The organism is Cellvibrio sp. 25HG11W-0 (assembly GCF_057815475.1).
Genome location: NZ_CM174230.1, coordinates 346028 through 403698, shown reverse-complemented (window position 1 = coordinate 403698; position 57671 = coordinate 346028). Strand labels below are relative to the sequence as shown.

The following is a 57671-nucleotide window of genomic DNA, read 5'->3' as shown; positions in this document are numbered from 1 at the left end:
CAACGTCTCGAAAACAGCTTAACCGCTTATCGCGCTGGCAATCACGAGCAGGCGCGCGATTTGGCGCTCTCTGCCTACCTGGATGGTGTTGAACCGCTGGAGCCGACCATCGCCACTCGCGATGGCGAAATTCGCACGCAAATTGAAACCGCGATGGGACTGTATCGCACACTTCTCACCGAGGGTGCACCAGAGGCTGAGCTCGCCGCACAAGTACAGGCAATCAATGTCATTTTTGATAAGGGTGACGAATTGCTGTCGCTATCGGAAGCTGATGCCACCACCAGTTTTACCGGCAGCTTGACCATATTACTGCGTGAAGGTTTAGAAGCTTTGCTGATGGTTGTTGCCATGTTGGCTTTTCTGGAAAAAACGGCACGCTCTGAACAAACACGCTATGTGCATGCAGGCTGGTTGGGTGCACTGGCAGCCGGTGTTGTTACCTGGCTTGTGGCGACTTATTTTATTGGTATCAGCGGTGCCAGCCGTGAATTAACCGAAGGCATATCATCACTCTTCGCCGCGATAGTATTGCTCGGCGTAGGGATGTGGATGCACCGTAAAAGTGTTGCAGGCCGGTGGCACGAATACTTCAACGCAAAGTTATCCAGCACTAGCCAAAAACGCTCCACACTGGCGCTGTTCAGCTTGTCGTTTATCGCTGTTTATCGTGAAGTCTTTGAAACAATTCTGTTCTACGCTGCCCTTTGGCAAGACGGTAATCATATGGCCATAGTGGCGGGCTTGGGTGTTGGCGTCGCAATATTATTAGCCGTCGCCGTGTGGATGCTGCGCTTTAGTAAACGGCTACCCATCAGCCAGTTCTTCTCTGTCAGCTCTTTACTGGTTGCAGTATTGGCAGTGATACTGATTGGCAAAGGAATCGCTGGGTTACAGGAAGCTGGTATCTTGAATATACATTCGTTGCCAATTCCACGCCTATCCCTGTTAGGGATATTTCCAACGCTGGAATCCATATCCGCACAAATCTTGATGCTAGTGGCAGCGATAGCAGGCTTTTATCTGAATGCGCGACCGTCTGCCAAAGTATCCAAGCGGGAATAAAAGGAATTTCAGCATATCCAGCAGGCGTTGGAGCAGATGGCTAATCTGGTTGTTGATTCCTGCTGCTGCGAGTCTGGCTCTATTTGTCTAGTTGCTGACATTGCATCTAGCAGCCAGTGGCAGAGTTTATGCTGCCTATGGTGGTGTCTGTATAGCTACGGCACTGGTGTGGTTAAGGTTCGTCGATGGAATTTAATTATCGCCATGTGACTGGCTTGGAGCAGGTATTGCTTTGATAGGGATGATGATTATTGTGGCTGGCTAGAAAAATGAAAGCTTGGAATATTGATTCACTTAGGAGCTTGGGCAACCTATTTATCCTGAAGAATCGTAATCTCAAATTTAGGCATGGCATAGGAAAGAATGCGGACTTAGTCTGCGGCCAATTCATATTGATAAAGCCTTAACTGGTCTTTTCATATTAATACCGTAAATCGTACGGTGGCTATAACAGATCAATTGTTATATCCTTGGTGAAATTTGTTATTAGGTATTAGCGCACGTGAGCGTCAGTCTTGTCCATAAAACTTTTGTGCTTCTGGCGCTACTGCTGTGGCTAATGTCCAGCTGGACAGGCGTGTATGGACACTTTTGTTTTGATGGTCAGGAGCCTCCTGTTTCTATTCATCTCGACAACCTTAATACACATGATGAACATGATGTAGAGAGTGCACATGTTGATATGGATGTCGATCTATCCCAATCAGTCATTGCAAAATTACTAAAATTTGATGCTCCATTGCCTTTGTTGCTCATTTCAATACTTGTCCTTTTGGTATTGTCACAAGCACCTTATTTCTCGTTTCCCCGTACATGTCACCCGCGCCGCGTTATTGGTGTACGTCCACCGCCGCGCGCACCTCCCTCAACTTCAGTCTGATTATCCATAACACCCCCTTTTAACAGGGGAATTCGTGCATTCCCATTGTGCTGTTGAGTGCTACTTAAAGCCTTAATGCTTGGAGATGCCAATTTGGCTGGAGCTTTCTATGCAATTTATACATCGAGCATTAACCGTCTCGGTTGTTGCTATTACCTGTAGTGTCTACGCAGCGTCGTCAACTGCACAATTATCACTCACATTGAGCGATGCAGTTCGCGCAACGCTTCAAAAAAATCCTCAACTGGCTGGCTACACCTTTAAAGTCAATGCTTTGGCCGGCGAAAAACAAACTGCTTCACTTCGTCCCGAATACCGCGTAAGTACAGATTTGGAAAACGTTGCTGGTTCCGGTGAGTTTAGCGGCGCCGAAACAGCCGAACTAACTATTTCATTGTCATCCGTTATAGAGTTGGGCGGTCAGCGCGATGCGCGCGTGAATGTGGTGACCGCCCGTCAACAGCAACTGCAATCTACCCAACGTCTACTTACGCTGAATGTGATTACAGCGGTGACCCATCAATTCATTCAATTACTGGCTGCGCAAGAACAACTGGCATTGCAAGAAGAGTCGCATCAGTTAATCCAACAAACCCTCAGCTCACTGACTAGGCAGGTGCAGGCGGGTGGCACTGCCGACAGTGAGCTCTTGCGCGGAAACGCGGCACTGGCTCGCTCCAATATTGCTTTGCAACAAGCACGGCAAATAGTCAGCAGCGAACGAGTCAAACTCAGCGCCTATTGGGCAGATTCCTCTCCTGATTTTACGATGGTAAAAGCCGATCTCTATGCAGTGCCAATGGCAATGCCGTTACCAACGTTGCTGGATAAGCTGTCGGCCAATCCGGATTTGGTGCAATTGGCCAAAGAGGTAGATGTTCGCATCGCTGAAGCACAGCATGCGCGTAGCGAACGACGCCCCTCATTGGAATGGAATGTCGGTGTACGTCGCCTTCAGGCGACAGAGGACTCCGCTCTCGTTCTTGGCTTGAGCATGCCTTTAGGTGCAGGCAGCAGAGCCAGTGGCGCGATCACAACCGCTAATGCCAATCAACAAAGTGCCGAACTCGAACGAGACAGTGCGCGAGTGCAATTGGAGGCTCAACTCATCTCCGCGTATGAGGCTCATCGGCAAGCTATTGATGAAGTCAATGTGTTGCGTGATCAAGTCCTTCCTTCGCTAAAAAAAGCCATGCGCAGTACAGCAAGTGCTTTTGACCAGGGGCGCTATAGCTATATGGAATTAAACCTTGCACAAAGCCAATTGCTGGATGCCCAGCAAGCCTTGGTTGAGGCGGCGTCACGCATGCAAGAAACCCGGATCGAGCTGGAGCGAATGATCGGTTCCGCACTGAATGAACAGAATGTTGAGGTTACGCAATGAAAACTTTAAAAAAGAACACCTTGAAATCACCAGAAAAAAATTTCCTGAAATCTGCACCTGCACTTGTTTTTGTCTTAGTAATTTTACTGGCTTTATTTTTAGCTGATATTTACATGGCCAATGCTGCTACAGAGAAAGACGATCACAAGCACCAAGAGAATGAGCATGCAGACGAAAAAGATGCTCATGCTGATGACCATGAAAAACCGGGCGAAGAAGAACATGCAGATGAGCACGGCGATGAAAAAATGAAGTTGTCTGCCGAGCAACAAAAAACCGGCGGCATTCAATTAGCGGAAGCAGGTCCGATTGATATTCAACAAACCTTACCACTGTATGGTGTTGTTGTACCCAATGCAGAACGCATCCAAAGTATCAAAGCGCGTTTTCCCGGTGTGATCCGCACAGTAAATCGCAAACAAGGCGATAAGGTATCGGTGGGTGATGCACTAGCAACTATCGAAAGCAATGAAAGCATGAAAGTGTACACCATCCGCGCGACCATGAACGGAATCATTACTGACCGTCACGCAGTCGAAGGTGAACAAACCGGTGATGAGCCACTGTTTGTGGTCGCTGACATGACCACAGTATGGGTTGATTTATCCATATTCCCTCGCGATGTTACGCGGCTACAACTTGGACAACAGGTTCGTATTGAACAAGTGCAGCGTAAACTCGTAGACAAGGGGCAACTCGTCTATATTTCAGCAAATGCGAATCCTGTCAACCAGGCGATCAGTGCGCGGGTGTTGTTGGATAATTCAAAAGGCCAGTGGATTCCTGGACACTTTGTGAATGCGCAAGCAACCTTGAGCAAAACACCGGTTGCGGTTGCAGTACAAAACGATGCACTGCAAACACTCGAAGGCAAAACCGTTATTTTTGTAAAAGAAGCGGACGGATTTGAACTCAGGCCTGTTCGTCTCGGCAAAGCCGATAGCGAATTCAGTGAGGTAGTCGAAGGCATTGCCGCAGGTGATACTTATGTTGCACGCAACAGCTTTATCCTGAAATCAGAAATGGGCAAGGAGAGCGCTGAACATGGACATTAATCTGCGCTTATTGCTGCTCAACCCGGTTCACTCTCTGGATGGAGGAATGAACCATGGTTGATGCACTGTTACAATTTTCCATCGCGCGACGTTGGCTGATTTTATTTTTAGTCGCCGTTACTGCCGGTGTAGGTTTATGGAATTACCAAAAGCTTCCGATTGATGCGGTTCCTGATATTACTAATGTGCAGGTTCAAATCAATACACAAGCGGCTGGTTATTCTCCACTTGAAGTAGAACAGCGCATCACTTATCTGGTGGAAGTGGCGATTGCAGGTTTACCTCACGTAGAAAGCACGCGTTCACTCTCTCGTTATGCGTTATCACAAGTAACTGTCGTATTTGAGGATGGCACTGATATTTATTTTGCGCGCAATATTATTAATGAGCGATTGCAGCAAGCGAAAAGTCAGATGCCTGCAGGCATCGAACCCGAAATGGGCCCGGTTGCTACAGGGCTGGGGGAGATTTTTCATTACTCGGTTCATGCCGACGCAAAAGCGCGCCAGCCTAACGGTGAACCCTACGATGCCATGGCACTACGCACCTTGCAGGATTGGGTTATTCGCCCACAGCTTCGTCTCGTTCCCGGCGTCACTGAAGTCAACACGATTGGCGGCTATGAAAAGCAGTTCCACATTACGCCTGACCCATCAGCATTACTTGCCTACGGCGTTACCTTCGCAGATCTGGCTTCAGCACTTGAACGAAACAATGCCAATATCGGTGCGGGATACATTGAGAAAAATGGCGAGCAATACCTGATCCGTGCACCGGGACAAGTTGCTGATATTCCCGCTATTCAAAAAATCATTGTGACTCGCAAAGATGGCTTGCCCGTTCTTGTGGGCGATCTTGCTGGTGTCGCCTTAGGGAAAGAATTGCGCACCGGTGCTGCCACGCGCGACGGAGAAGAAACAGTGCTCGGTACCGCAGTGATGTTATTGGGCGGCAATAGCCGCACGGTATCGGAAGCGGTTGCCGAAAAACTGGTGGAAATCAATAAAACCTTACCCGAAGGGATTACTGCCGACGTCGTTTATAACCGTACCGTACTCGTTGATAAAACCATTGCAACCGTACAAAAAAACTTGTTGGAGGGTGCAATTCTCGTTGTTGTGGTGTTGTTGTTGATGCTCGGCAATGTACGGGCAGCATTACTCACCGCGATGGTGATTCCACTCTCAATGCTGATATTGATGACGGGCATGGTAGAAGCTAAAGTCAGCGCCAATTTGATGAGCCTCGGTGCGTTGGATTTCGGTCTAATTGTTGATGGTGCAGTGATCATTGTTGAAAGCTGCCTGATGCGTTTAGGGCAGCGGCAACACCACCTTGGGCGACTGCTAATTCTTGAGGAGCGACTGCAAACAGTGTTTAGTGCAACACGGGAAGTGTTTACCCCCAGTCTTATCAGTGTACTTGTGGTGATTATAGTGAACTTGCCGATCCTCGCACTCACCGGTGTTGAAGGCAAAATGTTCACACCAATGGCTCTCGCCGTGATCATGGCGTTAATCGGTGCATTGATTCTGTCACTGACTTTTGTGCCCGCTGCTGTTGCATTGCTTCTTACAGGAAAAATCGAAGAGAAAGACAATCGCATCGTCGTAAAAACCAAAGAAGTTTACATCCCAACCCTGGATTTTGCCCTTAAACGCAGAGTGCCGATTCTAGTGGGTGCAATAGTGTTTGTTGTGTTCTCCGGGTGGTTGTCTACACGCATGGGTACCGAGTTTGTGCCCAACCTGGATGAAGGTGATATCGCGGTTCAGGCCTTGCGCATCCCAAGTACGAGCCTGACGCAATCACTCGACATGCAATTTCAGGTTGAGAAAGCGGTCATGAAAGTACCGGAGGTGAAAACCTATTTTTCACGTGTGGGTACAGCCGAAGTTGCCAGTGATCCGATGGGACCCAACATTTCTGACGGCTACGTCATGCTGAAAGACAAAAAAGACTGGCCAGATCCCGATGCCTCCAAAGCGGATGTACTCAAAGCGATTGAAGAGCAATTGGCGAAAGTACCGGGCAATGCGTATGAGGTCAGTCAGCCGATCCAATTGCGCTTTAACGAGCTTATTTCAGGCGTGCGCTCGGATCTCGGTATCAAGATTTTCGGTGATGATCTCAACCAGTTATTGACCTCCGGCAACCAAATTGCCAAGTTATTGAGCAGTATCGATGGCGCTGACGGCGTGAAGGTCGAGCAAGCAGATGGCCTGCCGATTCTATCCGTTAATGCCGATCGCGATTTATTGCTGCGCTACGGACTCAATATTGCCGATGTTCAGGAAACACTGGCAGCAGCAACCGGTGGGCAGGAGGCTGGCCAGATATTTGAAGGGGATCAGCGTTTTGATCTTGTCGTTCGTCTGCCGGAAAAACTACGTAATGATTTGGCAGCCTTGTCGTATCTGCCCATTCCATTACCGGAAGGTGGATTTATCCCACTGGGTGAAGTCGCAACACTGACACTCGCCCCCGGAGCTAACCAAATCAGTCGTGAGAATGGTAAGCGTCGCTTGGTCGTCACAGCCAATGTGCGCGACCGCGACCTGGGCGGATTTGTTGCTGAGGTGCAGGCCAAAGTGGGAGAAGAAATAAAACTTCCTCCGGGTTATTGGCTTAATTACGGCGGAACGTTTGAACAGTTGGAGTCGGCATCAAAACGACTAACGCTGCTGGTTCCACTGACGTTGATCATGATTTTTGCGCTGTTAATGATGACCTTCGGGTCGGCCAAGGATGCCCTATTGGTATTCAGTGGAGTTCCGTTTGCCTTAACCGGTGGGGTTATTTTCCTGTGGCTGCGCGATATCCCACTCTCCATCACCGCCGGAGTTGGCTTTATCACCCTGTCAGGGGTGGCGGTGCTAACGGGCGTGATGATGGTGTCTGCCTTCCGCGATAGCCTGAACAATGGTTTGACCATTGAACCTGCTATCCGCGAAGGAGCTATGTTGCGCTTGCGGCCTATCCTGATGGTGGCCTTGGTTGCCGCACTCGGTTTCTTGCCGATGGCACTGAACACCAGCACCGGTGCTGAAGTGCAACGGCCATTGGCCACGGTGGTCATTGGCGGAATAATTTCATCCACCATATTGACCCTGTTGGTATTGCCGGGTTTATACCGAATGGCTTATCGCGGAGCACAAAAAGGCCAATAACCTGAATTGTCACCAGCCTCGTGCTGGTGGCAACCCCATTCTGGCGCGTTGCAAAATCTGGAGCGCGCCTTCGCCAGGAGACTGGAATTATGAAACTGATCACTGCGCTTTTACATCACGTGCGGGTAACCGCTGTTATCGATGCACTGAACGATGCGGGTTATCGCAACCTCAGCTTACAGGATATAAAAGGTACTCTAAAACCCTTGGGGGATTTTGAAATGACCTATTCGTCGGAAGCCCGGCTGGTCATTTCCGAGGTGCAATTATCACTCCCCTGCGAGGACAGCGACGTGGAATCCATCACCCGGATTATTCGCGAGGCTGGCCGCATTGGTACCGATGTTTGTGGATGGGTTTATGTGAGTGCTATTGAACAGGCGTTACCCATCGGCGGTTCGTAAGCATACAAGAACGTGCGACTGGAAAATGTTTTTCCAGTCGTCTTTCGATTCACTACAGGAGAACTCACATGATTAACCTGTCACGAATACTGATTTCATTTTTCTTTGTTGTATTACTCAGTGCCTGCCAAACAACAGTACCCACTACGTCCAATATCGTGTTCGAGGACGATGCACTGCGTCAGCATAACCTTGAACTGACCAACGCAACGGCCAGTTTTAATGATGGTATTTTGACAATAAATGGTGGCGTCTGGCCAACACAAAAAAAGCCACATATCGCATGCGGACAATTGCAGCTTCAGATATTTGATACCCAAGGTATGTTATTAAAAACCCTCAATGTGGACTATTCACCTTGTCACTTGCATTACGGCCCCAATACCCGTCGTACAGGATCTTTTTCAGTCGTGATCAATAACATACATCCGCAGGCATCAATTATTAAAGCGAGTTACCAAAAAACGCCGCATGAAGCTCACTGATTTTTTGTGATATGACCCTTCGTTTTTTATCATTATTTTCAAGTAAAGGAAACACTATGGAACATACACACAAATATGATGAACAGGGCAAACAACTATGTTGTACAGAAGAAGAAAAAATAAATAACCAGGCCGATTCACTAATAAAGAACAAATCCGTAAAAGATAGTTGTTGTGCAACTGACGAACATGACAAGCACACCGATGATGATGGACACGATCATGCTAGCAGTAGCGACAGTAACTTCGAACTGTTTCTGCCCGCCGTAATCAGTTTAATAGCATTGTTAATTGCGCTAATTCTGGATAATTACGTGCCGCAAACCTGGTTTACTGGCTGGCCACGTATTGGTTGGTATGTTGCTGCCTATTTACCGGTTGGCCTGCCAGTCTTGAAAGAGGCCGTTGAAAGCATTGCGAAAGGTGAAGTATTTTCTGAATTTTTATTGATGAGCATTGCTACTATCGGTGCTTTTGCTATCGGTGAATATCCAGAAGGTGTTGCCGTGATGCTGTTTTATGCCGTCGGTGAAGTGTTCCAGACCCTCGCCGTGAAAAGAGCAAAAACCAATATTAAAACACTGCTCGATCAACGCCCCGACGAAGTAACCGTGTTGCGAAATAATCAAGCGATAACCCTGAAAGCAGAGACCGTCAGCATTGGCGATATTATCCAACTCAAAGCAGGTGAAAAATTAGGATTGGATGGTGAACTCCTATCCGAAACCGCCTCATTTAACACCGCCGCACTGACCGGTGAGAGCAAACCCGACACGAAAACTAAAGGTGATAGTGTTTTGGCCGGTATGATTAATCTCAATACAGTGTCACAAGTCAAAGTGACCACTGCCTATACCGACAGCAAACTGTCCCGAATTTTAGAATTAGTGCAAAACGCTTCTGCGCAAAAAGCACCTACCGAATTATTCATCCGAAAATTCGCCAAAATATATACCCCGATTGTCGTTATATTGGCCTTCGCGATTTGCCTATTGCCATACTTTTTTGTTGAGACATATGTATTCAGTCAATGGTTGTATCGAGCATTGATTTTTCTGGTGATCTCATGCCCTTGTGCGCTGGTCATCAGTATTCCACTCGGTTATTTTGGGGGAATTGGTGCTGCCAGTAAAAATGGTATTTTGTTTAAAGGCAGTAACTTTTTAGACACCATTTCTACCATTCAAAATGTAGTGATGGATAAAACCGGCACCATGACTGAAGGTGTATTTAAAGTACAAGAGGTCAACCTCAAACCTGAGGTTAATCGAGATGACATTCTGAAAATGGCCAATGCACTGGAAAGCCAAAGTACGCATCCTGTAGCAACAGCCATTCATCAATTTGTAGGTGATATTGATAGCACCATTAAATTAAATAATGTTGAAGAAATATCTGCTCATGGATTGAAAGCCGACGTGAATGGAAAAGAGTTATTGGTAGGTAATTTTAGATTGCTCGATAAATACGCCGTCACCTACGATATTGATCCCGCCACCATTGTGTATGCCGTCATCGCTATTGCCTACGATAAAAAATTCGCAGGCTACATTACTATCGCCGACAGCATTAAAGAGGATGCGCAATTAACGGTAGATACACTGAAAAATTTCGGCATCAACATTACCATGCTCAGCGGTGACAAAAGTTCTGTGGTGCAATTTGTCGCGCAAAAATTAGGTATCACCAATGCTTTTGGTGATTTACTGCCAGAAGATAAAGTTAACAAAGTAAAGGAAATCAAAGCTAGAAATGAGACCGTTGCGTTCGTAGGTGATGGTGTTAATGACGCACCGGTAATTGCACTCAGTGATGTTGGCATCGCGATGGGGGGATTAGGCAGCGATGCGACTATCGAAACCGCCGATGTCGTCATTCAAGATGACAAACCCAGCAAGATTCCCACCGCAATTGCCATTGGCAAACAAACCAAGCGCATTGTTTGGCAAAACATTTCCCTCGCATTCGGTGTAAAAGCCATCGTATTAATACTGGGTGCCGGTGGTTTGGCCACCATGTGGGAAGCTGTGTTTGCTGATGTCGGCGTAGCGCTACTGGCGATTATGAATGCAGTGAGAATTCAGCGGATGAAGTTTTAAGAAAAAATCAACATAGCGCCAGCCATCAGAATATTTCTGCGTTATTCTGCGTTTTTTATGCTAGCGGTGCTGCACTGATTGTTACTGCACTTATCAGCAGGTTCAGGGCAGCACTGTTTTTTGCGATGAGCCACCATATAAATTATGCTAAGGAATGCGATAGGCAGAAGACACAGAAGCAGCTCAAAACTCTTCGATCCACTCACAATGGCCAACAAGCTTGCTGATGATGCGCCAGCAATAATCAAATACAGGGGAACTGCACAGCATCCGATACATGCAATAGCCGCTACCAACATTAACCATACTGATTTGCGTTTGTTCATGAGAACTCCAAAAGATTGATGAAAGCACAGGAGCCTTTAGCGTAAAATCTGGAGTAACTACAGATTCAAGTGTTTTACAAAGGATTTATTATGTTTGGGATTGGCGCACTTTCACGTGCCACCGGCTGCCCGATTGATACCATCCGTTATTACGAAAAGCTGGGGCTATTGGAAAAACCATTCAGGACTGAAGGCGGCCATCGCCTCTATAATTCTGCCCATCAAAAACGTCTCTCATTTATTCTGAAAACCCGTAAATTAGGATTCACCCTGGAAAAAACGCGCGAACTTCTCAGCCTTGCTGAAAATACCGAGCGATCTTGTCACGAGGCATTGACCTTGGTTGACAATAATTTACACGAGGTCAGTGAAAAAATTGCCGAGCTACAACTAATCCAGAACGTACTCCTAAGGCTTTCAAAAGATTGCCAAACCTGTTGCCCAGAAGCAAAAGCACCTCAATGTACAATTGTGGATGCACTTTCTAATGCCTAAATCGTAACAACCTAAGGTTCACCATGGTAAAAATTTCTTTGTTGTTTATTGTTACCGCACTGGCAGAAATCATTGGCTGTTTTTTGCCATACCTTTGGCTGCGCAAAGAAGGCTCTATCTGGTTGTTGCTGCCCGCAGCAGCAAGCCTTACATTATTTGTGTGGTTATTAACATTACACCCGGCAGCTAGTGGGCGAGTTTACGCAGCCTATGGTGGTGTTTATGTTGCGACAGCGTTGGTATGGCTGCGCGTTGTTGATGGGATAAAACTATCTGTTTACGATTGGATTGGTGCAGGTATAGCCCTGATTGGAATGGCGATCATTATCGCCGGATGGAAGTCGTAGTGTTTATCCCAAACCTGACAATTCACTTACCTGTATGCGTGCCCCTCAACCAGCTAAGAAGCAAGTCAATCAACATTATTTTTTCCAGTTGACATTACGACTATTGCAAGCAGAAAAAAATAAAAAGCCAGTCCCACTAGTCGGACTGGCTTTTTATTGAAAGCTAAAAAATTCAGATTAATTGAATTGAATAAACTAGAGCCTATAAAGCCAATACTTCTCGAACAAAATTTTCCAAAATGTAATAAACGACCGGGCGGTTCCATTTTGATATCGGGATTAGGTTCAGCATAGAAATTACCTTTACCCATGCCTGCCATGCCATCACCGATTTCCAGAAAGCATTCACCATGTCCATTGAAGATTCTGTATCACCTGAGCCGTTTATAGCAACGGCAATATTATTAGCAACCACTAGTGTAATTCATCAACACGGGGAGCTGACCACGACTATTTTATGTGGGTGTTTCACTGTCATCGTGAAGGGACTTAATGAGAATATCCAACCCCTCATGAGGATCAACACCTAACACCTGGCAGTACCTCACAAACTCAAGCACTTCAATTTTCCGTCGATCCTGCTCCATCTTCCCCAGCACAGAATGATGCCGCCCCATAGCGAGAGAGGCTTCGCGGAGCGTCAAACCACTCGCATCCCGCTGCTTTTTTAGCCAGATGCGTAGCTTTTCGTAGTGAGATGAGTAAGGAGATGATTTCATTGTCTCGATGATAGAGACAGGATAGAATGGCGCGAAATTCGAGACATGAGGCGTCAATCTCTATCATGAAATCTCTCACCGTTAAGTCCGGGCTACTCTCGGCATTATCATTGTTGGTAAACCGAGAGTTCACCGTACACGATCTCACAAAAGCTTATTTGAACGATCCGGCATGCCTTCATAGCTCCAAAAAAGCCGCTCGCCAGTTTGTTTATCGCAACATGCTCCGCCTTATCGATAATGGGGAATTAACCAGGGTCGTTGTCGATAGCGGCTGGCCCTTGTATCGACTAACGCTCAAATTTCAAGCGCAGGCGGATGCTCCTGTAGTGACTCCAGCACCGTTAGCGGCTTCGGTAAAAGCTCTGATCACAAACGATACTCCTCGCCAGAGCCTGCAAGAGCGGCTAAATCGGCACAAATTGGAAATGTTATCCGCCATGGGTGAAACCGAGGAATATGATGCAATTTGCAGTGAGATGCCTGAGTTAAGGGATGATGTGCAGCCTCTTTACAACCAGTCCCGCGACAAATGTTCCAAGTTACTTGGACGTGTGAAAGCCTTGGAAAGCTTATTGGCAAGGGAAACAGGTTTAGCGCAATGAAATTAAGGCGCTGGCAATCAAGGTGTGTTGAGCAGGCTCTGGTGAAATTCAGAAATGAAGAAAATCACTTCCTGTGCCTTGCCACACCCGGCGCTGGCAAGACAGTCATGGCGGCGACTTTGGCCCAGACACTTCTTCAGTTAGGAATGATCGACCTGGTACTGTGTTTCTCACCATCTATTATTGTGTCATCTGATTTTCAGCAGGCGCTGGAAACCCATACCCATTGCCGGATGGATGGTCGTCTTGGGTCAAAGGGCCAGTCCTTGACCTATCAATCAATGTTGAGCTTGGGGGACGCTTTTTGGGCACTATTTCAAACCCATCGTGTTTTGGTAATTTTTGATGAGATCCATCACTGCGCCGGTGACAACCTTGAGAATGCCAATGCCTGGGGTCAAACCATCATCCAACATATCCAGGGGCGCGCGGCGTATACCATTGCGTTAACCGGCACACCCTGGCGCTCCGACCGAATCCCCATTGCGTTATCCAGCTACTGCCAACACAACAAAATCCGTTGTGATTTTATTTATGGAATGGCGCAGGCTATCCAGGAAAATGTGTGTCGGGCACCCAGCATCACGCTGGTGGACAATGACCGCATCATCGTAAAGCAAGGCAATACTACGGAGAGGTATTCATCCTTCGCCGAGTTACTTAGATTATCGAATTGCTCATATCAGCAATTAATTGATAACGATGCACTGATTGTGTATTTATTAAAACAATCGGTTAAAAAGTTGATGCAAATTCGCAAGCAACACCAGAATGCGGGCGGCCTTATCGTCGCCGCATCGGTAGATCATGCCTATAAGATTGCGACGTTACTGGAACGTCATGTAGGACAACGCGCTTGTGTCGCTACCTATTTGGATGAAGACGCCCACGGCACTATTAATTCCTTTAGAAACAGCACCCAGCCTTGGATTATTTCCGTCGGCATGGTGAGCGAAGGCACTAACATTCCACGACTGCGCGTGTGTTGTCACCTGACCCGCGTCAAAACAGAATTGCATTTCCGACAAGTATTGGGACGTGTTTTACGCATGGGAGATATTCCCGGCGAAAGTTATCTGTATCTACCAGCGGAACCTAATCTCGTTGAATACGCGAACCGTGTGGCAGAAGAAATACCTGAGTCTGCAACCATTCGACGCGAGACTATGCCCGATAGAGACGAGGAAAAACCTTTAGCGATCAAGTTGCAACAAGCGCCGCACATCGAAGAAACTACAGAAATTATTTTTGAAAATATGTCTGTAGTCGAATCGCAACCTAACATAGACGATTTACAACCCATCAATATTTCCATCCTGGCACAATCCTATGACACCACCATCAACGTATTTGGTCGGTTTCGTCAGGAATTGCTGCAATTGCATCAACTCTATGCGCGCGAACCCAGTAGCCCGCTATAAACCATATATTTGAATCAGAGGATTTTTAAAACCAAGGATTATGGGGTGACTGTATTGCTTCGCGCGTTACTACAGCGCACTATTTGGCATCGACAGGGCAAACAATAAATCCACTATGGCAACCGTAGACCAATACATTAATGCCGCCACGCGTGACAACACGCGAAAGAGCTATCAATCTGCTATTGAGCATTTTGAAGTTCAGTGGGGTGGATTTTTACCCGCAACGGCAGATTCAATAGCCCGGTATCTAGCTGATTACGCCGATGTATTGGCGATCAGCACATTAAAATTGCGATTGGCGGCGATTGCCCAATGGCATCTGGATCAAGGATTCCCTGATCCCACCAAAAGCCCGATAGTTAAAAAGGTTATGAAAGGGATCCAAGCTTTGCATCCGTCCCGCCCCCAACAAGCCAAATCCTTGGCAATCAGCCAATTGGAATGCATTGATGGATGGCTCACGCAACAACTTGAAGACAGTGCGAATCGGGAGAAACAGCTCAGAATTCTGCGTGATCGGGCCATACTTCTACTAGGATTCTGGCGAGGTTTTCGTAGTGATGAGCTAAGCCGGGTCTGTGTTGAACACGTGGAATTGCGTCCAAGTGAAGGCATGGAGCTTTATCTTCCGCATACCAAAACGGAATACTCGGGGACAAGCGTTAAAGCTAGGTAATTACGCCTCTGGATTGGAGGGGGACATTAGCAGATTTAGGCATTCTTGGGCATGAAATCTAGGGTGAGGTCGGCTTGAGCAGAGACGTTGGGGAGGCTCCCAATATCGATTTATAATTGGTGAGTATTCTATGGAGCTTTTGACATATGATTTTTAAAATCATCAACCGTTGGTGTTGATTCTCTAGTTTCTTTAACAACCTATCCAAGTCGAAAATTTCTTCATGTAATCTATCAAATACATGACGGACGCTAGAGCTCTATCTATACTTCCCCAAACTATCTCTACCTTACGAAATTTGATGTTCTGGAATACTGTGGTGTTGCCATCGCTTATTCAACCACTTTTTCGGTTAATTGGTGTGAGTATGCGGCTGGTATTAGGAAGGTGAGTACAGCGATTGCAGTGATTCGAAGATCATTTATTACATTAATTATAGATGATTATTTGGCTTTCTTAAATGGAAGAAATGCTTTCATCTCTTCAATATAATTTAAATTTCCTCTCGATTCCTCAAGAATATTTTGATTGATTGCACTTTCAAATCGGGAATCGAGAACCCAATGATTTGAATAAACTTCGCTGGGAATAAAACCGCGTTGAATTTTATGTTCCCCCTGGGCGCCAGCTTCAAATTTCTGTAAGCCATATTTAATACAAAACTGAATTCCAGAGTAATAGCATAATTCAAAATGAAGCACATCTATGCTTTCGGTACAGCCCCAATGCCTGCCATATAAAGTTGTGTCACTAAAAAAATATAATGCTCCTGCAATATATTCCGCTTCACGCTTTGCAAAAACCACCATAGTCTGCGCTAAAATAGGATCGGTTAAGCTTCTAAAAAATTCTCTATTTAGATAACCGCTATGACCACTGCGCTTTTGATACGTGTCACGATAAAAATCAAAAAAAATGTCCCATAAGTCTGAAGTAATCTCCCTTCCAATTTTCACTTCAACCTCTATCCCATACTGATAGATACTTGCTCGCTCCTTTTTAACTGCTTTTCGTTTGCGAGAATTAAGCGTTTCCAAAAAATGATCGAATGTTTCGTAGCCACTATTAAACCAATGGAACTGTGTGTTAATTTTTCTTTTAAATCCAGAAATATTCCAATTTTCTGATTCATTTTTATCAGACAATAAAATATGAATCGAAGAATATCCATGCTCTGCGGACAGTGCCCGAAGTGATTCAGAAACAAATTTAAAGATTTCTTGAGTGTTTATTGAGTTTGAATACGCAAGCCTTATTCCAGAAGCAGGAACAAAAGGAATGGAGCTTAACAATTTGGGATAATAGCCTATTCCATGCTGCTCATAAGCTTGGGCCCAAGAAAAATCAAAAATATACTCACCATAAGAATGATACTTTAAATAAAGCGGCATCACTGCAACTATATTCTCGCCACTCGATACCATTAAATGGTGAGGCTTCCAACCTGACTTAGCACTTACACAACCACTGACTTCTAGTGCATACAGAAAATCGTATTGCATGAAAGGAAACTTATCATCAACAAGTGAGTTCCAAAGAACGGAATTTATTGTCGTTATTGAATCGACGAATCGACAATTCATATCTACTTGTGCTCCATTTGTAAAACTTTAGGAATGCTAGCTCATCATTTGGTTCGAAATGGCGCGCATAAACAGTACGAAATAAAAAGTCTGCTGGAGATTCAATATGTAATCTATTTTCTTAGTTTTTGGTTCTCAATTTTTAATTTGCGTATTACATCTTTTAGTTCACGATTATCTCGTTCCCTCTCAGCTAAGTCACCTTTTAACATCAATACTTCTTCTTTCAAACTATATTCTATTGTTGTTGATGTTAGTGTCTTTGAAGCATTGTAATAGGCTGCTAAGCTCAACTCTGATTCATGCCCCAATTTTCGTTTAGTTCCATGAGTAACATCTGCTGGTGCAGTGGATAGCTTTTTCTTAACGCGTGTCTCCAGCTCCACACGAATATCATCGCTTGTAAATTTACGTCTAATTGAATGAATGCCAGACCCACGGGGGCAATTAATAGCTGAAAATGCCTTTGAAAATAATTGTGTGAGGGCCGAATCTGCTAAGGGCTTACCTGTAACTGAGCTCAAGAATAATGCTTCTTGAAGCTCTTCTTCTGTAATATTTTTTCGTAACAGCAATTCGGATCGAGAGTATTCGATATGTCTCTGTATCCTATAAATAAGTGCCTCAGGGAATTCAAAATCGAATTGATAGCCAAATTTTTGCTTCTTCGGCTTAACCGTGACTACTGCATCAGCTGTGTTGAGAGTACCAATAATTTTTTTACCCAGAAAATTATCAACCGTTAAAGATTGTACACTTCCTTGTCGCCAACCCACTGCTTCAACAATATCCATAATCAGAATATTTCTTTCCGCAGCATAGCCATCTTTTCCCGAGTTAAAGTATTCTCTAAGTTTATGTAAGTCATTTTCTGTCGCAACGTAATCAATTGCTTGGCCCGAAGAACCAACACGCTTGTAACAAAGTGGGTAACGCCGATTATCATCAGCGGATGCAGACCTAGTACTTTTTCGATCTGGTGTTAGCAATGACTGAATTTTATATTTGTCGCCACTTCCGATGTGGTTTTCAAAAATCAGAAATTTTTCCTGTGCCCAAATGTAAAAATTATATACCTCGCGCAGTTTTATGTTGACAGTACGTTTACTTGATAGGTCATCTCTTGAGCTTTTTTTTGATCTTACGTTAGTCAATTCCCATTCTCTGTATGCCTCTAAATGATTATCTTCTATTTCATCTATTTTGAGACAATGAGCTAGCGTGAAATCGACAAAGGACTTCAATGCACTCGTAGCTCTATCTATAGCTGATTTGTGGGATTGTGCTCCCGCACGACAACGAGCATTTTTATCTGCTATTTGTAAACAGTAGCTTGTAATTGTCTCAATTAGTTCTACTCGGTGATTAAAAAATATCGGTGACTTATACCCGCCGGGTAGCTCACCCCATTTTACTGTGACAGGCCAGTTGCGTCGGAGATCCGCCTTACGGTTTCCAGGCTTATCAATTATAAGTTTCATTTTTTTGCCATTGGCTATCGCTACTAATTTTGCTCATTAGTGATCGCTTAAAATTTAGGCCAACACATCTTGTCGGACTTCGAGAAGGCACACTAATCTGAAAATTAAAGTTTTCTAACGAACCTACAATAACACACTGTTTTTTACTTCGCGTTACGCCAGTATAAAACCAGTTGTTATTAATAGAATCATTATGGTTTTCTGAAAATTGTGCTGCAATAACCACACATTCCCACCGACCAAAGTGTGATTCATTTAAAATCACGCAGTAACCCAAATCCACGTGTTTTAAATCTTCTTCAGTAAGCGGTGTTTTTCCAGTTGTGTTGAAATTGGCCTCAGCAACAAACACATAACTCCGATTGAGTTCACTTTCCATGATTACAGGGCGCTTATATATTTCAGTAATGGTTCCAACAGAGCCGTTAAATAGACTCCGTATTCGATCGGTATGACCCGTATAAATAATCCTATCGCCAACTGCTAGCTCGACATCTTTTCCAAAGATTGTCTCAAGAGAAAGGTGCTCGTACTCACGCATTGAAATATTTTCATAATGAAGTACAGCATTCAGGGACTTGCAAGTCTCGTGCTCAGAGGCAACAATTTGTGTTTCTCCTGCTGCGCCTAACTCCCTATATGTATAAATAAGAGAGTCGATCAAATGCTTATCATCAGTGCTGAGAAATGAAACACCGAGCCCTTTTGATTGACCTGACACAAACTTTTCCAATTCAACTTTTCTTTGGCTTTTAATTGCATCGGCAATAATAGAGATATCGTTTATTAAAGGCTCATCTAAAACTTTGGTTAGCGTAGTGATGTGTGGATATTGATCCATTACGAGCTGGTGTAAAATAAGTCCCGGTCCGTTAGGTGGTAGCTGGTGATGATCTCCGATTAGATAAAGTCGCGATCCTTTGGGTAAAACCAACAGGATTTGATAAAATGTAGTCGCATCCAATACTGATGCTTCATGAATAAACAGATATAGATTTTCGGGTAACCCAGAATTTTTTGTTAACTGTAGAAATTCATGAACTGATAGTACCCCCTGACCAGTTACCTCACACACACCGTATGCGGCTTGCACCGTTAGCATCAGCTGCATAATCACCGCATTCCTCGGGAGCATGCGAAACACACAATTTAAAACCGTTTTTTTACCGACAGCTCTACCACCCAAAACTACGACAAATGGTTTTTCAAAAACCATCTTGACGGCGTTACGCTGTGCTGCTGTGAGTTTGTATGGCAAGGAAACTTCGATGTTATTAAGATCAGATTCGGCAAAATTAATAGTAGTTTCATTCTCAATTTCTAGTATGCGGTCGTCTATATAATCCTCAATAACTTGCGCTCCGTCCACTCGATACATAAGCGAACCATTAGCATCGACGGAACTACACACACGCCCTTCAGCTAAAGCTAAATTAATTGCCGGTGTAATATCTTTCTCATCTAAAACATACCGAAGTCGATCAACTAATGCCCCGTGAAATTGTGCGGTATGTTTATCATCATATGCATTGTAAAGTGCAGACTCAATAGCAGCGATATAACGCAACTTGGAATCCTGAGGGATACTGAACACTTCACGTGCACATTTATCGACTGGCTCCCAGCTGCTCAGCGCGAGGAGCCGATATGGATCTTCAGTAATTCGGTCCTGAAGATCATTGCCCCACAGTTCACGAGCCTTCCATGCCAAGTGTGCAGGTAATTTAATAGAGTTAAAAAATTCAATTGTCAGAAAAGATTCAAGGTAATCATTCCATTTTTCAAATAATATAGTGATTACTGTTTCTGACAAATTTATTTTCCTTAATAGCTTATTTATATTGCGAGAAGACAATATTTCATACAACTCATCTCCATATAAAGCCCAAAGCCTTTTTGCAGTTTTCACTCCAATGCCGGCGAAGGCCGGGTTCCGTGTTAGAAAATAAACTATACTGCTACCTTTCGGGAGCGCAATTTGCGCAAAGTCCGCAATTATCTGCTCGCCATACGCAGTCATTTTATCGTAAGCACCGGTAATCTCCCAAATTTGCCCTATGCACGGCACAGGGCATCCTGAGGCTGTTTTCTTGTTGATTTTTACTTTAATACTATCGCCGTATGTATTACCTAATGGTAACAAAACAAATATCATCCCCTGACGCTCTGAATAGCTAAGTACTCGGTTAATAAGACCTAAAACACTTATTTTTTTGTCAGCCATTATCGCGCCACCCTTCCGAAGTTAACAAAATGGCTATACCGGTTCATCTCCTTTCGCAACGACTTATTTTCGGCAGTTAGTGTCACAATGAAATTTTCGAGTCGATTAATTGTGTCGCTTAATAAATTAATATCTTTTGTTTGGATTTTCTTTTGATCCCTTGGTTGCGCACCAAGAATGATGTCTAGCCCCTCAAATAGGGTAGCCAATTTAGCGTTGCTTCCGATTGTAGAGTAAGTAATTCCTAGCTCTTTACAAATACGTTTTCTGGAAGCTTTTTTAAACTGATTTATAGGCACATTATACAGTGGCGTATTCTTTACATATTTTTCCATTTTAGAAACGCTGGCTCGCGCAACTGAATTTTCGCTAGATTTTTTAATCATGTTTTACTTCCTTTAAAGGAACTAGTGCACTGAGTGTTTTGTTTAAATCAGAAACCTGTGCTTTCAGCTGTTCATTCACCTGTCTAAGGTGGACAACAACTTTTTCATATTCTGCTTCATTATTCTTGCGCAGCCTTTGTTCTTTTCTCAATGCTAACTCGGCGGTCTCAATGCGCAACATTGCCTCCAAAACAAATTTGGATTCAGATTTAACAACCGTATTTAAATAATCAACTTCATTGTTAAGACTCTTAATCTTAGAAGCATTGGACGAGGAATCATTCATCCTGCACGCCAAAACTTTAAGGGTTTCGTATAAGCTGGTTGCCGCGTGGTTGTATTCAGAATTGTAATTTTTATAAAAAGTATCCCTACCTATTGTGTGAAAAGCTGGAAGGTCTTTTTGAACACCCAGCGAACACTGGGAGCCATCCCATCTGCAAAATTCCGAATGATTTCTAGGAAACCATTCAACAATTTTGTCTCCATTGCCATCACGCTCAAAACTTCCATCTGCTGCGGTCCGCCATGGCAGCGAATCTAGCGACCATTTTCGTAGAATAGTGATTTTAATTTCTATGTTTCGCTGAGATCTCTCTTTAGTAACTTCTGACGCATGACGCTTTATCATCGACTAATACTCCATCACATCTGCCACAAAGAAATTGTCTCAGACAATATCTTTTGATTGTCTTCGCTCAGCGATATTTCCAAATCTATAATTTTAATGAGATCGAGTGATTGCACTTCAGCTTGTTTGCGAACCTGAATCGGCAACCTAAAATCTTTGGATTTTTGCTGTAATTCATTTACCTCATCGTTCATTACTCGAATGTAATTATGATTGGTAAATAAATGAATGCATCCCGAACAAACGTTAGGCGATGCGTCTTGTGGGTTCACTCCTTCGTCAAAGCAATTAGAATGCTTTAACGTGCGCTTATTTGTGCCGACCATACAAACACCATTTGCTTTGGGGTTTGGTGCATAACCTTTATACGTTAATCTTCCCGCGATATAACTCGCTTTTTTATTGTCACTAAGTTTTCTAAATTCAATATTTTTAGAAAGTGTTTTCATTCTCTTGCTAATTAATCTAGGGAAATAGCCTCCGACCTTTTCGCCTCTTAATATCTGTTTCATCGTATATTCAAAATACTCCTGTTCAACCTCTTCATTTATTCTCGCTTGTTCACTTAGTTCGCGCCTCCATAATGTTTGCATTGATTCTCCGAGACCTCGAGTGTCGGGATCATTGATGTAAATATTTGTGCTTAAGGAGCTTTCATGGCAAAGGTGATCAGAAATAGCACCAAGCTCTGCATATTCGAACCGATAATAGTAAAGACATGAGAAAAAACGACGATTGATATGCGACTTCCTCACTAAAGACGGATATTCACCTTCCAACAGGTTGAAAAAAAGAATAGCGCCTCTCCTCTGATCCACCAAGGGAACCTTTTTAGGCCAACTATCTAAATCACCCCATGAAGAAATCGAGTATCTTCTTAAAACAAACAACTTGTGGTGCTCATTTAATTTGTGTTCTTTATACACTTCGATGGGAGGCGAATTTAAAGGACGGTGTAGCTGATATATCTTCTCTAAAACAATTACCGCATCAGAGACTAATTTGTTTGCTGGAAATTCAACCCAATCCTGAACAGTCTTTTCAATATAAATACGTATGCTCCGTAGCCCCATATCAGGATTTAAATCTGAAATACAACCAAGGTAAAGACCGTATGGTAGATCAGAACAACCCAGAATTTCGTTCTTTCTCCGTCCATGATTAATCCCGATCATATGGAAACAGGCTTGATGAACCATTTTTACAAGATCACTCAGCGAAATGTCGCCCCTAGTCTTTTGGATAAGGCTAATAGAGCTCCATTCGAACCCAGCTTCGTTTTTAATTTCTTCGTAATGGGTCTGAATCATTTCCATATAATTCCAATTTACCGTTCGCTGCTGATACTTGGTTTGATCTTTATGTATATCTACAACGCACTCAGCGTATTCACGAGCTCTTTTAAGCAGTGAAATCACATGTGGAGCTTTCTTGTATATCCACTCGTAGCATAGTGTAATTAGTTCAACAGCGAATTCTGGAGTGGTATTCTTTGTTCTTCCATCGAAGCCGGTATTTGATTGATGTTGCACGCTAAATTGCAATTCAGAAATAAAAGGTAAAAATGATATCGTGTCTACATCTGAGGCGTCAAAGTGAAGTAAATTTAGCCCCCTACAAATTTTTCTTAATACAGAATAATTAATTCCAATAGTGTTTTCTTCAAATATTTTAGATTCATTTTCCGGATGGAATTCACTATTAGCTCTGAATTGCCACTCATTACTTCTGAAACCACTGAGCGGCAATCCAAGATGCCTGTCCAATTTTCCTTGCTTGAAATTAAATAGCCCCTTCTTGTCAATACCACATATTTCATTAGCAATAATTGGATTGGATAAGGCTCTATCAAAAGCCCTATTAAAAGCTCCTTCATAGTCGAGTAGGTTCCACCAGCCATCGTTTGCTCGATATTCGCTTATTAAATGTGTAATTATTTCAGGAGTGACTTGTCTTAGCTCATAAATACCATTCCTAAATAAATAACTGTAAATTCGTTTTATTTCATTAATTTTTGTTACTATTTCAGATTTTATAGAGGAGCTGGTGTTGTGAATTTCTAAAAGATTATTGGTTACATGCCAAAACGTTTTTTTTACTCTGGCAAAATCACAAATTCGCACTGGCTCTTTGTAAATACCATCACCGCCCCATCCTACTATTGTAAGCGTTAGATCGATTTCAAACGATCTCGTATTTGCTGATTGAAAATGTCTGCAATCACAAATTATTTTATCTCCTCCAATATCTTCTTTATTTATAATTCGCCAATGCGGGTAAAACGACTCATATTCTCTAGTCGAATTTTTACTGGGAATTTTATCTAGAGATAATGCTTTAGAGCGTTCTATTTTTGTATTTTTGTAGTTCGCCACTTATAGGCCCTCTTCACGCACTAGCAGATGTTTGTATTCACTTTCTTTTATAATTCCATGCAAGGCCATGCAGAATAGAATTCTTGGTAGATGGTACTTTAAAAATCTTTCTTTATTTGCCGACATTAAGCTATCAATATTCTTTAAATAATAGGATTTTTGGTAACCACAATGAGCGATTGAGTCCTCGTCTAAGCTGAACTTAATTCCCTCAGTACTCATTAGCCATTTATCTGAAATTGCATTAGTTATTCCGTCGAATTTGCTGACCGGGAAAAGTAAATTATGATCAATTTTTTCTTCATTAAAACCGTAGATTTTTGCATTATCTTTATCAACGCTAAAGGCAATTGAAGGGGCGGGACGCCGCATGAATTCATTTATATTTGCTGCCCTGAGGAGCGAAATAACATTGCATTCGAGGTAGTCATCAGTTACTGCGATATTTGCATGCTGTAATAATGCTTGAACACGGAATGGATCTTTATGGCTTAGATAATCATGCTGTGCAGTTAGATCACGCAAATCATCAAAAGCAAAGTGCTCAAGTCCGTGCCAATTGATCCATTTATTCTTTAATTTATCAAATTGAAACAGATCAAAATCTCTTTCTCCTTCTACGTTCATGGAACAAAAAATAGATTGGTGGGTTCTTTTCCAATATTTACTAATATTTAAATCATGCACTAGCAACAATTCAATAGCTTGGAAAGCAACGGGATGCTCCTGTTTTGTAACTTCCAAGCTTATTAATTTGTTTGTTTTTGTTTTGATACCAACGAAATTGTATTTTCCTGAAGAAGTGTTTTCGATACGGCATCTCTCAAGAGTTAGTAGAGTGGAGACGTTTACACTAGTGGCCAGTTGGAGGCTTATAAGGCATGTTAAGAGTATTCGCCTCGGCAGGAAGATATCACAAAAAAGTGCATCCTCAGTTGTAATCTCCCTCACCTCTTTCGATGACATACAGTAAAACTTTATTTGCTCTGAACCTGTACTCGCATAAAACTTTCTTCCTTCTGACTTAGCTTTTTGATATGTTTCGAAATCAATTATTTTTGATACCTCGACAATACGCGCATTCAGATGAAATGGATCGGGAGGTATTTTAGATTTCCGAATGTCGAATAGAGTCGCGAACGTCTTTATTCTTCTTTCAAGGCGATCAGATAGAGGGGTATTTTTGAGGCGAGTAAACTCATTAACGATAGAAAAGTGCCGCTCTATATCAGACTTGCATGCAAATAACAGTGCATCGATTTTTTGTTGATATTGCGATGTAACCAAATCATTTAATTCTTCTAGATCTTTAAAGGACGTGAGTGCAGTCTTATTTACGGCGATGTCTAATGTGGTTTGTTTTTTCCGTCCGCTAAATCTAGGCTTTGTAGCGCGATAACAACTTTCCAAGGTGCCATTATCACCAAGCTTCAATTCTGGCCAACAAAAACAGCGCTTCATAGTTTGGGAATATTGGTATTTGCTGTCTTCGGCAATGTCTTTTCCATCGATTACATCATCGAGCAAACTTAAAAATACTCTAATCCTTGCGGACGTGAGCTCAGCTAATGGTGCTTGAAGAGTTTTTAAAATCGTGGGGCTGGCAATCAAATCGGAAAAAATTCTAATGAGCGTGATATGGACATGACTCATATTTACATTACTAGCTTTATGGAAATCTAGCGTCTTTGACCATAAAGAATCGATTGAAAATTCATTTCCAAAATAATCAATAGCTACTAGTTTCTTTGATTTTCGCCCATACTTGCAATCACTGATCTCAAAAACTGCACCCTTATCTGTAGTAACAATCGTTGCCATATCGCTGACTATTTTCCTATATATTTCAAGGTTGAACTCATAGTCGGTCAGTATGTCAATTTTGTGATATCAATATAAGGCACCATACTCACCGTATGAGTGAGTTTTACAATAACCAGGCGCGGCCAGCACCAAACGCTCCTCCACAAAGCCCAATAGATGCAGAGGCTGCCAGCCTTTATCGGTACCAACACTGCCAGAGTCCTCCAGCGCCGCCAAAAACTCGTGCCGCACAAAAGGGTAGTCCGATGGGCAAAGCCGATTCCACTGCTCCGCACTTATCAGCTGAATAGACTCTATAAACTCAATTTTCATGGATTTCTCAGAGGTTGTGAAGGCGCAAAATTGCACGCGATAGAGACAGGCCAAATCCCGCAATAGGCGGACTATGACGCGCCTATTACCCTTTGGCAATTCCGTTGCGAATTAGGTAATTTCGACGTTCAAGCGCAGAAGTGCCCTGCATGCTAGTCATGATCACCCTAAGTACAGTAGAATCGCCCAATCTTGGTTATCACTGGTTACCTAATGCCTGCGTCTGACCCCGACCCTGAACCTAAATTTCAGCGTCAACCACATTTATTTCGATCTTCTCTGCCGCGGCTTACGCCCACGGCGCGCGCTTGGTTCATCGTGAGATCAGGCGTCAGTTTCTGCTTAACCGGTATGCGCCTTTGCGCCATCGATAAGCAATCGCCTAGGCTTTATCGTCATAGCTCACTCGTCAAAAGTACTCAGTTCGCCACATTTCCTTGGCTTGCTCAACGCTTGACAGTGGTCACTCGGGCATCACGCCCATCTTCATTAATCAATTTAATTAATCTTTGAGGTAAGTCTTGTGGAATGGATGGCTGATCCCAGCGCCTGGCTGGGTCTGTTAACCCTGGTGGTTTTAGAGATCGTATTAGGGATCGATAACTTGATCTTTATTGCAATTCTGGCCAACAAATTGCCACCTCATCAACGGGACCGCGCGCGCTTGATCGGCCTAGGGCTTGCCTTGGGTATGCGCTTGCTGTTACTTGCAGGCATATCTTGGCTGGTGAACTTCACCGAGCCATTGTTTAGCCTGATGGACAAAACATTCTCAGGGCGCGATCTCATCCTGCTCCTTGGCGGGGTCTTCCTGCTATTTAAAGCCACCGTTGAAATTCATGAACGGCTCGAAGGCAAAATGCAAAACCCCAAGGGCACTCGCGCCCACGCCGCATTCTGGGCGGTGGTAGCGCAAATTGTGGTTTTGGATGCAGTGTTCTCGCTCGATGCAGTGATTACCGCAGTGGGCATGGTAGAGCATCTAGAAGTCATGATGATCGCAGTTATCATCGCCATGATGATTATGATTGTCGCCAGCAAGGCGCTGACAGATTTCGTTAATCGCCACCCTACGGTGGTCATGCTCTGTCTCGGTTTCTTGCTGATGATTGGCTTCAGTCTCCTCGCCGAAGGGGCAGGTTTTCATATTCCTAAAGGCTATCTCTACGGCGCCATTGCCTTTTCCGTCTTGATCGAAGCCTTTAACCAACTGGCGCGCTCGAACCGCACTCGCCACATCATTGGTGAGCGCCCCCTGCGCGATCGCACCGCAGAAGCCGTATTGAAGTTGTTAGGCGGCAAGTCCAATGCCGATGAAGTAGGCGCGGACATAGTGGCCATGGCAACCCCCAAAGGCGAAGAGCTGGTCTTTGAGCACAGCGAACGCAATATGATTCGCAGCGTTCTGCAACTTTCTGAGCGCCCAGTCCAGTCACTGATGACGCCGCGCCCCGACATCGTTTGGGTTGACGTTAACGCGACCTCAGAGCAACTCTTAGCCATTCTCCAAACCACTCCTCAAACACGACTTTTGGTGGCGAAAGATGAGTTAGATAACCTACTTGGCGTGGTGCAAAGCCGCGACCTTCTGACCATGGCACTCAGCAATCAACCCCTTGATCTCGCCAAACTCGCACTGTCGCCCCTGGCAGTACCCGAGGGCACAAGTTCACTGAAGGTGTTGGAGATGTTGCGCCAGCAGCCCTTGCCCATGGCTATAGTGATCGATGAATATGGCAGCATAAAAGGCGTTGTCACCACGGGTGATTTGCTCGCCGCGATTGCGGGTGAGCTGGCAGACACCCACGATGATCCACTTATCACTCCCTTAAGTGAAGGCTGGCTGCTGGACGGCAGCATTCCCTTGGAGCAACTCGAAGAACTCTTGCAGATTAAACTTATCATCAATGGAGAAAGTGAATACTTCACCCTTGCTGGCCTGCTCTTAGAACAACTGCAGCACATTCCTACACTGGGCGAATCCATCACTATTAAGCAACATCATTTTACAATATCAAGCATGGAAGGCCGCCGCATTCATCAAGTCATCGTCAAAGCCATGGAGACTGATGAAGGCAACACCCAAATTGGTTATTAGTTCGCTTTAGGTGCTATTCGAGGGCGCAATAAGCCGCATCTGAATAGCACCTTAACTGCACAGAGGATTTTTAAACTTTAATTCTCGTCAATTGCATAGGGCTTAATGAGGGCGCGAACTCGCTCACTTATTTTCACTATTTCATTGAGGATAATGCCCAAGCTTTAGCACGACAGATTACACAGCACCACCCACAACTAGATCCTACTTTCTCGTTTATCAAGACCTTCGGAGTTAACTATGAAAATGTCCCAACTTGGCACCTTATTAATTGCCAGCTGCGCACTGCTGGGCGCCAACCAATGTTTGGCAAAATCCGCGGTCAGCTACAACTATGCCGGCTTGCAGTATCTCAGCCAAAACTTGGATGATGCCGATTGCAGCCAAGACGGCCTCTCGCTCTCTGGCAGCATGGCACTGGACAGCGACTTTTTTGCACTGGGCTCATACACTGATGTGAGCGGCAATCACAATTGCGGTTCCGAGACCATCAGCCTAGGTGGTGGCTATAGAACATTGTTCGGTGCCGATTCCAGCCTTTACGGTGCACTGAGCTATGAAAACACCTCCGTTGATTACGGCCACTCAGACTCTGGCTTAATCGCCGCCGTAGGTCTACGCGGTTTTTACCAACCGAATGTAGAAGCCAAAGTCGAACTCGCTCACCACACTGCATTTGATGGCAACACGGTATTAAGTGCAGGTATCGCTTATTGGTTTGGCAAAAATGTTGCTGCAACCGGCGATGTAAGTTTAGGCTCTGACGCCTCTGGTATAGCCATTGGTTTACGCATGAACCTCTGATTCCATCCTAGGGGGTTACCAACACCTACCGTAAAAACAACAAAGCCAGCAACTATGCTGGCTTTGTTGTTTTTGGCTAAGCAGCCAAAATTTTTACGCTTGCGGCTTACTTAATATCATCCTGCGCTGCGGTAATCTCAACCAAGGTTGCAATCCCCTGCGTGCGCAGTTTCTCCATCAACTTCGCCAATTTTTCAACTTCAATAGAATCGAGTTGCTCGCCATAAATAAATGTCAGGCGCTTTTTGGCCACTAATTGATGAATATACTGCGGGCTTACACGCAAGCGTTCAGCCGTTTGAGGCACAGAAAGAAGCTGTTGCAACATAACAATAAACTCGCTTAACCAACTATCACTAACACCAGGCCGTAAAATTAGCCCCTAGACAATCAACCCCTAAAAATAGGACATTAAAGACTGGGACTGATGAAAGGTATCGAAGACAAGGAATTAAAATTCCTTGCTCAATACACTGAAGGTCACTATGCCACAAATACGCAGCTAACCAGCCATCTAGGACTGAATTTTCTCGCACCCGCTGCCTCCACACTCACTCTCGCAGCTGTACCTAGCCCAAAGCTGTGCCATAATTTGAACTTGGTGCGGCGCAGAGCCGCAAAATTGTTTCTAGCACAGGGCTTTTGCATGGCTAACCTCGGCACACTCTACACCGTCTCCGCCCCCTCTGGCGCAGGCAAAACCAGTTTGGTCAGCGCGCTGGTCAAATCCAACCCCGAGGTTTGCGTCTCCGTTTCTCACACCACCCGCGCTATGCGCCCCGGAGAAATTGACGGCGTGAATTACCACTTTGTTGACCACTCAACGTTTGAGCAAATGTTGCAGCAAAATGCCTTTCTCGAACATGCGCGCGTTTTTAGCAATCTCTACGGCACCTCGCAACAATGGGTACTCGACACCCTAGCACAAGGTATAGATGTCATTCTCGAAATTGACTGGCAAGGTGCGCAACAAGTGCGCAAACTTATGCCCGAAACCGTTAGCTTATTTATTCTCCCACCGTCACTCGCCTGCCTGCGCCAGCGCCTTACTGGGCGCGGCCAAGATGATGTGAGCGTGATCGAAGCGCGCATGAGTGAAGCCATTAGCGAAATATCCCACTATGCCGAAGCCGACTACTTAATTATCAATGACGACTTCACCACCGCGCTCGCACAATTTCAAGCGCTCATTACCAGCCAACATTTGCGCCTTAGCCACCAAACAAAACGGCATCAAGCACTTCTAAGCGCACTATTGGCTTAAATTCAACCGCTTAAGATTGGCAGTTTTTAGGCTTCTAGCGCATAATAGCTCCCCCCAAGCAGCTGGGCTGCGATTTTTACTTGGTATTAAGTTTATGGCACGTATTACTGTTGAAGATTGTTTGGATCATGTTGATAACCGTTTTGAGCTGGTTATGGTAGGTAGCAAGCGCGCGCGTCAATTGGCGATCGGCGGCAAAGAACCCCATGTAGCACCAGAAAACGATAAGCCCACAGTAATCGCCCTGCGCGAAATTGAAGAAGGCTTTATTGATGCCAGCATACTGCTGGAAAAAGACACCCTGCCACAACCTAAGCCAGAGCGTGTTTACGACAACGAAATTTAATTCGTTTAATGTCGCTGCCGCCCTGGCAGCGACAGATTTTTGCTGGAGCAAGACGTGCAAACCATAGAGGCCTTGAGCCATAGGCTTTCGTCTTATCTAGAACCTTCCCAAATCAATTTGGTGAAGCGCGCTTACTTCTACGCGGAACAAGCCCACGACGGCCAAAAAAGGCGCAGCGGCGAAGCTTATATTACCCACCCTCTGGCGGTTGCAGATATTCTCGCCGGCATGCACATGGACCATCAAAGCCTTATGGCTGCCATGCTCCACGATGTTATTGAAGATACCGGTATTAGCAAAAAAGCAATTTCTGGGCAGTTTGGTGAAATAGTCGCCGACTTGGTTGATGGCGTCAGTAAACTCACTCAGATTGAGTTTGAGTCCCACGCGGAAAAACAAGCCGAAAATTTTCAAAAAATGGCGCTGGCCATGGCCAATGATCTGCGCGTCATTATGGTGAAACTCGCCGACCGCCTCCACAATATGCGCACCCTCGGCGCTATGCCTGCGGATAAAAAACGCCGCATCGCCAAAGAAACCTTAGAAATTTACGCCCCTATCGCCAATCGCCTCGGCATGAATGATGTGCGCTTAGAGCTTCAAGAACGCGGCTTTTTCAGCATGTACCCGCTGCGCGCCACACGCCTGCAAGCCGCGCTCAAAACAGCGCGCGGCAATCGCAAAGAATTAGTGGAGCAGATTCAAACCTCTCTCGAAAAACGCCTTCTGCGCGAGAGTATCAACGGTCTCGTCTTAGGCCGCGAAAAACACCTCTTCAGCATTTATGAAAAGATGCGTGAAAAGAAAAAGTTCTTTAAAGAAATCATGGATGTGTTCGCCTTTCGCATCATCGTGGATTCAGTCGACACCTGTTATCGCGTACTCGGTGTAGTACACAATCTCTACAAACCCGTTGCAGGCGAGTTTCGCGACTACATAGCGATTCCCAAAACCAATGGCTACCAATCTTTGCACACCGTCCTAGTCGGCATGCACGGTGTACCCATAGAAGTGCAAATTCGCACCAAAGAAATGGATGAAATGGCCAACAGCGGCATTGCCGCGCATTTCCTCTATAAGTCCAATAGCGATGAGACTATCAACGCCAGCCACAACCGCGCACGCCAATGGGTGCAGGGCTTGCTGGAGATGCAGCGTCACGCGGGCAACTCCCTTGAATTTATTGAAAACGTCAAAATTGATCTCTTCCCCGATGAGGTCTATGTCTTCACCCCCAAAGGCAGAATCGTCGAACTGCCCACCGGCTCAACACCGGTCGATTTTGCCTATGCAGTGCATACAGACGTTGGCAATACTTGCGTCGCGTGTCGCATTAACGAGCGCATGGCACCGCTCTCGCAACCACTGCAAAGCGGGCAAAAAGTCTCCATCATCACCGCTCAGGGCGCGCAACCCAATCCGACTTGGCTAAACTTCGTGATTTCCGCCAAGGCGCGCAGCGGCATTCGTCACTACCTTAAGCATCAGCGCCATCACCAGTCGGTTACATTGGGCAAGCGCATGCTCAGCCGCTCGCTGGCGGATATTCATATCGATATAGAACAGTTGGATATGGACCAGCAGCAACTGCTGCTGCAGAGCGCTCAACTAGAATCCATGGAAAGCCTTTATGAAGCCATAGGCATGGGCAACCGCGTAGCCCACACCATGGTCCGTGTACTCCAAAGTGAGTCCGATTCAAAACCGCGCAGTCATGCCAACAACTCTGCCATTACGATCGACTCCGCCGAAGGCATGATGATTAGCTACGCGCGCTGCTGCCGTCCCATTCCCGGCGATCCAATCATCGGTCACATCAGCTCCGGCAAAGGGCTCGTCATTCACCAAGACACCTGCCGCAATATTGCCGAAATTCGCAATAACCCCGAAAAAATCAGCCAGGTAAATTGGGCTGCCAATGTCAGTGGCGAATTTTTAGTCGATGTACGCATTGAAGTGGAAAGTGAGCGCGGCATTATTGCCAGCCTCGCCACCCGCATCACTGAGCAGCGTGCGAGTATTGAACATATCAACGTTCATGAACGCGATGCCCACAACAGTACTATTCACCTCTGCATGGGTGTTCACAGCCGTATTCATCTGGCCAATATCATGCGCCGCATCCGCAACCTGAGCTTTGTGATTCGGGTTAACCGCTCCAAAAATTAAGCCATGAACCGCTCGGCTAGCCATAGCCGACGCGCTTCTTTATACTCACTCGCTTTCTGTAATTCGCAACCTACAAGGTTTTTAGCTATGACCAATAAAGCCATTATCCACAGCGATAGCGCACCCGCCGCCATAGGCACCTATTCACAAGCCGTTAAAGCGAACAACACGGTTTATTTGTCGGGCCAAATCCCGCTCGACCCTGTCACTATGCAATTGGTTGAGGGCGACTTTGCCGCGCAGGCGCATCAAGTATTTAAAAATATCCGCGCCGTATGTGAAGCGGCGGGCGGCGATATGGGCGATATCGTAAAACTCAATATTTATCTCACCGATCTCGCCAACTTCCCAGTTGTGAACGACGTGATGAGTCAGTACTTCCAACAGCCCTACCCCGCGCGCGCGGCATTGGGCATCAGTCAATTACCGCGCGCGGCGCAAATTGAAGCCGACGGTATTATGGTGATCTAAGATTTACCAATATTGACGCAAAAAAATAGCGCCACATGGGCGCTATTTTTTTGCGTCGATATTAGTGAGTTACTTTACCGCCGCGATAAAGCCTACCTACTCTTTAGCTCGCAGCTTCTATCTCTTCACTCACCATCAGCCAATTTTCTTCTGCCTCATCCAGCTGAGATTGCAAATTGCCCTGCTCGGCTAACAGCTCTTTTAACTTAGTCTTGTTGCCATCTTCATAAATAGTGCTGTCGGCCAATTGCTCTTCTATTGCGGACAAACGCGTTTGGCATTTTTCCATTTGGCTTTCGAGGCTTTTTAACTTATTGGTAAGCGGTTTGAGCTGCTGACGCTGTGCCGCCGATTGTTGGCGCTGCCCTTTTTTATCGACTTTTACGTCGCCTGATTCTGGCGCTGCGGATTTTTCCTCTGCGGCGGCCTGCTGGCGCTGCTGCAACAACCATTTGTAATAATCATCTAAGTCGCCGTCAAATTCGCTCACACTGCCGTTAGCAACCAGTAAAAACTCATTGACTGTATTGCGCAGCAAATGGCGATCATGCGACACAATGATGACCGCACCTTCAAATTCCTGCAGCGCCATGGTCAACGCATGACGCATTTCTAAATCCAAATGGTTGGTCGGCTCATCGAGCAAAAGCACATTAGGCTTTTCCCAGGCGATAATTGCCAAGGCTAAACGCGCTTTTTCGCCGCCCGAAAAGTGGGTAATGGGCTCGAAGGCGCGGTCGCCGTGAAAATCAAAGCTGCCGAGAAAATCGCGAATTTCCTGCTCGCGCGCCAAAGGCGCCATGCGCTGAATATGTAGCGCCGCCGAGGCGTTAATATCCAAGGCCTCCAACTGATGCTGGGCAAAGTAGCCCAATTTAAAATGCTCGCCATTAGTGCGCTCGCCCAACAACAGCGGCAGCGAACCCGCGAGAGTTTTCACCAAGCTGGATTTACCTGCGCCGTTAGGGCCGAGCAAACCGATGCGCGTCTCAGCGCGAATGCTCAGCTCCACTTTCTGTAAAATGGTTTTAGCACCCGCATCCGTTTGGTAGCCAATATCGGCGCGCGCTATATGCACCAGCGGTACTGACATCTTGTCGGAGCATTTGAAGGTAAAGCTAAAGGGCGAATCCACATGGGCGGGCGCAATTTTTTCCATGCGCTCAAGCTCTTTGATACGGCTCTGCGCCTGACGCGCCTTGGTCGCTTGCGCACGGAAACGACGAATATAGTTTTCAACGTGAGCAATACGCTCCTGCTGCTTTTCAAAACTCGCCTGTTGCTGCGCGAGCTTTTCAGCGCGCTGGCGCTCAAAGGCCGAATAGTTGCCGCTGTAGTTATCGAGTTTTTGTTTTTCGATGCAAACAATGCGATCCACAATATTGTCGAGAAAATCGCGGTCATGGGAAATGATGATGAGAGTGCCTTCATAGCGCTTAAGCCACTCCTCCAGCCACAGGGTCGCATCCAAATCTAAATGGTTGGTCGGCTCATCGAGCAGGAGTAAATCCGACGGACACATGAGCGCCTGCGCCAAGTTTAAGCGAATACGCCAACCACCGGAAAAATCCGACACGGGACGCGCATCGTCGCCGGGATTAAACCCCAAGCCACTGAGCAGCTGCTGAGCGCGCGCGGGCGCTGAGTAGGCAAACACATTTTCCATCTCACCATAGAGCCGCGCGAGGCGTTCGCCATCGCTACCTGCCTCCGCTATCTCAGCTTCAAGACGGCGCAACTCAGTGTCGCCATCTAACACATGGTCAAGCGCGCTGCGATTGGTGTGCCCAACTTCCTGCGCCATGTGAGCTCGGCGCCACTGGCGTGGAATATCCACACTGCCGGTATCGCTTGGCAGCTTGCCCAAGAGCATTTGAAAAAGGGTGGATTTACCCGTGCCATTGGCACCAATCAAGCCAATTTTTTGGCCTGGGTAAATAGTCAGATCGGCGGCTTCAAGCAAGAACTTGGTGCCGCGCTGCAGAGAGATATTTTGTAATTGAATCATGGCGCGCATTCTAGCAGACTTGACCACTTCTTCTGCTAGCGAAATAGATTGTTATGACTGACTCAAGCACACCATCAGACGCCGCCTCATCCACCGCTTTGTGGGAATTTGCGTGCGCATTTTATAGTCACCCCAAGATTGCAGATGCTTGCTTACAATTACAGGATCACTGGGGGCTCAACGTCAATATATTGCTCTGGTGCTATTGGCTTGAGGCGCGCGGCTGCCCGCTCGAGGTGACAGCTATTCAAATGGCGGAAATTAAGATTGAGGCGCTGGATAAAAACTATATAAAGCCACTGCGCGCTATGCGCACCGAACTGAAGAAGCTCGCCACAGACAGCCTATTGGAAGAAATGCGTCGGCACATTAAACGCGCTGAGTTGCTCGGAGAGCATCGGCTACTTAACCAACTCGCCGAGCTATCAGCAAACTGGACGCCAAAGAGCATCCATAACCTGACCAGCGGCGCCAATGCGCGGGTTTATTTAACGCACCTAGATGTTACGACGATTCAAATCACCCATACACTAGCGCTTTTTGACTCGGTATCGCCCACATAAAAGATACTGAAAAGGGCATGCTAACGACGCAACAAATTATCCAACTGATCAATCAATTCACTCCAGTCGGAATCTTGGTGCCAACTCTCCTGAATGAAATGCAATTGCGCCTCACTCCAAAAACTAGCCTTCTGCAAGGCTATTCCCGGCGCGAGTGGATGTGCCTGTATAAATTGATCTATAGCAACAGCATCACTTTCCAAGCCTAGTTGATCAAATAATTCAGTCAGTGTGTGCGATGGATTCTCCATGGTAGCTCTCCTCTGTAGAATGTAAATGAAGGCGCAAGGGCAACCCCCTAGCACCCTCACCTTCAACATCTTACTCCATTAAAAAGTCTCACTTACACCAAGCAACGCAAACCAATATAAAAAACTAGTCGCTAGAAGAAGTTTCGGTCGGCTGCGCCAGAGGAGTCGCTGCGGTTGGTAAATCAGTCACTGCAACAGTTTCAATGGCTGCAATGACGGGAGTATCTGGCGCTGCAATGATAGCGGCGGCAACGACTGGGGCTGAGACTAACTCAACAGTAGTTGCTGCTGTATCAATAGACTCAAGCTTTTTCGCGATTGGGCGCTTGATGGGCGCAGGCTTATTCGCTGCGACCTTATTGCTAGGTGCTGCCTTAACGGCAGGGACAGCTCCCTCTGGCTGCAGCAAGTTGTTTACCACTTTTTTGATCGGTGCTTTTTTCACTGCTTGCTTGACCGCGACAGTTTCTACTGAGGCTTTTTTTACTGGAGCTTTTTTTGCCGGAGCTCTTTTTAACGGAGCTCTTTTTAACGGAACTGGCGCAATCACCGACGCGGCAGGCGATGCGGTAATCGCAGGTGCTGCCATATCCGCCTCAAGGGCTGTCTTTTTAAGCACCTTACTATTCGCCTTAGCGGCCTGCTTAACGGTTTTACGTTCGGCCTTCGCTAACTTTTTAGCCGACTTTTTTTCGCTTTTTGCCGCGGATTTTTCTGCCTTGGTTCTTTTGACTTTCACCACTTTACTTGCACCCGCTGGCGCTTGCTTACCCAGCTTGCGCTTAAGCTCTTTAGCGATTTCTTGCGCAAGCTTCGCAGCCGTTTTTTGTTCGCTCTTAAACTGCGCCAATACCGCCTTTGCTGCCGCGAGTTGCTGCGCGGCTTCATCTACATCCTTTTTGACCAATGCCAACCGTGCGGCACCGGCACTTGTAGTTACTTTCTTCGCATTCAAATCTGCGTATTTTTTCTGAATACTGGCAGCGGCTTTTTGTGCAGCCGCAAGATTTTTTTCAGCTGCGGTCAAGGCCTGCGCGCGCGCCTTGCCCAGCTCTTCTCTCAGGCGTGCTATCTGTTGTTCAAGTTCAGTAATAGAGTGGGTTTTGGTAGGGGCAACCATGATGAATTCCTGTAAAAAATGCTGTACGAGAAACAAAAAGGGAAGAGTAATAACCATAGTATGAGCCATGGATATTACGCCGATTGTAACTGCGGAAAATTAAAAAGGGTATTGGCTGAGTCTATGTCAGAGTTTCTTTTTCATAGACCGCTTTGAATGCTCCTGCGCGGCACCTTCAGCGCACCATAAGCCCAATGGCCCCATCACAACTTATTTTAGGAACTTTAGATACTCACTTGAGTCTGAACAGCTCACCAAGGGAGAATCAGGCCGCCAAATGGGCGACAGAACACAGTTTTAATGCTTATTTACGGCCAAAAGCAGCCAAAAGGGCGCACATTTCCTTGAAGTTGGTATACCATTGCCGCCTGCTCGGGCGCTGTAAATGGTGACGGCTTACAACAAGGCAGGCGCAGTATAGCTTGCTCAACAATTAAAAATGATGACAAATTAAGGTGCATTATGTTTAACAAACGTTTAATGATTCTCGGTTTGATGGCAGCCACTACTACTCTCGTTGTTGGCTGTAATGAAGAAACCAAAGTAGTTGACGACAGCGCAAAAATTACCACTCTTGAGCAAAAAGCGAATTACATTATTGGTCAAAACTTGGGTAAGAACTTGCAAAACGGCGGCCTGACCATTGAGCCAGACTCAATGGCATTGGCACTGACCGACCTGCGCGACGGCAAGCCTTCACGCATCAGCGAAGAAGACATGCAAAAAATCATGCAAGAAGTGCAAGAAAAGGCCATGGCCAAGCAAGAAGAAGAAGCTAAAAAAACCAGCGAAGCTAACATAGCCGCCGGCAAAAAATTCCTTGAAGAAAACAAAGCAAAAGAAGGCGTAGTCACTACTGCTAGCGGCCTGCAATACAAAGTTATCACCGAAGGCACCGGCGCCAAGCCTAAAGCCACTGACACAGTTACCGTTAATTATGAAGGTAAGTTGCTCGACGGTACTGTATTTGATAGCTCAGCCAAACATGGCCAACCAGCCACCTTCCCATTGGATGGCGTAATTCCTGGTTGGACTGAAGCTCTGCAATTGATGCCACAAGGCTCTAAGTGGGAAATCTACATTCCTTCTGAGTTAGCGTATGGCGCAGGCGGTCAAGGCCCAATTCCAGCCGCAGCAACCTTGATTTTTGAAGTTGAATTGTTGGAAATCAAAGCACCCGAAGCTGAAGAAAAAGCTAAGTAATTAGCGCTTTCTTGAGACATAAAAAAACCCGCCGCGGCGGGTTTTTTTATGTCTCGGGATAATGCGTAACACACAACCCCAAACCACCTATACAACGGATCAGCTAACCAGATCCTTGTGTGCCGTGTGCAACACTGAAATCATGCGATCTTCAGCGCTGAAGCGCACTTCCAGCCCCTCCCCCATAAGAGACAAGTCTTCAGTGAGGCTGCTAAGGTCATCGGTCTCTAGATATTTGTCATTAAAATCCAGTAATTGCTCGGTCGTTTTATCTACCTTCGTATAGAGCTTACCCGCTTCTTGCAAGGCATCGGCGTCGTCAAACTCACGCCCCTCTTTCATCAACTTATCGTAAATTTCAAAATGGCCTGCAGAGACGTAGTCCACCAATATTTGACAAAAAACGCGCAGCTTCTCGCCACGTACTTCATCGCTAGTTTTCGCTTGATCGAGGCCACTAAGCGCGCAGTACTGAACCAACAACAATTGACGCTCTTCTAACCAGCGATCAATAATTTCACTCACACCGCCCCAGCGCTCTTTAGCATCTTTGCAATTATCTAACATCAGGTGTTCCTTTAACGACTTTTAAATGGCTCTTTTTTGCAGTAAAAAACTGCTTAAGGTCGCCACAATAGGCCATCTAGCAGCCTAGAGCAAGCAACCTAGGCGAGTTTATTGGCCTTGCGCAGAGCTTGGTATAAATTGACGCCAGCCAAGCCAATAAAGGTGATGAAAGTCCAACCCGCGAGGCTTAAGCCGAAAATCTTATCGACGTGAGCGCAGTTACCATCGCCCTGTAACAACAACTTAAGGGCGTCCATAAAAGGAAAGACTTCAAAAATGTATGAAAGACCAGGACCGCAAGCAGGCACCATATCCTCGGGTAAACTTTGTAGCCACAGCTGACGCCCCGCAAAACAGGCACCGAGTATGGCACTCAGAACCCCAAAACCCGCATAAACTCGGCGCGCTCGGCCCTGCGGCCCATGCACGAATGCCGCCAAGGCGATCAAGCCAGTCAACACCACAAACCCGCGCTGAGTAATACACAGCGAGCAGGGGATCATCTTAAGCACATGCTCCATATAGGCGGCCGCCAAGATCATGAGCACACAGGCGATAAAAATCAGCAGGTTAGTTGGGCGAATAGCAGGCAACATGAGAGATTCCTTAGAGTTATTTAGGCAGCTATGGTAAGCAATTAAAAGCACTGTGGGTATAACCTTTGCCACAAAAGCAACAACCCACGTGAATAGATGGACTATGCTGTAGAACAAGCGAGTTGGAGCGTGCCTCAGGCCGCAAGTTTCATCCACGACGGAATTAATTACGATACGAGAATGGTTATGTACGAAGATTTACGCAAGCGAACAAGCTTAACATGCACAGGGCTGCTGGCTTTTGCTTTATTGATCTTGGCAACGGCGCCCGCTTACGGCAGTGGCGGCGGCGCTAAAGCTCTGCCAGAAGGCGTTAATTATATTGCAGTAGCACCCGCACTGATTGTGAATTATGGCGGGCCGGGGCGTATGCGCTATATCAAGGCTGAGCTGTCTATTCGCGCCGAAAGCTCTCATGACGCTACTGAAATTACCCATCACCTACCGCTGGTGCGCGATCGCCTTATTAGTATTCTCAGCACTCAGACAGAAGAAGAAATCAGCACCCCAGAAGGCAAAGAGCGCTTGAAGATATTAGCCCTCAGTGAAATCAACAAGGTGATTCACGCCGCAGAAAAAGGTGACCCTATCCCCAGCCTGCCATTAATTGCCATGTCTACAACGTCGGCAAGCCACGATGAGCACAAGCAAGATACTCACTCTCAAGATGAGCATGCGGATAAAGAGCACGCGAAAAAAGCAACAAAAGAGACGTCACATGGCAGCACCTCAGGCCATGATACCCACGGCGACGATCATGCAAGCGGGCCAGCAACAGACTTATTGTTCAACAATTTTGTCGTGCAAAAATAGCGATAGATCGTCTAGCCAAACACTCGGTGCCGCTGCTGTGAACACTTCGGCGGCACCTATGCTCCAATACAATTTGAGTTAACCACAACCACTGCAACCGCGATATTGGGCGTAGTAGTTCGCCAAATACTCTTCAAAAGACAGGGTTTCATTCGCCTCTAATTCAGCCTGAGCGCGCAGTGATACCTCCCCCATTTGCACAAATTCATCGTAGCGCTGCTGACTTAACAGCTGGCTCGCAAACTCATCGCTGTGCGCTTGCGCCAAATTCAGCGTTAACTGTGAAAAACTTTGCTGCTGCGCCGCCATCTCGCGCAATATCCGCGCCGAGGGCGTTAATTCAGGGTTGTCCAGCTTGGCATACTGCGCGGCCACGGCTTGCTGTACATCGGCCGTATTGAGCGCCTGATCAAGCAACTCCGCACAGGCATTACTTCCGGCAAGAATTTCGCGCGCCCATTCCTGCATAGTCACCTTGCCGTCGCCGCGCAACAATTCCAAGTCCACCGCGCGCCCGTTGTTAACCACCCGCTGCTGGTTTTCCTGAATCTGATAGAACTCGCGCTCATCGGTCATAGGGCTGGGGCTTAACAAACAGTAAAGCAAGAAAGCATCCATTAGCTGAATTTGCTCAGCATTAATCCCCAAGGGCAGATAAGGATTTAGATCGATGCAGCGCACTTCTACATACTCAACCCCGCGCAAACGCAGCGCCTGCAAGGCCGTTTCGCCACGCTCACTGGTGCGCTTGGGGCGAATACTGGAATAAAACTCGTTTTCAATTTGCAGCAAGCTGCTATTGAGTTGCTGATAATTGCCCTCGGCATCCTTTACCCCTATACGCTCGTAAGCTCCGTGGCTTTGGGTAATGGCACCGCAAAGAGTTCTTAGGTAATCCGCTAAGTTATTGTAATTCACCACCAGCGCGCGCTGAGCATCACTCTGATAGCCCAAATCACCCATACGCAAAGAAGTCGCATAGGGCAAATACAGACTATGGGGCGCGGCCGCAAAGGTTTGCAGTTGATGCGGGCGATTTTCCACAAAGCAGGCACAAATGGCAGGCGATGCGCCAAAGAGGTAAATCAATAGCCAAAAATTGCGGCGAAAGTTGCGAATCAACCCAAAGTAGCGCTCAGTTTTAAAATCTTTTAAGGGCTGTTTATTGCCCTCTTGTGCTTGCAGCGCCAACCAAAAATCATCGGGCAGGCTGAAATTGTAGTGAATCCCCGCAATGGTTTGCATTGCACGGCCATAGCGGTGACCCAAGCCTAAACGATACACCGTTTTCATGGTGCCACTGTTAGAGCTGCCGTAACGACCTACGGGAATATCCGCATCAGGGCCAATATTGCAGGGCATGCTCGCGGGCCAAAGCCGCTCTTTCGTGGAGGACAATTGTTGATAGGTAAAACGGTGGATATCATCCAGCTGCCCAAGCAGAGGCCCAACCCGATCAAAAGGTTTGGTAATAAACTCCAGCAAAGCCTCACTGTAATCGGTGGTGATGTGAGTGTGCGTCAGGGCCGCCCCCAGGGATACAGGGTGGTCGGTCTGCGCGAGGGTGCCGGCTGGGGTGATGCGCAAGCTTTCTTTTTCAAGCCCGCGCAAAATCCCCTGCAGGCTGCTGTTGTGCGGTGCTTGGATAAAATGCGCAAGGCGCTGCTGAAAGCTGAGGGTAGATAGTGTCAATGGAACGTCCTTAGCGCTGAGGCTGCAGGTTGTAAAGTGCTTTCACCCTATAGCCAATCAGCCTAGAGCCATAATATTACGCCAGAAAATGGACCCGAAAAGCAGAGCGAAAGTGGCGCTGTAAAAAGTTGCTGTCAATAAGGTAGTACAAATAGAACAGGCTGATACAACATCGGCCATCTATTCATGCTATGCAACGCTCAAACTAGACGGACGTCTTTTCATCAAAAGAGTCAACAGGTTCATCCGCTGCTACATCAGCCGCAACAAGCGAATCATCGCTACTTTCCTCTGGGGTAGCGTCCAGCGCGTCGTTTTGCGGCTCCAGCGTCACCTCGACGTCTACGCAGGCATCGCCCACGGCTTCAGGCGCATCACTCACCGCAGTAACGTCTGCCTCGAACAAATCTTTCGCCACCTTTGGTAAGGGCTCCGGCAGCCACTCGGGATCCAACTGCGGCAAGCCCTTCTCATTCGCATTACAGGTTAAAACCTTAATACGCTGACGAAAGTCTTTAGCGCTGACTTCAACCATTTGATTAATGGCCTCGTCCTTATAGGGGGACTTATAGAGTTGATTCAAATCGCGTCCATCCACCCAGGCACCCTGTTTGCTGAGAAACAGTTGCGCGTCATTTTGCAGAATAAAGAGTTCGCTCATGGTCTGTGACAGCTCCACTATCAAGTTCTTAGTCAATTGAGTTGCGGCTAAGGTTGGGGTGAAGCGGTAAACTTCAAGGGCAAGTCTCTACCGGCACTCGAAGCACCCGCGAACTAACCGAATAAACACACTCAAACGGCCAAAATATGAGTGCCACCAATAAAAAACTTGCGCCAAATCAAATCAGCCTCGTTTTTTTCGTTGGGCACTTGCCTCAACATGGTCACACAGCCTAAGGTGACACCTGCGCAATAACATAAATAACGGCGATCGAGATTCACATTTCGATGACGACTGGGGCGCAAATTCGTTACAAGCTTTAGCCTAAAACAACTCTAATAAAGCTGCCCCCACAGGTCTTGGTACACCCTAACCACCTAACTACGCCCGCGCACGTCAATGTTAAAACCTAATAAAAAAACCTAGCGCTTTTCGCCTGCTAAACAGCGCGCTGCGCGTACTACTATTGACTTGGGGAAATGAACCTATGAAAACCTTTCTTGTTTACAGCCACTTATTGTCTGCGTGTTTTGCCATCGGCGTATTAGTCATGCAGGATCTCGCACTCGCTAAAATTCAAGGGCGCAGCATGAATAGCCGCGCCATCAACGAACTTAAAGCCAATGCTGGCATGGTTTCTATCGCCCTCATCATGCTCTGGGCAACGGGTTTCGGCTTGGTCGCGCAAGGCTACCTTAATGATCCAGCCTATATATTGAACCAAAAACTCTGGGCCAAAGTTGCTGTGGTCATCACCCTAACCCTCAACGGCGTTATCCTGCACTATTACAGCTTCCCCAAATTGATGACACCACAGGGCTTTTGGAGCAATAGAACCAACACCCAATTAATCGTGGTAGCCACCGCGGTTATTTCACTGGTGAGCTGGCTCTTTGCCTGCTACCTCGGCATAGCACGCACCTGGAATAACACCGTATCCTTTAGCTATGTGATGGCCTTTTATGCCGCAGCTCTCGCTCTCGGCAGTTTTATCGCCTTAGAAGTATGGCGCTCAGTGCGCAAGTCTGTGACTAACGCCTACACCTAAACAACGCGTTAAACTGCAACCACAAAAAAACAAAAAGGCCGATCATCGGCCTTTTTGTTTTTCTTAATATCGCCTAGGCAACTTACTTATCGTCCGCACACCCCTTTTCACCTTCCGCTAATTTCTCTATACGAATATTCATCACACTCATGGTGAACTTGCCTTCCGTTGAAATGGTAAAAGGCGCCGCCACCTTACTCAAATCAAAGTTATCGCTCTTAAAGCAGCTCAAAGGTAAAGGCAGCGAAAACCACTCGCCCTTCGGCATGGAGCGAATCATTTTATTGATTGTCAGATCTGCCCTGCAGGGGTAGCCGCAATCTATGCCGATACGAACATCTTTATTGGGTTTTACATCAACGCGCATATCGATGGTAATAGAGGCAGCATTTTTGTATTTCGATAAATCAATCGCATTGCCGTAGAGCCCTAGGTTGCCCTGAATCTTTTTGCGCGGGGACCAAGTGATCTGCAGTGCATCGCCCTTGGCCTTGAAGTCTATGGGTGCCACTGAAATTTTACCGCCAGCAGACTCACCACTGCGCCCCTCAATATTCGTGGACCAATTGGTAGGATCACCCAGCGAAATTCCCCGCGCTATAGGTTCGCCCTTCACCATATAAAAGAAATTAGGATTAAGCTCACTTTGAGCTTGTGCAACCTGCACTATGCCCAGGCTAGCAATTGCTGAGATGAAGACCCAGGATGAACGCGCACGCAAGGCGCCTAATGTTAAAACGTTGATTTGATGCATAAAGGCTTTTAGCTTCATGGAGAAGACCTCTGATTATTATTAGGTGTGGTGGGATTTAAGCGAAAAATGTTGTTTCTTGCGCCTAAATAATCATCCCCCCTGACGCACCCAATGTCAAATACGAGACCAAATCCACCAATAAAAATAAGCTATAAGCCGCAACCGCGCCCAAATGAAACCACAGCCCATAAAAAAGACTGCCAAAGCAGCCAAATAACATCCATTGTTAAAGGGGTTTCCTTAAATGTTTACAGCTCACGCTAGTCTTCACGCAATGCCGCTATAGGTTTGGCGCGCGCTACCCAATAGGCTTGGCCGCCCAATGTGAGCCACGCAATCAGCAAGGTAACCAGCGTTACCAACGCGCACAGCAGTGGGCCCCACAACCATAAATCAATGCGCTGGTTAAAATGCTCCAGCCAGCGGCTCATGGCGTAAAGCGCTAGCGGCCAAGCAATGATATTGGCGAGCAGCACCGGCCAGCTGAACTGCCACAGTAGCAGGCGCACTATGGCAAACACCGAGGCACCGTGAACCTTGCGCAAGCTGATCTCTTTGGTACGCTGCTGCGCTGCTATAGCGGCCAAGCCATAAAGCCCCAGGCAGCTAATCACCATCGCCAAAAAGGCAAAGGCAAATACAAAGCGCGCGACCATATAGAGGTTTTTGTATTGGTCGGCGATCACATCTTCGATGGATTGGGTAAAAACAAATCCGCCAGTACGGCTTTTCATTAAATCGATAATCCGTTCGACCAAAGCTTTATTGTTGTCATCGGCAAAGCGAACACCCAAGGTTGAGCTTCGACTGTTTGCGTTTGCATAAAAAAAGATTTGCGGACGACGCGGCAGATTGCGGTCGCCCATATGCACAGCTGGGGTAACGCCCACAATAACGTAGGGAACACGAACACCCTCGTTGAAAATAATCTCCAACGACTGACCTAGCGCCTCCTCTGCCGTGGCGAATCCGAAATGGGCCAGTGCCAGCTGGTTAATCACAATTTCATTATTCTGCGCACTATTAGGTGCATCAGGAATAACTGGCGGCCCGCGAAATCCGCGCCCAGCAAGCAAAGGAATATTTAACAACTCTAATTCGTTGGAATCCATCATCATTACAGCATCAATAAATGCAGCGTCATCTGGGCTTTGGTTCGCGCGCGCTACACGCCAATGCTGCAATACTGCGCCGGGCAGCATGGGGAAAGTTTGCGCTACTGCAGCTACCCCTGGCAGCGCGGCTATCGCATCCTTGAGGGAGTTCATTTCGCCACGCTCTAACTGGTCCACTGTAGGACCATAAAAAAATGTCATATTGCGCACTTGGTAACCTGGGTCATAGTTGAGCACATAGCGCATTTGCAAGCCGATAAAACCCACACCTGTCAGCATGACTGCGGAAATCACAAACTGCACTATCACTAAATATTTACGCAGGCGAATGCTGGCTGGCGCCTCCACAGATTTATTCGCTTTTAAAATCAGCGCCGGTTTAATATTTGATAGATACAAACCCGGATAACCGCCGGCAACAAGTGCTACCAAGACCACCAAACCCAAAATACCGCTGACTAAAGTCATATCACTTAAGTAATGCAACTCTATATTCAAATTCAGTGTCGTCATTAGCCAAGGCAACATTGGCTCGATCACCATTAGTGCCAACAACAATGCCAGACTTAAACTCAATGCAGCCTCAATTAAAAATTGGGCAACCAATTGCCGTCGCAAGGCGCCCAGAGTTTTGCGCAACGCCACCTCTTTTTGACGACGCAAATAGCGCGCAATAGTTAAATTGATGTAATTCACGACCACCATCAAGAGCACTAATGCCGCCAAGCCATAGAGCATAGTGATACGCTCCATAACACCATTTTGACTTGCACCGTGAATATGCATTGCAATAATGTTTTTTAAACTAAAGCTTATATGCTCACTCGGTCTTCTGTACGCAAGTGAACTCTCTTTTTCAACTTCAACATATTTATCAAGCACACTATTGAATTCGCCAGCGATATATTTTGCATAGGCGCCCTGCCGTAATTTTACATAAGTAACATAGGCAAACTTCATCCACTCACTATCATTGGCCATCGCATCAGGCAGGTGCATCAACAATTGAAACTCACGCGTAGTTCGCCTTGGATAGTCCTTCAGTACTGCAACAACCTTGTAGCTTTTAATACTACTGCCCGTGGCCGACGCTGTATTGGGGCCGAACGCCTCCAGCGCTTTAGTATCCAGCACCAATATTTTGTTGATAGGGTCCTCGTCGCCGAAATATTGCTTTGCCAAACGAGAGTTAATCACTATAGCGGTCTTGTCACCTTTAAAGTTATTCAGGTCGCCGCGGCTGGCAGAAAGACTGAACAGAGCGATAATTTCCTCATCTATTAATTGAGCGTAGACAGTTGTCGGCACATCAATAAATCCGGCCTGCAGGTCATTTTTTATATTAAAGTTTGCACCAAAGACACGGCCTATCTGCTCTATTGCCTTAATATCCTTTTGTGCAACAGGCTTTAATACAGCGGGCGTAAATTCTTGTAAGTCCCATTTATTGGCAACCTGCAGGTTTGCTTCAACCTGATAAATCCGCTCCACATCCGGCCAAAAATCATCCCACGTCAGTTCGCTGTAATTGACTATATAAATCACCAAACTCGCCGCTAAACCCAAGGCTAAACCACCTACATTTAAAGCCGTGTGCAGCTTGTTACTGAGCAGGTTGCGTAGAGCTATAAGCAAATAGTGTTTAAACATTTTTGTTATTCCTTCCCTGCGAAAAATTAAGCGACCGCCAGTTGACTGATCGCTAGCAGCTGACCGTCAAACAAATTTATACGGCGCTGGGCGTAGTCCGCATGTTCGGCGGAGTGGGTCACCATAATCACGGTGGTGCCCTCGGCGTTTAATTGCTTGAGCAGGCGCATTACCTCTTGGCCGCGCTGGGAATCCAAATTTCCGGTGGGCTCATCCGCAAGAATTAACGCAGGCTCGGCCACCAGCGCTCGCGCGACTGCCACCCGCTGTTGTTGCCCGCCAGAAAGCTGGCTAGGCATGTGTTTGGCGCGGTGCGCGATTTCCATTTTTTCGATAACGGCCTGCACTCGACGGCGGCGCTCCGCTGCAGGGATTTTGTGATAGAGCAATGCCAGCTCAATGTTTTCATACACATTGAGTTCATCAATCAAATTAAAACTTTGGAAAATAAAACCTATATTGCGCTTGCGAATTTGGCTGAGTTTCGCCTCTGCATAAGCTGCAATATTTTCGCCGTTAAAATAATAGGCGCCACTGTCGGGGCTATCGAGCATGCCGAGCATATTAAGCAGCGTTGATTTACCGCAACCCGACGGTCCCATAATGGCAACAAACTCACCGGCCTTTACCTCAAAACTAATATTGCTTAACGCAGCCGTTTCAATTTCGTCGGTGCGAAAGATCTTCCCCAGATTCTCTAACCTGATCATGTGTTTCTCCCTAGTTAATTTTTATTTTGTCTATGTCTAAAAACAGGCTGTAGCTGCTAATAATAATGCGCTCTCCCGCCGCCAAACCCTCAAGCACTTCAAACTCATCGCGATTGCGCCGCCCCAAACGAATGCTGCGCCGCTGCGCTGTTTTTCCATCCGCTGCTACTACAAAAACCCAATGTCCACCCGTTTCCTGCGCAAAGGAACCGCGGGGAATTAAGCGCGCCGGTTCATCATCGCCCAGCTGTAAACGCAACTGCAGTGTTTGGCCACGGCTGAGCATGTCGGGCTGCTGTTCACCAAATTCGAAGTCCACACGATACTGGCCTTCGCTCACCTGCGGATAGGTTTTTACCAAACGCAGTCGATAAATTTTTTCATTCAGTAGCAGCTCCGCCTGCTGGCCCACCACCACCCGCGCCAAATAAAATTCATCCACCATTGCCAGTAATTTAAACCGTTCGGGGTCATCTATTTGCCCGATGCGCTCACCTTGATGCAGCGATTGCCCCACCTCTAAGGTAAACGCCGTCAAGCGCCCCGCACGCGGCGCCTTAATATTTAAACCAGCAAGATTTTCGCGCGCAAACACCAAGCTTGCTTGCAGGCTCGCGACTGAATCGCGCAATTGTTTCATCTGCGCCGCTTGTAAAGCTTTATCGGCAGCGCGCGCCTCCAGCGTAAGCGCCTGCTTGTGCTGCAAATACTCCAACTCGTCCTGCAGCGCATCCCACTCAGCTTGTGCAATGCTGTGGCTGGCCAGTAATTTTTGCGCGCGTTCACGTTTGCGTTTCAACACTTTAATGGCATAGCGCAACTCGTTGAGCGTGCGCCTGTGGTCCAGCTCATTGCGCGCCAAACTCAACTCCTGACTTTGCATGAGATTTATTTGCTCGCTCACCTGCGCCTCGCGCGAAATCGAATCCAGTTGCAAGCGCGTGTTGGCTATGTCCAGCAACCGCTGCCCCTCCTCCACCTGCGCCCCATCTTCCACATAAACGCGCTCAACACTGCCGCCCTCAACCGCATCCAAATAAAGGCTGTGAAGCGGCATCACCTGCGCGCGCAGGGGAATAAAATCCTCAAAAACACCTTCCACCACTCTACCCATTTGCAAGGTATTGGCATCCACCTGCAAGCTGCGTTCAGCCGAGGGGGCCGCCGCCCACCACAGGCTCAATAGCAGGCTTAGCGCTAACAGCGGCAGCAGAATTTTTTTATAGCGCCGCCAAGGGCTCAAACGCAGTGGTGTATCCATAAGGTTTTCAATTCAAATTCAAAGACTTAGCGAGCACCAAAGCAGGTGTCGCCGCGGCGCAATAACAACGAGTTTGCAAGCTCAATGCCAGATCAATTTATTCATGTTTTTCAATAGGTTATAAATACAAAAGCAAACAACAGAAAACCAAACCGTTCGATTTCGAACACTTGTTGCCCATAAACGAACAGCCTAGACTAGCAACTTGCAGCCACCATCTCACCAGGATCGCCATGCCCGCCGCCCAAGGACACCTACTGATCGTCGATGACGACCCGGATATTTTGCTCTCGGCGCAACTGCTGCTGAAACGCCAGTTCGCGCGCGTCAGCTGCCTCGCCCAGCCCAGCGAACTGCCCGCATTTTTGCACCAAGAAAATGTCGACCTGATATTACTGGACATGAACTTCACCCTCGGCGACAACACGGGCACTGAAGGTTTTTATTGGTTGGAACAGCTACAGCGCACTCAACCGCAAACCTTGGTGGTGTTAATGACGGCCTATGCGGGCGTAGAACTCGCAGTAGCGGGGATCAAAGCGGGCGCGGTGGACTTTGTCATAAAGCCTTGGAACAACGACAAACTCATCGCCACTCTCCAAGCAGCCATGAGCCTTGCTCAAGCGCAAGCGCACAATCGCCAACTGCGTGCAGAAAACCGCACACTGCGCGCCAGCCTTACCCCCAGTGCCGATTATTTTATTGGCGAAACCAGCGGCATGAATCAATTAAAACAACGCGTTGCTCTCTGTGCACCTACAGAAGCCAATGTATTAATTTTGGGTGAAAACGGCGCGGGCAAAGAATTAGTAGCACGCGCGATTCACGCGCAGTCACAGCGCGCTGATCATATTTTTATGGCGATTGATATGGGTGCGATTGCTGAAAATTTATTTGAAGCAGAATTGTTTGGCCATAGAAAAGGTGCCTTTACCGGGGCCGAACACGCGCGTACAGGGCGCTTAGTCGCCGCCAATGGCGGCACTGTATTTTTAGATGAAATCGCCAACCTACCCCTGCATTTGCAAGTGAAATTGTTGCGCGTGTTAGAGCAACGCCAAGTGACACCACTGGGCGAAGAAAAACCGATCGCGCTAGATGTGCGCGTTATTGCCGCCACCAATGCACACTATGAATCACTCACCGATGAAACACGCTTTCGACAAGACTTACTCTACCGCCTTAACACCATCGAATTAACCGTGCCGCCGCTGCGCGAGCGACGCGAAGACATTCCCTTATTAGTAGATCACTACCTTGGTTACTACGCGCAAAAATACCAAAGGCGCAAACCTGCGCTCTCAGCAGCAGCACTCCGAGCGCTCTGCGCCTACGACTGGCCGGGCAATGTGCGCTCACTGCGCCATGCACTGGAGCGCGCCATTATCCTCAGCGGTGATCAGCCACTACAACTCGATGACTTCGCCTTACCACAGGCCAACTTGCGCGCTGAAGTTGATTCAGGCATGCCAAACAATTTGAATTTGGAAGAACTAGAGCGCACCGCTGTCGCGCGCGCGCTCAAACAATTCAGCGGCAATGTTTCACAGGCCGCTAAAGCGCTGGGCATTACCCGTACCGCACTCTATCGCAGGATGGAAAAACATGATCTCTAAGGGATTACGCCTAGGTACGCTACTGCGATTGGCGCTTATTTTTATGACCATGGCAGCTCTCGCATGGTTAGTACAACAAGAGAGTTTTCGTGCAGCCAGTGTTGGGGTCGGCTTATTCTTAATGGCGGAAACCTGGTGGCTCATTATTTTTTTAGAGCGGCCGCTGCGCCAAGTAGACGACTTTTTTAACGCGCTCCACTACGAGGACCTCAGTTACAAATTCACACCAAAAGTACACTCCCAGCTGAGTCAACAGCTAGCAACGAATATGCATAACATTCAACAGCGCTTGCGTGAGCTGCACCAACACAAACAGGAGCAAACACACTACTACAGTCTTTTGTTGGAGAGAGTTCCCGTAGCCCTGCTCGTCATGGAAGGCGAGCAGGTAACACTGCTCAACAATGCCGCCACAAGCCTTTTGCAGCGCGTTGGTTTTGCGTCCTTTACTGCACTCGCACAAACACACCCCGACCTTGCCCGCGCACTGCAACTCATAACGCCGGGCGAAAAATGCCGCGCAGAGTTACAACTCGATGCCGAGGGTACATCGCAAACCCTTAGTCTTTCGGCAACTCAACTAAGCCTTGCGAGCGGTGTAAAAAAACTGGTGAGCCTGCAACTGATTCAGCAGGAATTAGACGAGCAGGAAATTCACGCTTGGCAAAATTTGGTGCAGGTTTTCACCCACGAAATCATGAACTCCATGACGCCGGTAACCTCACTCAGCCAAACCGCACAAACGCTGCTAGAAGAACTTGAACAAGAAGCTAAACAAACACACAAAACCGACTCAAGGGATGCACAGGCAAACCATGCGCTACACACCGAAAAACTGCAGGATGCCCATCAAGCTGTAGCCACGGTGACGCGGCGCGCACAACACCTGCTAGCATTTGTGCAAGCCTATCGCCAAGTGCTAAACCCGCCCACACCGCAGTTCGCCAGCGTACAACTTCAACCCCTACTGCAACATGTGTTAGAACTGTTTGAACCCCAAGCAAAGGCACACAACATTCAACTTAGCTGCAGCTGTAATCCGCCGTCGCTTTCAATCAACGCAGACGCAGCACTGCTTGAGCAGGCACTGATTAACCTACTTAAAAATGCACTTGAATCACTGACAGAAAAATCTGATGGACACATTCAACTCAGTGCCAGTATCAATACCCACAACGCACCAATAATAGAAATTAAAGACAACGGCGGCGGCATCAATCCCGATCAACTCGATAAAATATTTATTCCTTTTTACACCTCAAAACGCGCAGGTACTGGCATAGGATTATTTCTAGTCAAACAAATTATGCAAGCACACCGAGGCTCGGTGTACGCCCTACCAAACCGTAAACAAGGTGCGGTGATAAAACTGGTATTTTAATCAACTTAACTGATTTTTCTACGGCTTTAGCAGTAAGAAACCACCCGCTGGTGTTATAGGAAGCGCGCCACACTCAAACACCAAAAGATATTGCTTTTCCCAATGGCGAAAGGCCGCCGTATATAGCCAGATTTATTAATTTCTACATTTATGTTTTAGGGCTAGGATAAGCTCTTGTTTTGGATCTCGGAGATATAAGGCCCAGGCCGTTAAATAAACCTTTATGCGCTTTAAGTAAATTAGAATTGAGTGAATTTTTAGCTATTACAATTTTTTGTCTGGTCTTGGTTTGGGGGGTGTTATTACGTTTTTAATTAGACATGCACTGGAACAAAAATCCAAAGTAAAAGAAATCTGGCTTTTAGATTATAAAGCTACATGCGATGGACTATTGAACGCTTACAAACAAATAGCATTGACTGGACCGCAGGAAGCATTAAAGGATTTCGCCTTCTATCAACTTAAGTTACAACTTTATGCAAACAAAGAAATGCTAGATGCTTCCGAGCAGCTAAAAAATAGCAAAGCAGGAATTACCGAAAGAGACCGTATTGTTAAATCTCTATTAAGGGCCATGCGCAATGATTTAGGGTTGACTTGGATCGGTTAAGTAGAAGTGTCTGGGGGCCAGTATCCTGCGTGCGACTCCACACAAATCGGCTGCCCTACGAATAATGAATAACTATCCACCAATTACACAGTGAGCATCAAGCTGCCAAGAAGTCCTTTTTTAAGCGCCATATGAATTGCTACTTTTTTTGCACTACATTTATAACTTTTATTGAATGCATATAAGGCAAAGTGCGAGTATCAGGAAAACCTTAAATCTCTCTCAAGCCCCCTAACCATGCTAGAAACCTATCCACCTAAAAAACATTCCAACTTACCATTCACCAAACGGTTAATAGCTTGATTAAATCATTACATCTGCGCAATGTATTTGGAGAGGATTTCAAATTTTTCAGCATCGTTATCAACGAAGCGAATGACAATTTTTACGACATTGGTATCCGCGCGGCTTTCACCGGCCATGATGCTGTGAACATAGCCATTTACGCGCGCTAAGGAGCTGCCATCGGCGGTTTCAATATCCACCACGGCCTGCTCAAATACTGTGGGTAAATTATCACTGCGCTGTAACAAACCGCTCATCATTTGCAAAGACATTTCGCGAATCACACAACCAAAGGTGCGGTTATTGGAGAAGCGTAGTTGCGCTTTGCCTTTCATCGCAGACTTACTAGATGCAACTGCTTTTACGGCGGGGGTTGCGCCCGCTAACAGCCCAACACTGCCGGCAGCTGACGTAGGCGCAGGTGATGCGGGCTCAGCGCGACCACCTGTGAGCACATCTACCGATGCAAAGGCAATGCCTTGCGTCGTCGCATTGCGCTGCCCATGAACGGGTAACTTACCAATTACTTTTAGTTGCTTGAATACTTTTTTTAGCAGCTCATCTGCCGAGAATGGTTTTGTTAAATAGTCAGAGACGCCGAGTTCTATGGCTTTAATAATATGGTTGCGATCGCCGCGGCTGGATATCATCACAAAGGGGATGTTGGCACCATTGGGCATGGCACGCACGGCTGTAAGCAATTCAGCGCCGGTCATATTGGGCATTTCCCAATCCGATAGAATAATATCGGGCGGCTGGTGTTTCATGGTTGCGAGTGCGCGGTTACCATCGACGGCATCGACAACTTCTACACCCGGTATTTTATTGCGCAACTGCTTTTTAACCATATCGCGAATAAAGGTCGCGTCATCTACCACTAAAATCCTAAGGCCCATAAACACCATCCTGTCATCAATCCTTTGAGACTAGACGATTTATTGTGGTTTGACCAAAACCGATTAGCGCGAATAGGAATAGCGACCCAAGGCTTACTGCAATGCTGAGGCCGTAAAATGACGGACAGGGGCTTCGATATGGGTTTCATCATCAAGAAAGTCACCCTCATGGGCAGCCTCAACAGCAATGCGCATCCAATGCTTTAGCTCTTTAGGGCTATTTAACACATCATCTGGCAGCTGGTAAAAAGACGATTCAACTTGAGTACTCACGAGCGGCTGAAAGGCTTTCATGCCTTTTTCCTCAAAGAGCCGGCGCGCGTAATCATCTGCGCGAAAATAGAGATGATCATTGACGATAAACGCAAACTGTACGCCACGGTGATATATACCTACGCCATTAAATAAGCGGCGATAAGAAATATGATCGACCTGTTTAATGGCCGAAATTACCGCATCTACATATATTTGACTCGTCGACATAACCGGACATCCTATCTGGTAGCTGGGTGTTCACCCCCTTAGGTAAAACCACGGGGTATTATTTTGATTAGCATCCAGCTTAGTGTAATAAAAGGATATAGACAGTTTAACACTGAAAAAAAATGTACATATTACAAAGGATTACGCCTACATGACGCTTAAGCTTGCTCCTCCCGTAAAAACACCCACTCTTGCGGTGATGAGCTGGCTGCATCATAGTAATAACCTGCCACATCAAATTCCTTAATAGCTTCTACTTTTTTTAAGCGATTTTGAATGATATACGCGCTCATCATGCCGCGCGCTTTTTTGGCGAAGAAACTAATGATTTTGTATTTTCCATTTTTGCGATCTTTAAAAACGGGCGTAATTATCTCCCCTGCCAGCTTTTTGCGATTCACCGCACCAAAGTATTCTGTAGACGCCAAGTTCACCAGCGCTCGCTCTTTTTGTTTTTCCAACTCACTGTTAAGCGCTTCGGTTAAGCGATCCCCCCAGAACTCATACAAATTTTTACCGCGCGGGTTGGCAAAGCGCGTACCCATTTCCAAGCGATAGGGCTGAATTAAATCCAGCGGCTTTAACAGCCCATACAAGCCAGACAAAATACGCAAATGTTGTTGCGCATAGGTGAAATCGCCTTTAGAAAATTGTTCAGCCTCCATACCCGTGTAAACATCACCCTTAAAGGCGAGTAGCGCCTGCTTGGCATTATGCGGGGTAAACGGCTGCCGCCATTCTAAAAAACGCTGGGCATTCAGCTGCCCCAATTTTTCGCTGATGCTCATCAGCTGCGATACCGCCGCAGGTTGCAACTCGCGCAGCTCATCAATTAACAACTGCGACTGATCCAGATAATCCGGCTGAGTAAACACAGCGGTAACCGGAGGTGTTTCAAAATCCAAGGTTTTAGCGGGAGAAATCACATGCAACATAAGCGTTTTTTGCCAACAGAAATTAAGATGGCACCGGTTTCGGCGCGATGAACTAGGATGCGTACCAAGATTACTCAGGCTTGAGAATATCCTGCCACCAGTTAAGCGGGGTTACGCCGTCATTGGGGTCATACACATTGCCATACATCCAAGCGCTTTCCGTTTCGGGGCGCAAGTGCTGGCTCATAATCGCTTCAATTGCGGCGAAACCACAGCTCACATGAATACTGAACACCAACATACGTGGGTTTTCCAAATCCAGTTCAGCGCCAAGCTTTTCTAAATCGGCGATAAGGCCATCGGCCCAGCTGGCGATATCTTGTTTACTGAATACACGCAGGCTTAGATTGCCGCTGCGGCGTACAATTTCAAACTCGCGGGTCTTGGGTGAGCATTTCAGCAAATCGCCGCTCGCTAAACCCTTGGCAAAAGCGGGCGATTGCACCAACTGCAGCTCGCCGCTTTCCAGCTCGCGCACGGGCAGTTTTTCTAAAATAGGCTGGCCATTGGCGCCAATACCCGCGAAGAGTTCTATTACTTGCAAAGCTTTCATTCAGGTTGAGTCTCATCTTGGTCATTTAATCTGTGGCATTATACGCATCTCAGCCACAAGGAGCTTTTGTATGTCATTTTTAACTCGCACGCTTGCCGTCTGTCTTTTAACCGCTAGTTTTAGCGGCTGCGTGGTCAACCCCGTGACCGGCAAAAACCAAATTTCGCTCATGTCACCAGAGCAAGAAGTCGCCACCGGCGCCCAAAATTACATGCCCGCCCAACAATCCCAGGGCGGCCAGTATGTGGTGGACCCAGGCCTCACCACCTATGTACAACAGGTAGGAAAGAAGCTCGCAGCCGTAAGCGACCGCCCCGATTTACCCTACGAATTTGTAGTGCTCAATAACGACGTACCCAACGCCTGGGCCATGCCCGGCGGCAAACTGGCCATTAACCGTGGGCTGTTAGTCTATTTAGAAGACGAAGCGCAGCTCGCCGCCGTTATGAGCCATGAGATAGTGCACGCCGCCGCGCGCCACGGCGCTCAACAGCAAACCCAAAATGCCATGATGGGCATAGGCGTAGTGCTTGCAGGCGTAGCCATTGCGGAGAAGAAGCCTGAATACGGCATGCTCGGCATGGGTGCTTTAGCCGTAGGTTCACAAGCATGGCAGGCAAAATACGGGCGCGACCATGAGTTGCAGTCGGATGAAGTGGGCATGAAGTACATGGCCAAAGCTGGTTACGACACCCAAGCCGCCGTGGAATTGCAGGAGATATTCGTAAAACTGTCTGAAGGTAAAAACTCTGGATTTATTGAAGGTCTTTTTGCGAGCCATCCGCCGTCTCAAGAGCGCGTTTCCAGAAATCGCAAAAATGCGACCCAATACCCCGGCGGCACGCGCAACAAAGCAGCCTTCCAGCGCGCCATGGCGCAGCTCACCAAAGATGCGCCCGCTTACGAAAGCTATCAAAAAGCCCAAAAACTGGCGAGCAATAAACAATATATAGATGCCATGCCCTATGTGGAAAAAGCGACCAGCCTACAGCCCAGAGAAAACCTTTTCTGGGAAATGAAAGGCCAGCTATTGCTACAGCAAAATAAACAGCAGGATGCGGTCGCGGCATTAGATCGCGCGGTACAAGCCAACCCGAAATATTTCAAGCCCTATGTATATCGCGGTATTGCCTACAATCAATTAAAAAATAATGATTTGGCCGAAAAAGATTTACTCATGAGCCAACGTTATTTACCGACCCAAATCGCCAGCTATTATTTGGGCGATGTCTATGTCGCCAAGGGCAATCGCGCTAAAGCCTCGGAATATTACCAACAGGCAGCCTCAGGCGGCGGCGACATTGGCGAAGCGGCCAAAGCTAAGCTTGGCAAACTGCAATAATTGTTGTGACCCGCAACGCCAGAGCTAAAAACCTCTGGCGTTTTTTTTCGCTCGTCAATCTACTTATCTTTTAGGTTTATTATGAAATTACTTGCCTTCGCCGCCAGCAGCAGCCGTCATTCCATCAACAAAAAATTGGTTACCTATGCCGCCAGCTTAGTCGCGGGTGCAGATGTAGAAATTCTGGATTTAAATGATTATGAATTGCCACTGTTCAGTGTGGATAAGGAAATGGACTTAGGCCAGCCGCAGCTCGCGCAGGATTTTCTCGCGAAAATTGCGGGCGCCGATGCACTTATGATTTCTTTTGCCGAGCACAATAGCTCCTATGCTGCAGCCTATAAAAATTTGTTCGACTGGTGCTCGCGCATTAACAATAAACCCTTTATGGGCAAACCGATGGTGCTGCTTTCCACTTCGCCCGGTGCACGCGGTGGCGCCAGCGTGCTCGCAGCA

Annotated in this window: 53 protein-coding genes and 1 pseudogene (2 of these 54 running past the window's edge); 29 read left to right on the top strand and 25 right to left on the bottom strand. The window is 46.7% G+C overall.

Going from position 1 to position 57671, the window contains the following annotated elements; genetic code table 11:
* The 11 genes and pseudogenes from AC0KUT_RS01780 to AC0KUT_RS01730 all read left to right on the top strand — a co-directional run.
* Positions 1 to 1065 carry the 3' portion of an FTR1 family protein gene (locus AC0KUT_RS01780; protein ID WP_488833054.1) on the top strand. 867 nt of this gene lie to the left of the window's left edge, so only the last 1065 of its 1932 coding nucleotides appear in the window; the start codon falls outside the window, past its left edge; it ends in the stop codon at positions 1063 to 1065.
* A gap of 13 nt (positions 1066 to 1078) precedes the next feature.
* A pseudogene (locus AC0KUT_RS01775) lies at positions 1079 to 1330 on the top strand (YnfA family protein).
* 237 nt (positions 1331 to 1567) lie between these two features.
* Entirely contained in the window at positions 1568 to 1945 is a 378-nt protein-coding gene (locus tag AC0KUT_RS01770) for a hypothetical protein (protein WP_488833052.1), read from the top strand.
* Positions 1946 to 2054: 109 nt separating this feature from the next.
* Positions 2055 to 3329, top strand: a complete 1275-nt coding sequence (locus AC0KUT_RS01765; RefSeq protein ID WP_488833051.1) for a TolC family protein — start codon at positions 2055 to 2057, stop codon at positions 3327 to 3329.
* Positions 3326 to 4384, top strand: a complete 1059-nt coding sequence (locus AC0KUT_RS01760; protein ID WP_488833050.1) for an efflux RND transporter periplasmic adaptor subunit — start codon at positions 3326 to 3328, stop codon at positions 4382 to 4384. The genes AC0KUT_RS01765 and AC0KUT_RS01760 overlap by 4 nt, the downstream gene beginning before the upstream one ends.
* Positions 4385 to 4437: 53 nt before the next feature.
* The gene (locus AC0KUT_RS01755; RefSeq protein WP_488833048.1) at positions 4438 to 7554 is read left to right on the top strand and encodes an efflux RND transporter permease subunit; all 3117 of its coding nucleotides are present in this window, start codon (positions 4438 to 4440) and stop codon (positions 7552 to 7554) included.
* 89 nt (positions 7555 to 7643) lie between these two features.
* Positions 7644 to 7958 (top strand): P-II family nitrogen regulator, encoded by a 315-nt coding sequence (locus tag AC0KUT_RS01750; protein ID WP_488833045.1) that lies wholly within the window; start codon positions 7644 to 7646, stop codon positions 7956 to 7958.
* Positions 7959 to 8026: 68 nt separating this feature from the next.
* Positions 8027 to 8443, top strand: coding sequence for a hypothetical protein (locus AC0KUT_RS01745; RefSeq protein ID WP_488833044.1), 417 nt, complete (start codon positions 8027 to 8029; stop codon positions 8441 to 8443).
* 56 nt (positions 8444 to 8499) lie between these two features.
* Positions 8500 to 10542 (top strand): heavy metal translocating P-type ATPase, encoded by a 2043-nt coding sequence (locus AC0KUT_RS01740; protein WP_488833043.1) that lies wholly within the window; start codon positions 8500 to 8502, stop codon positions 10540 to 10542.
* Between the two features lie 416 nt (positions 10543 to 10958).
* Complete coding sequence (locus AC0KUT_RS01735) at positions 10959 to 11363, top strand: MerR family transcriptional regulator (protein ID WP_488833042.1); 405 nt, start codon at positions 10959 to 10961, stop codon at positions 11361 to 11363.
* A 23-nt stretch (positions 11364 to 11386) separates the two neighbouring features.
* Complete coding sequence (locus tag AC0KUT_RS01730) at positions 11387 to 11710, top strand: YnfA family protein (RefSeq protein WP_488833041.1); 324 nt, start codon at positions 11387 to 11389, stop codon at positions 11708 to 11710.
* A 455-nt stretch (positions 11711 to 12165) separates the two neighbouring features.
* Here AC0KUT_RS01730 and AC0KUT_RS01725 read toward each other — a convergent pair whose 3' ends face one another.
* On the bottom strand, positions 12166 to 12429 hold the full coding sequence (locus AC0KUT_RS01725) for a helix-turn-helix domain-containing protein (protein ID WP_488833040.1): 264 nt from the start codon (positions 12427 to 12429) through the stop codon (positions 12166 to 12168).
* Between the two features lie 65 nt (positions 12430 to 12494).
* Between AC0KUT_RS01725 and AC0KUT_RS01720 the strand changes: the two genes are divergently transcribed.
* From AC0KUT_RS01720 to AC0KUT_RS01710, 3 genes are all read left to right on the top strand, one after another.
* The gene (locus AC0KUT_RS01720) at positions 12495 to 13034 is read left to right on the top strand and encodes a hypothetical protein (protein ID WP_488833039.1); all 540 of its coding nucleotides are present in this window, start codon (positions 12495 to 12497) and stop codon (positions 13032 to 13034) included.
* A complete protein-coding gene (locus AC0KUT_RS01715; protein ID WP_488833037.1) occupies positions 13031 to 14455 on the top strand; it encodes a DEAD/DEAH box helicase in 1425 nt (474 codons plus the stop codon). Before AC0KUT_RS01720 ends, AC0KUT_RS01715 begins: the two co-directional genes overlap by 4 nt.
* Before the next feature lie 115 nt (positions 14456 to 14570).
* The gene (locus tag AC0KUT_RS01710) at positions 14571 to 15134 is read left to right on the top strand and encodes a hypothetical protein (RefSeq protein ID WP_488833034.1); all 564 of its coding nucleotides are present in this window, start codon (positions 14571 to 14573) and stop codon (positions 15132 to 15134) included.
* A 443-nt stretch (positions 15135 to 15577) separates the two neighbouring features.
* Here AC0KUT_RS01710 and AC0KUT_RS01705 read toward each other — a convergent pair whose 3' ends face one another.
* From AC0KUT_RS01705 to AC0KUT_RS01670, 8 genes are all read right to left on the bottom strand, one after another.
* The gene (locus AC0KUT_RS01705) at positions 15578 to 16636 is read right to left on the bottom strand and encodes a GNAT family N-acetyltransferase (protein WP_488833033.1); all 1059 of its coding nucleotides are present in this window, start codon (positions 16634 to 16636) and stop codon (positions 15578 to 15580) included.
* 194 nt (positions 16637 to 16830) lie between these two features.
* Complete coding sequence (locus AC0KUT_RS01700; protein ID WP_488833032.1) at positions 16831 to 18198, bottom strand: hypothetical protein; 1368 nt, start codon at positions 18196 to 18198, stop codon at positions 16831 to 16833.
* Entirely contained in the window at positions 18182 to 20422 is a 2241-nt protein-coding gene (locus AC0KUT_RS01695) for an AAA family ATPase (protein WP_488833031.1), read from the bottom strand. Before AC0KUT_RS01695 ends, AC0KUT_RS01700 begins: the two co-directional genes overlap by 17 nt.
* On the bottom strand, positions 20422 to 20808 hold the full coding sequence (locus tag AC0KUT_RS01690; RefSeq protein ID WP_488833030.1) for a hypothetical protein: 387 nt from the start codon (positions 20806 to 20808) through the stop codon (positions 20422 to 20424). Before AC0KUT_RS01690 ends, AC0KUT_RS01695 begins: the two co-directional genes overlap by 1 nt.
* Positions 20801 to 21439 carry a hypothetical protein gene (locus AC0KUT_RS01685; protein WP_488833029.1) on the bottom strand — a complete coding sequence of 213 codons (639 nt, stop codon included), beginning with the start codon at positions 21437 to 21439 and terminating at the stop codon, positions 20801 to 20803. The genes AC0KUT_RS01690 and AC0KUT_RS01685 overlap by 8 nt, the downstream gene beginning before the upstream one ends.
* Positions 21440 to 21453: 14 nt before the next feature.
* Positions 21454 to 23814: a hypothetical protein gene (locus AC0KUT_RS01680; protein WP_488833027.1), complete on the bottom strand. Its 2361-nt coding sequence runs from the start codon at positions 23812 to 23814 to the stop codon at positions 21454 to 21456.
* Positions 23815 to 25635, bottom strand: a complete 1821-nt coding sequence (locus AC0KUT_RS01675) for a hypothetical protein (protein ID WP_488833025.1) — start codon at positions 25633 to 25635, stop codon at positions 23815 to 23817. It lies immediately after the preceding gene.
* Between the two features lie 69 nt (positions 25636 to 25704).
* Positions 25705 to 25950, bottom strand: coding sequence for a peptidogalycan biosysnthesis protein (locus tag AC0KUT_RS01670; RefSeq protein WP_488833024.1), 246 nt, complete (start codon positions 25948 to 25950; stop codon positions 25705 to 25707).
* A 532-nt stretch (positions 25951 to 26482) separates the two neighbouring features.
* On the opposite strand from AC0KUT_RS01670, the gene AC0KUT_RS01665 reads away from it, so the two are divergent.
* Positions 26483 to 28048 (top strand): TerC family protein, encoded by a 1566-nt coding sequence (locus AC0KUT_RS01665; protein WP_488835809.1) that lies wholly within the window; start codon positions 26483 to 26485, stop codon positions 28046 to 28048.
* Between the two features lie 240 nt (positions 28049 to 28288).
* Entirely contained in the window at positions 28289 to 28852 is a 564-nt protein-coding gene (locus AC0KUT_RS01660; RefSeq protein WP_488833022.1) for a hypothetical protein, read from the top strand.
* Between the two features lie 106 nt (positions 28853 to 28958).
* Here AC0KUT_RS01660 and AC0KUT_RS01655 read toward each other — a convergent pair whose 3' ends face one another.
* The gene (locus tag AC0KUT_RS01655; protein WP_488833020.1) at positions 28959 to 29180 is read right to left on the bottom strand and encodes a hypothetical protein; all 222 of its coding nucleotides are present in this window, start codon (positions 29178 to 29180) and stop codon (positions 28959 to 28961) included.
* Positions 29181 to 29498: 318 nt separating this feature from the next.
* On the opposite strand from AC0KUT_RS01655, the gene gmk reads away from it, so the two are divergent.
* The 4 genes from gmk to AC0KUT_RS01635 all read left to right on the top strand — a co-directional run bounded on the left by gmk (position 29499) and on the right by AC0KUT_RS01635 (position 33102).
* A complete protein-coding gene (gene gmk, locus AC0KUT_RS01650; protein ID WP_488835807.1) occupies positions 29499 to 30116 on the top strand; it encodes a guanylate kinase in 618 nt (205 codons plus the stop codon).
* A gap of 94 nt (positions 30117 to 30210) precedes the next feature.
* Complete coding sequence (gene rpoZ, locus AC0KUT_RS01645) at positions 30211 to 30462, top strand: DNA-directed RNA polymerase subunit omega (protein WP_488833017.1); 252 nt, start codon at positions 30211 to 30213, stop codon at positions 30460 to 30462.
* A 54-nt stretch (positions 30463 to 30516) separates the two neighbouring features.
* Positions 30517 to 32631 carry a RelA/SpoT family protein gene (locus AC0KUT_RS01640; RefSeq protein WP_488833015.1) on the top strand — a complete coding sequence of 705 codons (2115 nt, stop codon included), beginning with the start codon at positions 30517 to 30519 and terminating at the stop codon, positions 32629 to 32631.
* Positions 32632 to 32718: 87 nt separating this feature from the next.
* A complete protein-coding gene (locus tag AC0KUT_RS01635) occupies positions 32719 to 33102 on the top strand; it encodes a RidA family protein (RefSeq protein WP_488833014.1) in 384 nt (127 codons plus the stop codon).
* Between the two features lie 103 nt (positions 33103 to 33205).
* Here AC0KUT_RS01635 and AC0KUT_RS01630 read toward each other — a convergent pair whose 3' ends face one another.
* Positions 33206 to 35110, bottom strand: a complete 1905-nt coding sequence (locus tag AC0KUT_RS01630; protein WP_488833012.1) for an ATP-binding cassette domain-containing protein — start codon at positions 35108 to 35110, stop codon at positions 33206 to 33208.
* Positions 35111 to 35163: 53 nt separating this feature from the next.
* Here AC0KUT_RS01630 and AC0KUT_RS01625 point away from each other — a divergent pair, with 53 nt between their 5' ends.
* A complete protein-coding gene (locus AC0KUT_RS01625; RefSeq protein WP_488833009.1) occupies positions 35164 to 35673 on the top strand; it encodes a TIGR02444 family protein in 510 nt (169 codons plus the stop codon).
* A 20-nt stretch (positions 35674 to 35693) separates the two neighbouring features.
* On the opposite strand, the gene AC0KUT_RS01620 is transcribed toward AC0KUT_RS01625, so the two are convergent.
* Both AC0KUT_RS01620 and AC0KUT_RS01615 read right to left on the bottom strand, forming a co-directional pair.
* Positions 35694 to 35924 carry a DUF2789 domain-containing protein gene (locus AC0KUT_RS01620; RefSeq protein ID WP_488833008.1) on the bottom strand — a complete coding sequence of 77 codons (231 nt, stop codon included), beginning with the start codon at positions 35922 to 35924 and terminating at the stop codon, positions 35694 to 35696.
* Positions 35925 to 36048: 124 nt separating this feature from the next.
* Positions 36049 to 37101, bottom strand: coding sequence for a hypothetical protein (locus AC0KUT_RS01615; protein WP_488833005.1), 1053 nt, complete (start codon positions 37099 to 37101; stop codon positions 36049 to 36051).
* Positions 37102 to 37506: 405 nt separating this feature from the next.
* Between AC0KUT_RS01615 and bamJ the strand changes: the two genes are divergently transcribed.
* The gene (gene bamJ, locus AC0KUT_RS01610) at positions 37507 to 38247 is read left to right on the top strand and encodes a BamJ family beta-barrel-assembly machinery protein (RefSeq protein ID WP_488833003.1); all 741 of its coding nucleotides are present in this window, start codon (positions 37507 to 37509) and stop codon (positions 38245 to 38247) included.
* 99 nt (positions 38248 to 38346) lie between these two features.
* Here the strand turns inward: bamJ and rsd are convergent, their stop codons facing one another.
* Positions 38347 to 38814 carry a sigma D regulator gene (rsd, locus tag AC0KUT_RS01605; RefSeq protein WP_488833001.1) on the bottom strand — a complete coding sequence of 156 codons (468 nt, stop codon included), beginning with the start codon at positions 38812 to 38814 and terminating at the stop codon, positions 38347 to 38349.
* A gap of 98 nt (positions 38815 to 38912) precedes the next feature.
* Positions 38913 to 39410 (bottom strand): disulfide bond formation protein B, encoded by a 498-nt coding sequence (locus tag AC0KUT_RS01600; RefSeq protein ID WP_488833000.1) that lies wholly within the window; start codon positions 39408 to 39410, stop codon positions 38913 to 38915.
* A 186-nt stretch (positions 39411 to 39596) separates the two neighbouring features.
* On the opposite strand from AC0KUT_RS01600, the gene AC0KUT_RS01595 reads away from it, so the two are divergent.
* Positions 39597 to 40223 carry a flagellar basal body-associated FliL family protein gene (locus AC0KUT_RS01595; protein WP_488832997.1) on the top strand — a complete coding sequence of 209 codons (627 nt, stop codon included), beginning with the start codon at positions 39597 to 39599 and terminating at the stop codon, positions 40221 to 40223.
* A 78-nt stretch (positions 40224 to 40301) separates the two neighbouring features.
* Here the strand turns inward: AC0KUT_RS01595 and gshA are convergent, their stop codons facing one another.
* Both gshA and AC0KUT_RS01585 read right to left on the bottom strand, forming a co-directional pair.
* Positions 40302 to 41915 carry a glutamate--cysteine ligase gene (gene gshA / locus AC0KUT_RS01590; protein WP_488832996.1) on the bottom strand — a complete coding sequence of 538 codons (1614 nt, stop codon included), beginning with the start codon at positions 41913 to 41915 and terminating at the stop codon, positions 40302 to 40304.
* Between the two features lie 205 nt (positions 41916 to 42120).
* The gene (locus AC0KUT_RS01585; RefSeq protein ID WP_488832994.1) at positions 42121 to 42576 is read right to left on the bottom strand and encodes a hypothetical protein; all 456 of its coding nucleotides are present in this window, start codon (positions 42574 to 42576) and stop codon (positions 42121 to 42123) included.
* Between the two features lie 487 nt (positions 42577 to 43063).
* Here AC0KUT_RS01585 and AC0KUT_RS01580 point away from each other — a divergent pair, with 487 nt between their 5' ends.
* On the top strand, positions 43064 to 43624 hold the full coding sequence (locus tag AC0KUT_RS01580) for a DUF2214 domain-containing protein (protein WP_488832993.1): 561 nt from the start codon (positions 43064 to 43066) through the stop codon (positions 43622 to 43624).
* Between the two features lie 82 nt (positions 43625 to 43706).
* On the opposite strand, the gene AC0KUT_RS01575 is transcribed toward AC0KUT_RS01580, so the two are convergent.
* From AC0KUT_RS01575 to AC0KUT_RS01560, 4 genes are all read right to left on the bottom strand, one after another.
* Positions 43707 to 44396, bottom strand: a complete 690-nt coding sequence (locus tag AC0KUT_RS01575; RefSeq protein ID WP_488832992.1) for a putative glycoside hydrolase — start codon at positions 44394 to 44396, stop codon at positions 43707 to 43709.
* A 242-nt stretch (positions 44397 to 44638) separates the two neighbouring features.
* On the bottom strand, positions 44639 to 47143 hold the full coding sequence (locus tag AC0KUT_RS01570) for an ABC transporter permease (protein WP_488832991.1): 2505 nt from the start codon (positions 47141 to 47143) through the stop codon (positions 44639 to 44641).
* A gap of 26 nt (positions 47144 to 47169) precedes the next feature.
* The gene (locus AC0KUT_RS01565) at positions 47170 to 47853 is read right to left on the bottom strand and encodes an ABC transporter ATP-binding protein (RefSeq protein WP_488832989.1); all 684 of its coding nucleotides are present in this window, start codon (positions 47851 to 47853) and stop codon (positions 47170 to 47172) included.
* 10 nt (positions 47854 to 47863) lie between these two features.
* Positions 47864 to 49114 carry an efflux RND transporter periplasmic adaptor subunit gene (locus tag AC0KUT_RS01560; protein WP_488832988.1) on the bottom strand — a complete coding sequence of 417 codons (1251 nt, stop codon included), beginning with the start codon at positions 49112 to 49114 and terminating at the stop codon, positions 47864 to 47866.
* Positions 49115 to 49347: 233 nt separating this feature from the next.
* Here AC0KUT_RS01560 and AC0KUT_RS01555 point away from each other — a divergent pair, with 233 nt between their 5' ends.
* From AC0KUT_RS01555 to AC0KUT_RS01545, 3 genes are all read left to right on the top strand, one after another.
* The gene (locus AC0KUT_RS01555; protein WP_488832987.1) at positions 49348 to 50730 is read left to right on the top strand and encodes a sigma-54-dependent transcriptional regulator; all 1383 of its coding nucleotides are present in this window, start codon (positions 49348 to 49350) and stop codon (positions 50728 to 50730) included.
* A complete protein-coding gene (locus tag AC0KUT_RS01550) occupies positions 50720 to 52111 on the top strand; it encodes a sensor histidine kinase (RefSeq protein WP_488832986.1) in 1392 nt (463 codons plus the stop codon). Before AC0KUT_RS01555 ends, AC0KUT_RS01550 begins: the two co-directional genes overlap by 11 nt.
* Before the next feature lie 274 nt (positions 52112 to 52385).
* Positions 52386 to 52721, top strand: a complete 336-nt coding sequence (locus AC0KUT_RS01545; protein WP_488832984.1) for a hypothetical protein — start codon at positions 52386 to 52388, stop codon at positions 52719 to 52721.
* A 311-nt stretch (positions 52722 to 53032) separates the two neighbouring features.
* Here AC0KUT_RS01545 and AC0KUT_RS01540 read toward each other — a convergent pair whose 3' ends face one another.
* The 4 genes from AC0KUT_RS01540 to AC0KUT_RS01525 form a co-directional block, all read right to left on the bottom strand.
* Positions 53033 to 53902 (bottom strand): response regulator, encoded by an 870-nt coding sequence (locus AC0KUT_RS01540; protein WP_488832982.1) that lies wholly within the window; start codon positions 53900 to 53902, stop codon positions 53033 to 53035.
* Between the two features lie 93 nt (positions 53903 to 53995).
* Positions 53996 to 54385: a TfoX/Sxy family protein gene (locus tag AC0KUT_RS01535; RefSeq protein WP_488832981.1), complete on the bottom strand. Its 390-nt coding sequence runs from the start codon at positions 54383 to 54385 to the stop codon at positions 53996 to 53998.
* A 158-nt stretch (positions 54386 to 54543) separates the two neighbouring features.
* Positions 54544 to 55320, bottom strand: coding sequence for a peroxide stress protein YaaA (gene yaaA / locus AC0KUT_RS01530; RefSeq protein ID WP_488832979.1), 777 nt, complete (start codon positions 55318 to 55320; stop codon positions 54544 to 54546).
* Positions 55321 to 55390: 70 nt separating this feature from the next.
* Positions 55391 to 55873, bottom strand: coding sequence for a DUF4265 domain-containing protein (locus tag AC0KUT_RS01525; protein ID WP_488832978.1), 483 nt, complete (start codon positions 55871 to 55873; stop codon positions 55391 to 55393).
* A 70-nt stretch (positions 55874 to 55943) separates the two neighbouring features.
* Between AC0KUT_RS01525 and AC0KUT_RS01520 the strand changes: the two genes are divergently transcribed.
* Positions 55944 to 57215, top strand: a complete 1272-nt coding sequence (locus tag AC0KUT_RS01520) for a M48 family metalloprotease (protein ID WP_488832976.1) — start codon at positions 55944 to 55946, stop codon at positions 57213 to 57215.
* 81 nt (positions 57216 to 57296) lie between these two features.
* On the top strand, positions 57297 to 57671 hold the 5' portion of the coding sequence (locus AC0KUT_RS01515) for an NADPH-dependent FMN reductase (RefSeq protein ID WP_488832975.1). The gene runs 153 nt beyond the window's last position; only the first 375 of its 528 coding nucleotides appear in the window; its start codon is at positions 57297 to 57299; its stop codon lies off the right edge, out of view.

Excerpts from the sequence above, each read along its gene's own strand:
- AC0KUT_RS01595 (WP_488832997.1), top strand. The coding sequence starts at position 39,597 with ATGTACGAAGATTTACGCAAGCGAACAAGCTTAACATGCACAGGGCTG.
- AC0KUT_RS01760 (WP_488833050.1), top strand. The coding sequence starts at position 3,326 with ATGAAAACTTTAAAAAAGAACACCTTGAAATCACCAGAAAAAAATTTC.
- AC0KUT_RS01540 (WP_488832982.1), bottom strand. The coding sequence starts at position 53,902 with ATGGGCCTTAGGATTTTAGTGGTAGATGACGCGACCTTTATTCGCGAT.
- AC0KUT_RS01635 (WP_488833014.1), top strand. The coding sequence starts at position 32,719 with ATGACCAATAAAGCCATTATCCACAGCGATAGCGCACCCGCCGCCATA.
- AC0KUT_RS01725 (WP_488833040.1), bottom strand. The coding sequence starts at position 12,429 with ATGAAATCATCTCCTTACTCATCTCACTACGAAAAGCTACGCATCTGG.
- AC0KUT_RS01730 (WP_488833041.1), top strand. The coding sequence starts at position 11,387 with ATGGTAAAAATTTCTTTGTTGTTTATTGTTACCGCACTGGCAGAAATC.
- yaaA (WP_488832979.1), bottom strand. The coding sequence starts at position 55,320 with ATGTTGCATGTGATTTCTCCCGCTAAAACCTTGGATTTTGAAACACCT.
- AC0KUT_RS01715 (WP_488833037.1), top strand. The coding sequence starts at position 13,031 with ATGAAATTAAGGCGCTGGCAATCAAGGTGTGTTGAGCAGGCTCTGGTG.
- AC0KUT_RS01570 (WP_488832991.1), bottom strand. The coding sequence starts at position 47,143 with ATGTTTAAACACTATTTGCTTATAGCTCTACGCAACCTGCTCAGTAAC.
- AC0KUT_RS01745 (WP_488833044.1), top strand. The coding sequence starts at position 8,027 with ATGATTAACCTGTCACGAATACTGATTTCATTTTTCTTTGTTGTATTA.
- AC0KUT_RS01690 (WP_488833030.1), bottom strand. The coding sequence starts at position 20,808 with ATGATTAAAAAATCTAGCGAAAATTCAGTTGCGCGAGCCAGCGTTTCT.
- AC0KUT_RS01735 (WP_488833042.1), top strand. The coding sequence starts at position 10,959 with ATGTTTGGGATTGGCGCACTTTCACGTGCCACCGGCTGCCCGATTGAT.
- AC0KUT_RS01700 (WP_488833032.1), bottom strand. The coding sequence starts at position 18,198 with ATGAAACTTATAATTGATAAGCCTGGAAACCGTAAGGCGGATCTCCGA.
- AC0KUT_RS01710 (WP_488833034.1), top strand. The coding sequence starts at position 14,571 with ATGGCAACCGTAGACCAATACATTAATGCCGCCACGCGTGACAACACG.
- AC0KUT_RS01580 (WP_488832993.1), top strand. The coding sequence starts at position 43,064 with ATGAAAACCTTTCTTGTTTACAGCCACTTATTGTCTGCGTGTTTTGCC.
- AC0KUT_RS01705 (WP_488833033.1), bottom strand. The coding sequence starts at position 16,636 with ATGCAATACGATTTTCTGTATGCACTAGAAGTCAGTGGTTGTGTAAGT.
- AC0KUT_RS01620 (WP_488833008.1), bottom strand. The coding sequence starts at position 35,924 with ATGGAGAATCCATCGCACACACTGACTGAATTATTTGATCAACTAGGC.
- AC0KUT_RS01615 (WP_488833005.1), bottom strand. The coding sequence starts at position 37,101 with ATGGTTATTACTCTTCCCTTTTTGTTTCTCGTACAGCATTTTTTACAG.
- AC0KUT_RS01740 (WP_488833043.1), top strand. The coding sequence starts at position 8,500 with ATGGAACATACACACAAATATGATGAACAGGGCAAACAACTATGTTGT.
- gmk (WP_488835807.1), top strand. The coding sequence starts at position 29,499 with ATGGCTAACCTCGGCACACTCTACACCGTCTCCGCCCCCTCTGGCGCA.
- AC0KUT_RS01555 (WP_488832987.1), top strand. The coding sequence starts at position 49,348 with ATGCCCGCCGCCCAAGGACACCTACTGATCGTCGATGACGACCCGGAT.
- AC0KUT_RS01660 (WP_488833022.1), top strand. The coding sequence starts at position 28,289 with ATGAAAATGTCCCAACTTGGCACCTTATTAATTGCCAGCTGCGCACTG.
- AC0KUT_RS01675 (WP_488833025.1), bottom strand. The coding sequence starts at position 25,635 with ATGGCAACGATTGTTACTACAGATAAGGGTGCAGTTTTTGAGATCAGT.
- AC0KUT_RS01535 (WP_488832981.1), bottom strand. The coding sequence starts at position 54,385 with ATGTCGACGAGTCAAATATATGTAGATGCGGTAATTTCGGCCATTAAA.
- AC0KUT_RS01565 (WP_488832989.1), bottom strand. The coding sequence starts at position 47,853 with ATGATCAGGTTAGAGAATCTGGGGAAGATCTTTCGCACCGACGAAATT.
- AC0KUT_RS01575 (WP_488832992.1), bottom strand. The coding sequence starts at position 44,396 with ATGAAGCTAAAAGCCTTTATGCATCAAATCAACGTTTTAACATTAGGC.
- AC0KUT_RS01755 (WP_488833048.1), top strand. The coding sequence starts at position 4,438 with ATGGTTGATGCACTGTTACAATTTTCCATCGCGCGACGTTGGCTGATT.
- AC0KUT_RS01560 (WP_488832988.1), bottom strand. The coding sequence starts at position 49,114 with ATGGATACACCACTGCGTTTGAGCCCTTGGCGGCGCTATAAAAAAATT.
- AC0KUT_RS01625 (WP_488833009.1), top strand. The coding sequence starts at position 35,164 with ATGACTGACTCAAGCACACCATCAGACGCCGCCTCATCCACCGCTTTG.
- AC0KUT_RS01750 (WP_488833045.1), top strand. The coding sequence starts at position 7,644 with ATGAAACTGATCACTGCGCTTTTACATCACGTGCGGGTAACCGCTGTT.
- AC0KUT_RS01655 (WP_488833020.1), bottom strand. The coding sequence starts at position 29,180 with ATGTTGCAACAGCTTCTTTCTGTGCCTCAAACGGCTGAACGCTTGCGT.
- AC0KUT_RS01765 (WP_488833051.1), top strand. The coding sequence starts at position 2,055 with ATGCAATTTATACATCGAGCATTAACCGTCTCGGTTGTTGCTATTACC.
- AC0KUT_RS01670 (WP_488833024.1), bottom strand. The coding sequence starts at position 25,950 with ATGAAAATTGAGTTTATAGAGTCTATTCAGCTGATAAGTGCGGAGCAG.
- AC0KUT_RS01600 (WP_488833000.1), bottom strand. The coding sequence starts at position 39,410 with ATGTTGCCTGCTATTCGCCCAACTAACCTGCTGATTTTTATCGCCTGT.
- AC0KUT_RS01520 (WP_488832976.1), top strand. The coding sequence starts at position 55,944 with ATGTCATTTTTAACTCGCACGCTTGCCGTCTGTCTTTTAACCGCTAGT.
- bamJ (WP_488833003.1), top strand. The coding sequence starts at position 37,507 with ATGTTTAACAAACGTTTAATGATTCTCGGTTTGATGGCAGCCACTACT.
- rpoZ (WP_488833017.1), top strand. The coding sequence starts at position 30,211 with ATGGCACGTATTACTGTTGAAGATTGTTTGGATCATGTTGATAACCGT.
- AC0KUT_RS01585 (WP_488832994.1), bottom strand. The coding sequence starts at position 42,576 with ATGAGCGAACTCTTTATTCTGCAAAATGACGCGCAACTGTTTCTCAGC.
- AC0KUT_RS01720 (WP_488833039.1), top strand. The coding sequence starts at position 12,495 with ATGAAATCTCTCACCGTTAAGTCCGGGCTACTCTCGGCATTATCATTG.
- AC0KUT_RS01550 (WP_488832986.1), top strand. The coding sequence starts at position 50,720 with ATGATCTCTAAGGGATTACGCCTAGGTACGCTACTGCGATTGGCGCTT.
- AC0KUT_RS01695 (WP_488833031.1), bottom strand. The coding sequence starts at position 20,422 with ATGGCTGACAAAAAAATAAGTGTTTTAGGTCTTATTAACCGAGTACTT.
- AC0KUT_RS01685 (WP_488833029.1), bottom strand. The coding sequence starts at position 21,439 with ATGATAAAGCGTCATGCGTCAGAAGTTACTAAAGAGAGATCTCAGCGA.
- AC0KUT_RS01525 (WP_488832978.1), bottom strand. The coding sequence starts at position 55,873 with ATGAAAGCTTTGCAAGTAATAGAACTCTTCGCGGGTATTGGCGCCAAT.
- rsd (WP_488833001.1), bottom strand. The coding sequence starts at position 38,814 with ATGTTAGATAATTGCAAAGATGCTAAAGAGCGCTGGGGCGGTGTGAGT.
- AC0KUT_RS01630 (WP_488833012.1), bottom strand. The coding sequence starts at position 35,110 with ATGATTCAATTACAAAATATCTCTCTGCAGCGCGGCACCAAGTTCTTG.
- AC0KUT_RS01665 (WP_488835809.1), top strand. The coding sequence starts at position 26,483 with ATGGCTGATCCCAGCGCCTGGCTGGGTCTGTTAACCCTGGTGGTTTTA.